We start from the raw sequence: 54,626 nt of genomic DNA on the forward strand, positions 1-54,626 counted from the left end.
TGCACACATCCGTGCCGCTCATGCCGGGCAGCATGAGGTCGAGCAGGACGATGTCCGCACCGGACCGGTCGAACTCGGCGAGCGCGGACGGCCCGTCACCGACCACGGTGACCTCGAAACCCTCCTTGCGCAGCAGGAACGCGAGCGGATCGGCCAGCGACTCCTCATCCTCGACGATCAGAACACTCGTCATCTGCGTGCCTCCACACCATTCGGTCGGCCCGGTCCGGTGGGACGCGGGCTTGTTTCTTTCATGCCCACCACGGCGCCGTCGTGGTCGTCGTCGGCGCCTGCTTCGTGGTGGGCGGGTATGCGCAAGGTGAACGTCGATCCGGTGCCCAACTTGCTCCACAGGGTGATCTCCCCGTTGTGGTTGGCGGCCACGTGTTTGACGATAGCCAGGCCGAGTCCGGTGCCGCCCGTCGAGCGCGAACGCGCCTTGTCGGACCGGAAGAATCGCTCGAACACCCGCTCCTGGTCTTCCTTGGCGATGCCGATGCCGCGGTCGGTCACCGCCATCGCCACGTGGTCGCCGCGCAGCGAGCGGCTCACCGACACGTGCGAACCGGCCGGCGAGTAGGCGATCGCGTTCTCGACCAGGTTCGACAGGGCCGTGACCAGCAGGGTTTCGTCGCCGAGCACCTCGAGCCCGCTCGGGCGGTCGGTGCTCACCGTGATCCCGGCGGCTTCGGCGGCGGTGCGGGAACGATCGACCGCCTGCATCACCACGGTGTCCACGTCCACCACCTCGAGCTCGGGCAATTTCTCCGCGCCCTGCAGACGGGAGAGCGCGATGAGCTCGGTGACCATCTTGCCCAGGCGGCGCGATTCACCGAGCACGCGCTGACCGAAGTGTCGCACGGCCTCCGGGTCGTCGGCGGATTCCAGGAGAGCTTCGGCGAGCAAACTCATTGCGCCGACCGGAGTCTTGAGCTCGTGGCTGACGTTCGCGACGAAGTCGCGGCGGGTGGCCTCCATCCGGGCCTGTTCGGAATCGTCGTCGGCGAACAGGACGGTGAAGGTGGTCTCTTCGCGCGACAGTTGCCTGGCCACGCCGCGCACCGCGATACGTCCGCGGCCGGGGACCGGATTCTTCGCGGTGAGGTCGAACTCCGACGATTCGCCGGTGGCCAGCACCTTCTCCACCGCCGCCCAGGCGCGCTCGTCGAGCAGGCGATTGCGGACCAGCCCGAGTTCCTCCGCACGCGGATTGACCAGCACTACGTCGCGGTACTCGTCCACCACCGCGATGCCGCTCTCGGAGGCGAGCACGATCAAATCGAGAACCTGGGACATGGTGAGACCGGACTCGGCCTGCCTGCGTGCGGCCTGCCTGGCATTCACATACGGGATAAGTAGCCCGCCGACTGCCAGACCGACGACAGCCGCCAAGACTGCCAGCAGCACGGCCTGGGGAACACTCACACTTGAATCGTACGGTCGCCGACCGGTGGGCCAACGCCGGGTACGCGAAGTTTCGCGCAGGTCACGGGCACTTCCGGCCTCGTTAGCCGCGAGTTTACGCACTGTTCGACATGGCGTACTCGCGGCGTATTCACCGGCCGGTCAGTCTGCTTCGTCGGCTCCGGCGAGCGCCTCGTTCACCGCGCGGCCGTGTTTGTCCACCCACTCGCCGAGGGCGTAGATCGGGAGCAAAAGGTCCGCGCCCGCGGCGGTCAGCTCGTATTCGACCCGGGGCGGAGCCTCGGCGTAGCGACGACGGCGCACCAGCGTCATCCGCTCCATCCGGCGCAGCGTCTGCGTCAGCATCTTCTGGCTGATCCCGCCGATGGCCGTACGCAGCTCGCCGGGACGCATGGGCCCCTCGCGCAGCATGTACACGATCACCGGCAACCAGGAGTTGCCGAAGATGTCCACACCCATCCGAGCGGGGCAGTCGGATTCGAAGTCGCCGTATGGCGCGTAATCCACCCGCTCGGCCGAGACCGGTTCGATCGGTGCCGTGCTCACGGTTCCAGCTTGCCAGCGCCGTTGCGCACCCGGGAGTGCCCTTCGGGATTCCTAGCGTCGTGAGCGAACACTTTTCGAGTCAGGAGTTGGAATGCGAATCGGAATCATCGGCGCGGGCACGATGGCGCGGGCACTCGGCGGCGGCTGGAGCGCGGCGGGCCACGAGGTGCTCGTCGGCGCCCGATCCGCCGACGCCGCAGGGGAACTGGCCGCCGTGATCGGCGCGCGGGCCGGAACGATCGCGGACGCGGCCGGTTTCGGCGATGTCGTGGTGCTCGCGCTGCCGGTCCCGGCGTTGTCGCAGGTGCTGCGTGCCGTCGGGAAACTGCTGGGCGGTCGCACGATCGTCGACTGCACGAACGCCTTCGCGCCGGACGCTTCGGCGCCGCAGGGAGTCACCGCGTTCGTGCTCGCGGAGGACGCTGTGGCGGAACGGATCGCGGCGCAGGCGCCCGAGGCGAACGTGGTGAAGGCGTTCAATCTGTGTGCCGCCGAGGTGTGGGAGGCGAACGGGCGGATCTTCGACGGCCGCCGCTTGGCGGTGCCGCTGTGCGGGGACGACGAAGCCGCGGTGCGGGCGGTCGCGGCGCTGGCCGAAGCCCTCGGGCTGCAACCGATCCCGGCGGGCGGGCTGCACCGGGCCCGCTACCTGGAGGCCCTGTCGGTGTTCACCGTCGGTCTCTGGTTCGCCGGACACGATGCCCGCGCGATGTTCCCGCCCCTGGAGGCCGCGTTCGCCGTCGCCGACTGACCACCAAGGCGTCAGGCCAGGTCGAGCGCGGCGAGTTTACGCTCCAGCACCTGCCGTTCGCGCTGGTTGCCGCACATGCCGATGGCGCGCTCCAGTTCGCCGCGGGCCTGCTGCGTGCGCCCGAGCCGGATCAGCAGCTCCCCTCGAACGCTCGGCAGCAGGTGCGAATTCGACAGCGCCCCGGCGGCCGCCAGCTCATCCACGATCGGCAGCGCCGCGGCCGGTCCCTGCGCCATGGAGACCGCCACCGCACGGTTGAGGTCGACCACCGGTGACGGCGCGAGCCGGCCGAGCGCCTCGTAGATCAGCACGACGCGCTCCCAGTTCGTCGCCTCGACCGACGGGGCGACGGCATGGCACTCGGCGATCGCCGCCTGCAACCCGTAGGCGCCGAGGCCCCGGCCGACCCGCTCGGCGCGGGCCAGGGCGGCTTGTCCCCGGCGGATCGCGGCGAGGTCCCAACGGCGGCGGTTCTGGTGCTCCAGGAGCACCGGCTCGCCGTCGGGCCCGGTGCGGGCGGGAAAGCGCGCCGCGGTCAATTCGAGCAGCGCCAGCAGGCCGTGTGCCTCGGGCTCGTCCGGCACGAGCCTGGTCAGCACCCGCGCCAGGCGCAGTGCACCGCTGGCGAGGTCGAGCCGGATCAGATCCGCCCCGGAGCTGGCCGACGACCCTTCGGTGAAGATCAGGTAGACCACACTGAGCACCGAACCGAGGCGCTTGGTCCGTTCCTCGGCCGGTGGCACCTCGAACGGCACCCGGGCCGCGGCGAGGGTCTTCTTCGCCCGCGTGATCCGAGCCTGCACGGTAGCGGCCGGAACGAGGAACGCCTTGGCTATCTCGTCGCTGGTGAGACCGCCGATCACCCGCAAGGTGAGCGCCACTCTCGCCTCCCGCGACAGCACGGGATGGCAGGAGATGAACATCGACGCGAGCAGATCGTCATCGATCCGGTCCGGGTCCCACAGCAGGTCCTCGGCGTCCCGGGCCGGATCGGCCGGCGCGCCTCCCGAGACGGCGCCGCCCTCGCCCAGGTCTCGGGCGAGGGCGGCGTATCTCTCGTCGAGGGCGGAGCGCCGACGGAAAGCATCGATCGCGCGACGGCGTCCGACGGTGAGCAACCACCCCGCCGGATTGCGCGGCACGCCCTCCCGCGGCCACGTCACGAGCGCCTCGGCCAGCGCCTCCTGCGCCAAGTCCTCGGCCAGCGCGAAGTCGCCGGTGTAGCGCGCGAGCGCACCGACGATCCGTGCGGACTCGATCCGCCAGACCGCGGCTACGGCTTCACGGCCGGTGTGGTCGGCCATCGCCCCTCGATCCGTTCAGAGCTGACCGGTGGCCTCGCGCCACGCCCGCTCCTTCTGGACCCACTCGTTGTCCTGCGGAAACTCATCGATCGTCGGGACCCGGCGGATCTCGGTCTTGAACCCGGGGCCGGTCACCGGCATCCGCTTGGCCCACTCGATCGCTTCTTCCTTCGACGCCACATTGAGGATGTAGAACCCGCCGAACAGCTCTTTGGTCTCGCCGTAGGGGCCGTCGGTGACGACGGGGGTCTCGGAGGAGTAATCGACCACCACGCCCTCGGCGGCGTCCTCCAATCCCTCCGCCGCGACCAGCACGCCCGCCCGGATCAGCTCGTCGTTGTACTTACCCATCGTTTCGAGCATCTGGTCGAAGTCGATGTTCGCCATTTCCGCGAAGGCCTCGTCGGTGGCGCGCATGATGAGCATGTACTTCATGGTTGTCTCCCTGGTTGTTCGGGTCCCTCTCTGGACCCTCTCACCCATAGGTCGAACGGGGAGTCACGAAGATCGACACACGCGCCGAAATTTTTTCGACGCACTTCGCAGCCGCCGATCAGAGCGTGCACCCTCGCCCATACCCCGCGGCGTCGACCATGATGCGCGACGGGTGCACGCTCGGACCGCGCCCCAGCTCTACCAGCCCGGATTCCCGCGGACCGGGATGTTGACGAAGCTCGGACGGGCGGGATCCAGCTCCAGATGCTGTGGCCGCAGACCGGTATCGATCAGCATCGGCAGGATGGGCAGGCCCTTGGGGAAGTTGCCCGCGTACACGTCGACGCGCAGGCGGTGGCCCGGCCGCAAGAGCGCCTCGGTGGCGGGCAACGCGATGTCCAGCGTGGTCACCTCGCCCGGGACCGTCGGCTGCCGCTGCTCCAGCGAGGTGAACGGTCGCGGGTCGGTGTAGTCGCCGTTGGCCGACTTGCTGCTGTTGGCCTCGTCGATCGCCCGCAGCGACGCCATGATCTGCCCCGAGGACAACACGCTCGACTGCCCGTCCGGCGCGACGTCGTTCACGGTGACCACCCAGTACCCGTCGGCGGCGTCCTGCACCGTATTGAGCCGCACCGCGATCCGCCCCGAGATCGAGGTCGGCTCGGCGACCGGGGCGCTGGTGAAGGTGAGCCCGTTCAGCTCCTGCACTCGGGAGTCCTTCGCGCAGCCGTCGATGACCGACAGCACGCCCGCGGTGCCTTGGGCGGCGTCGTTGGAGCACAGACTGGTCAAGCCGGGCGCGACAGTCAGGCGCGCGGGCTCGCCGCTACCCTGCGAGTCGAGCGAACCGTCGTAGAGGCTGCCCGCGGTGCCGCTCGGCGCGGCGGACAGGTACATCCTGCGGTGCATCGCCTGCTGCCCATCCGCCGCATCGGTCGGCGCTGCGAAGGAGTCGGTGGTGATCCAGCCGCCGCCCTGCTGACGCAAGGTGATCGGACCGTACCGGTCGATGCCGTTGTCGATGCCCTTGAGCCACTTGTCGAACCACGCGCGCTGTAGCACGTCCAGCCGCGGCGGCAGGCCCGGCTTGCTGTACTCGTTGCCCGAGTTGAGGTGATAGGTGTTGCCCATCAGCAATTGCTTCTGGCCGGGCGGCAGCGGAATCTCGTTGTAGATCTTGGATTCGGAGTAGGCGAACAGGTCGTGCCAGCCGCCGGTGACGAAGGTCGGCGTCCGGATCCCGCCCGGATCACCGAGCCAGTCCGCCCTCGGCCGGGAACCGTCGGTCAGCAGTTCCTTGGCGCGGGGATCGAGATCCTCGAGGCGCGCGGTGGTGTAGACGTTGAGCAGGACGTCCATGAAGGTCAACGGATCTCGGGCGCGGTCGGCCAGCCACTTGGTGTCCAGCTGCCCGTTGAGCACCGAGGCCAAGTCGGGAATCAGCTTGAGGCCGTTGATCGCGGTCAGCCACAGCGGGATGAAGTTGAAGCCGAAGCCGCCGCCGGGCGCCAGCACGTCGTTGACCAGGTCGCTGCCCGGCACGACTGGGAAGATCGCCTGCAAGGCGGGTGGGCGCTGCTCGGCGGCCTGCACCTGGTTGATCCCCGAATAGGAGATGCCGTTCATACCGATCCGCCCGTTGGACCACGGCTGCCGGGACGCCCAATCGATGACCTCGAGCGTGTCCTGCTGTTCCCGGCCGCGCAGCATGTCCCAGATGCCCTGGGAGAAACCGGTGCCGCGCACGTCGACGACCAGCTGCGAGTAACCGCTCTTGATCAGTTGCCGGTCGACGGTGAAGTTGCGCAGTTCGCCGCCGCCGAACGCCTTGGTCAGGTCGGTGACGCCGGACAGTGCGGTGCCGCTCATGTCGATCTGCCGGAACAGCTCGATCAGCGCGTCGGACAGGCCGGGAATCGACTGCGCGTGATCGGCCAGGTTCGACACCAGCTTGGTGTACGGCGTGAGGTTGACGATCGTCGGCGTAGGGGTGTCGATGGGCCGCCCGGAGGCGTCCGCGGGGCGGTAGACGTTCCCCTTCAGAACGGTGCCGTCACTCATCGTGATGGGGACGTCCCACTGGATGTGGATGTTCGGGAACTGCTGTGTGGCGTCCTGGATGGCCGTCCACTCCGCTCCGGCTGCCCCACCGTCGGGACCGGCCGGTAGTGGCGCGGCCGCCGCGCCACTCGTGAGAAAGGGGGCGAGCACCGCGGCGGCGACGACCGCCACTGTGACCCGCAACGCGTACTTCATCGGACGTGTTCCACCTCTCGTGCCGGTCAAGCGACCAAGTGTTACTTTCCTACCCGCGGGTAGGAACTAGGGGTAACATACACTGGGCCTCGAAACATCGGTTCACATATCCCGATCGAGCAGCAGATTTTCGCGAGACTTCGCTGGCCACACCCGTCTGGACCCGTTTACAGCATCGGAATCATGGCTCACCGGCCGGTCGCGGACCGGCGTTCCGCCGTCCGGCGTGTCGCCCCCCGCGCCTCGCGGAACACACGGCCGCTCGCCATTTGCGGCCGGACACGACGACGCGCTGCCACCCCTGAGGAGTGACAGCGCGTCAGGGTTCGCGTTCGGAGCTTACTTCCCGCCCTGGCCCGCGACAGCGGCCGCGCCCGCGGCGGCCGCCTCCGGGTCGAGGTACTCGCGCGGACGCACCGGGCGCAGGTCCTGGTCGAGGTGATAGACCAGCGGGATGCCGGTGGGGATGTTCAGGCCCGCGATGTCCTCGTCCGAGATCTGGTCGAGGTGCTTGACCAGCGCGCGCAGCGAGTTGCCGTGCGCGGCGACCAGCACGGTCTTGCCGGACAGCAGGTCCTTGGAGATGGTCGACTCCCAGTACGGGACCATCCGGTTGACCACGTCGAGCAGGCACTCGGTCTTCGGGACCTCGATGCCCGCGTAGCGCGGATCGCCCTCCTGGCTGTACTCGTTGGCCGGGTCGATCGGCGGGGGCGGGGTGTCGTAACTGCGGCGCCACAGCATGAACTGCTCGTCGCCGTACTTGTCCCGGATCTGCGCCTTGTTCTTGCCCTGCAATTCGCCGTAGTGGCGCTCGTTGAGCCGCCAGTCGCGGATCACCGGAATCCAGTGCCGGTCGGCGGCGTCCAGCGCGATGTTCGCGGTGGAGATGGCCCGGCGCAGCAGCGAGGTGTAGACGACGTCCGGCAGGATGCCGTGCTCGGCCAGCAGTTCCCCGGCACGCTTGCCCTCGGCGATGCCCTTGTCGGTCAGATGCACGTCCACCCAGCCGGTGAACAGGTTCAGGGCGTTCCATTCGCTTTCGCCGTGGCGCAGCAGCACGAGGGAGTACGTCATGCGGTCATCCTCCCATGCGCGCTCGACCGGGTCGCATCGGTTCCCGTCCCGCCGCCACGGCCGGTGCGGGGAAAGCGCGAAGTCAGACCGGTTCGCCCGCGGAGTGCTCGGCGGCGAGCACACCCGCGCCCGCCAGCGTCGCGCCGTGGGTGATCGCGGAGAGTTCCACACGCAGTCCGCGCAGGAACTTCAGCCCGGCGTGCTCGGCCACCGCGGCGCGCAGCGGATCCCACAGCGGGGCACCGGATCGCGCGAATCCGCCGCCGATCACCACCCGGTCGACGTCCAGCAGGGCGGCGGCCGAGGCGATCGCCGCGCCGAGAGCGGTACCCGCCCGGTGCAGCGCGGCGAGCGCGATCTCGTCGCCCGCGTGCGCGTCCGCGGCCAGCCGCACACCCGTGCCGCCGGACCAGCCCTGCTCTCGCGCCCAGCGCACCGACGACATGCCACTGGCAACCGCCTCGACGCAGCCGCGGCCGCCGCAGCCGCAGGGGGTGTCCCAGCCCGGCACGACGATGTGCCCGACGTGCCCGGCATTGCCGGTGCGCCCGAGCAGCACCGCGCCGCCCGCCACGATCCCGCCGCCGATCCCCGACGACACGGTCATCGCCAGCGCGTCGGGCACCCCGCGCAAAGCGCCGAGGCGGTGTTCGGCCAGTGCGAGGCAGGCGCCGTCGATGGCGAAGCGAATCGCGGCAGCCGGAAAGAGCTCGCGCACGGCGGCGACGACCGGGAATCCCGATTTCCATTCGGGAATGTTCAATGGACCGGTGACGCCGGTTCGCACGTCCACCGGCCCGGCCGCGCCGATCCCCACCGCGCTCACCGGTTCCGGCCCAGCTACCTCGAGCAGCAGTCCGCGGCAGACTTCCCACACGCTCGTGTCGGGCACGTCCACCTGGCGTACGTCGCGCACCTCGGGACCGGGGTGCACCACCCCGGCCGCGAACTTCGTCGCGCCGATGTCCAGAGCGAGAATCGCCAACGCCGTGTCTCCTTCGCCGGTCCGAGCCACCCACGATTGTCACCCGGAGCCGGCGACCGGCTAGGGCTTGTCGGCGGAATCGACCAGATGCTCGAACGCGCGCAGATTCTGCAGCGACTCGCCGCGCGAGACGCGCCACTTCCATTCCCGCCGAATGGATTCGGCGAAGCCGAGTTCCAGCAGCACGTTGAAGTCGGCGTCCACCGCTTCGAGGATCTGCCCGAACACCCGGTCCAGCTCGTCCGGGGTGACGGCGTGCGCGGACATCCGGCCGACCAGGTAGATGTCACCGACCCGGTCGAGGGTGTAGGCGACGGCGTAGAGCCTGCGATTGCGGCGCAGCAGGAACTTGTAGACGCCTTCGAAGTTCTCGTCCGGCTTACGGCAGACGAACGCTTCGACCCGAATCCCGTGGTTGCCCACCGTGAGCATCACGGTGGTCTCGAGCTTGCGTTCGCCGGGCAGGACGACGACGAAGGTCTCCTCGCCCGGCCGGGTGTACTCGATCTCCCGGTCGCGCAGCGTTTCATCGATCAGCTGCGCGGTCGCCTGCACCTCGTTCACCGGCGTACTCCCATCCGGCGCCGCCACAGCGCCCGCGATCTGGCCTGGCTGCTCTCGGCGAGCAGGGCCGCCGTCCGTTCTCCGGCCAGGCTAGTGCGGTCGGCGGCCGCCGGGTCGTAGGCGTCGTCACGCACGACGCTGTGCGCCAGGCCGCGGCCGCCGAGCGCGGAGCGCTCGTCGCGGAAACCGGCCAGGGCCGCCGCGTAGCTGGCGAGCAACCCGTCCGCCGTGTGCGCCCAGGAGAAATTGGCGGCGTGCGCGAGGGCCCGCTCGCCCATCCGCTGCAGCCGATCGGGGGCGTCCAGCAGGTGCCGCAGCGCGTTCGCCCAGTCGGAGGTGCGGTGTCCCGGGACCAGCAGGCCGGTTACGTCGTGCCGCACGGCCGTGCCGAGACCACCCACATCGGCGGCCAGCACGGGAGTGCCGCTGGCCTGCGCCTCGATCGCGACCAAGCCGAAGGACTCGTTGTAGCTGGGCACCGCCACCAGGTCGGCGGCGCGATAGACCAGCACCAGCCGCTGCGGCGGCTGCGGGGGCAGGAAGCTGACCCGCGCGGCGATGCCCAATTCGGCGGCCAGCTCGATCAGCGCGTCGGGCCGGTCCAAGCCGCTGCCGGAGGGCCCACCCACGATCAGCACGCGCAGCGGGCGCTCCGGCTCGGCGCGCAACACCTCCGCCGCGGCACGCACCAGCACATCGGGCGCCTTCAGCGGCTGGATCCGGCCGACGAACGCCACGATCTGCTCGTCGGCGGCCAGGCCGAGCGCCGCGCGGGCGGCGGCCTTGTCACCGGGGCGGTAGCGGGTCAGGTCCGCGCCGGGCGGTACGACATCGATGCGCTCCGGGTCGGCCCCGTAGAGCTCGACCAGCTGGCGGGCTTCCTCGGCGGTATTGGCGACGAGCCGATCGGATTCGGCGATCACCTGCTTCTCGCCGATCTCGCGGGTCGCCGGTTCGGGGCAGTCGCCCTCGGCCAGCGCCGCGTTCTTCACCGCGGCCAGCGTGTGCGCGGTGTGCACCAGCGGCACCCGCCACCGGTCCCTGGCCAGCCAGCCGACCTGCCCGGACAGCCAGTAGTGCGAGTGGACCAGATCGTAGTAGCCGGGCAGATGCCGAGCCTCCTGGCGCAACACCTCCGCGGTGAAGGGGCACAGCTGAGTGGGCAGATCGTGTTTGTCCAGCCCTTCGAACGGGCCTGCCACCACGTTGCGCACCAGCACGCCGGGCGCCGCCTCCTGCACGGGCGGGAGATTGGACGCGGTGGCCCGGGTGAAGATCTCCACCTCGGTGCCGCGCCGGGCCAGCTCGACGGCCGTTTGCAGGACATAGACGTTCATGCCGCCCGCGTCGCCGGTCCCCGGCTGAGCGAGTGGTGAGGTGTGCACCGATAACACGGCGATACGGTTCGGCCGTAGGTCCAGGCGCTGACTCACACTGTCCATAGTGCACGTTGCGTTCCCCGGCCCAGACGCGCTATCCGCGGCAAGTGAGAGCTATCACAGGCCGGACATGACACCGATCACAAGCTCTCGGCGAACGCGCTCACCTCGGCGACGAACCGGGAACGGTCCTCGATGAACAGGCCGTGCTGGGCGTCTTCCCAGAACGACGCACGGGCGTTCGGGACGGTGTCGGCGATGAAGCGCCCGTTCTCGATCGGCACGACCTGATCGGCGGTCCCGTGCAGGACGAGCACCGGAACGTCCAGCGCGCGCAGTGTCCCGGTGTTGTCGACGGTGCGGTAGAACAGTGCTTTGCGCACCGCGGGCGGGGTGGCGAGACTGGCCCCGAACAGGCGCTGCGCGTCCGGGCCCTTGTCCGCGCCCGGTCCGGTGTTGGCATTGCCGAACGCACCGAAAGCGCGCAAAGCCCGCCCCGCGCTCTCCTCGAAGACGCCCGGTATCGCCTCCCGCATCATGCTGCCGGTCGCCGCGCCCGGCACGCCGGGGCCGATGTTCGCCATCGAACCGGTGTAGACGACACCCGCGACGGCGTCCGTGCCGTACGCGGTCAGATAGTCCGAGAGGACGATCCCGCCGTAGGACCAGCCGAGCAGCACCACGCCGGAGTCGAGGCCCTCGGCGGCGAGCACGGCCGCCACGTCGGCCGCCCAGTTCTTCGGATCGTCGTAGCCCGTCGCGGGCGCGTCGGAGTAGCCGTGGCCGCGCAGGTCGACGGCGATCACCCGGAAACGCGCGGCGAGGTCGTCGGCGGCCGGGCCCCAGCAGCGCAGGTTCGCCGACCAACCGTGCAGCAGCACCAGCGGGCGGGCCTGCGCCGGACCGCTCACCCGGTAGACGATGGTCGTTCCGTCCGCGCTCACCACGTCCCGAATAGCCATGCCACTCAGGCTAACGGTGCTGCCGGCGCCCGCGCCGGACCCGGCAAACCTCGCGCACCTAAGATCTACCGGCATGAGCACTCGCACCGCCGTCGTCACCGGAGCCAGCTCGGGGATCGGCGAGGCCACCGCCCGCGAGCTGGCGAAGCAGGGCTTCCACGTCTATGTCGGCGCCCGCAGGCTGGATCGCCTGCGCCGCCTCGCCGACGAGATCGGCGGCACCGCACTGGAACTCGACGTCACCGCGGACGAGTCGGTGCGCACGTTCACCGAGGCGGTCGAGCGGGCCGACGTGCTGGTCAACAACGCGGGCGGCGCCAAGGGCCTGGCCCCGGTCGCCGAGGCCGACCTGGACGATTGGCGCTGGATGTGGGAGACCAACGTGCTCGGCACGCTGCGCGTCACCAAAGCCCTGCTGCCCAAGCTGATCGCCTCCGGCGACGGGTTGATCGTCACCGTCACGTCGGTGGCCGCGTTCACCGCCTACGACAACGGTTCCGGCTACACCTCGGCCAAGCACGCGCAGGCCGTGTTGCACCGCACGCTGCGCGGGGAGCTGCTCGGGCAGCCGGTGCGGTTGACCGAGATCGCCCCCGGCGCAGTGGAAACCGAGTTCTCGCTGGTTCGTTTCGGCGGCGACGCCGACCGGGCGGCGAAGGTGTACGAGGGCATCGACCCGCTGGTCGCCCAGGACATCGCGGAGGTCATCGGCTTCGTCGCGTCGCGGCCCGCGCACGTCAACCTGGACCAGATCGTCATCAAGCCGAGGGATCAGGCGGACGCGGGCCGATTCGCGCGCCGCGGCTGACCATTTCATAGCCGAATCGAATCAATCGGCTTTCACGGTCCCGCCGTGATTTGCCGCGAGCTCGCTATTCGATTCGAACCGTTAGCATCCGAGAAGCCGTACGCGGAAGACATCGGATGGGAGTGGTTCGGCTCATGTTCAAGGGCTTCAAAGAGTTCCTGATGCGCGGGAACGTCATCGATCTCGCGGTCGCCGTCGTCATGGGCACCGCGTTCACCGCCGTGGTGACCGCGGTGACGAAAGGCGTGGTGAATCCGCTGCTCGCGGTCTTCGGCAGCACCCACGAACTGGGCCTCGGCGTGCAGCTGATCTCGTCCAAACCCGCCACCTTCATCGCCGTCGGCCCGATCATCACGGCGGTCGTCGATTTCGTGATGGTCGCCGCGGTGCTGTACTTCGTGCTGATGCTGCCGATGAAGACGATCAAGAACCGCTTCGGCACCCCCAAGGCCGCCGAGCCCACCGACATCGAGCTGCTGACCGAGATCCGCGACCTGCTCGCCGAGCGGCACGAGGCGGTCCGCGCCCAACGCTCGGCCGACCGCGAGGTCGAGCAAGCCGCGAAAGAGGACGCGAAGGTCCGCTAGAACCGCTCAGCGCGCGCCCGCCGGCTGCGGAGGCAGCGGCGTGGCGGAGACCACGGCCGAGGGCGCACCCCGCAACGCCGACATGGTTTTCCAGGTGTTCCAGTCGATGGTCCAGTCGTAGAGGTCGCCGTCGGCGGCCGAGAGCGGGATCGAGGTTCCGGTCACCTCGACCGGATCGCCGTACAGGGCCGTGGGGAAGTACGCCTGGGCGTCGCCGGGAGACAGGTTGATGCACCCGTTGGTGACGTTCGCCGCGCCTTGCGCCGACAGTGATTCCGGGTTGGCGTGGATGAATTCGCCGTTGTTGGAGATGCGTACCGCCCAGCGTTCGCGGACGTTGGTGTAGTAGGGCGGATTCGACATCATGAAGTCCTCGTACTTCTCGGTGACCACGTGGAGGCCGGACCGGGTGACGTTGCGCGGCTCGTTGCCCTCGCCGTAGCTGACCGCGAAATCGAACACCGTCCGCCCGTCGCGGACCACCTGCATGCGATGGCTCGGGGCGTTCGCCTTGACGATCTGACTGCGCCCGATGCGGAAATCCGTGGTCAGATCGGAGTCGCCGTAGTTGCCGCCGCCCAGATCGAGTCCGTAGAGCCGGGCAGACACGTGCACGCTCGTGCCCGGGGTCCAGTAGTTCTTCGGGCGCCAGTGCAGCCGCGAGCCGTTGTCGTCCGGGAACCAGGCCCACGCGCCTTCGGTCGGCGGGTCGGTGGTGATGGTGAGCGCCTTCTCCACCGCCGCCTTGTTCGTGACGGCGGACTTGAACTGCAGGATGACCGGCGCCGCGATGCCGACCTCCTGGTTGTCGCCGATGTTCAGGGTCGCGGGCACGGTGCGCTTGGGCGCGAGCGTGTGGAACGAGCCGTCGATCGGTATCGGCTTGCCGTCGGTGCCGACCGCGGTGCCCGACCAGGTGTAGGTGGCGTCGTAGCCGAGCGGCTCGGTGATGGTGTAGCCGCGTTTGTCCGGCGCGAGTTCGCCACGGACCTGCTTGCCCGCGGCGTTGGTGAGTGCGACCTGATCGATCGTGCCGTCGCTGATCGTTACGGAGACCGGCGCGGTCGGGTTGACGTTCTCGGCGTCGTCGGCCGGGGTCAGCGTCACTTCGGCGATCGGACCGGCGTCGGAGCCCGACCGGTCCGCGTCGCGGTCGATCGTGCAGCCGGCCGCCAGGGCGGCGACCACCAGGAGGACAGCCGACACCACGGCAACCGATCGGTGGATCATCGGGCGGTGGTTCACTTCGTCGAATCTACGCGCGGCGCGCGTTCCGATCCGTCGCCGCGGCGTGTGGTGTCGACCTCAGCGCGTCAGAGCGTGACACCGACGGTGACCGGTTCCGGCTCCAGCGTGATCCCGAAACGCTCGGCCACGCCGTCGCGCACCGTCCTGGCCAGCGCCACCAAGTCGTCCGCGGTGGCGTGGCCGCGATTGGTCAGCGCCAGTGTGTGTTTCGTCGACAGCCGGGCGGGCGCCTCGGGGCCGGGGAATCCCTTGGCGAAACCCGCCCGCTCGATGAGCCAGCCCGCGGAGAACTTCACCCCGTCCGGCGCCGGGTAGGTCGGCACCGTGGCCTCGCCTACGTGTGCGGCGATCGCGGCGCGCACCTGCGCCACCCGCTCCGGCGCGACCACCGGGTTGGTGAAGAACGAGCCCGCGCTCCAGGTGTCGTGGTCGGTGGGATCGAGCACCATGCCCTTGCCCGCCCGCAACCGCAGCACCGCGTCCCTGACCTGCGCGGCAGGCCGGGACTCGCCGTTCGCCGCGCCCACCGCCGAGGCGAGTTCGCCGTACCGCAGCGGCACGCTGGAACCGTCGGCGCGCAGCGCGAAGTCGACCGCGAGCACGACGGCGTCGTCGCGATGCTTGAGCACGCTGGTGCGGTAACCGAATCCGAGTTCGCCGGGCTCCACCCAGCGGATCTCCCCACTGGCCCGGTCCAGCAGGCGCACCCGGCGCAGCAGGTTCGCCACCTCGGCGCCGTAGGCGCCCACGTTCTGCACCGGCGTCGCGCCCGCGGAGCCGGGAATGCCGGACAGGCACTCCAGTCCGCCGAGTCCGGCGGCGACCGTCGCACCCACCACGTCGTCCCAGTTCGCGCCCGCTTCCGCGACCACACCGCCGTCGCCGATCGCGACACCGGTGGTGGCTACCCGGACTACCACGCCATCGAAGCCGTCGTCGCCGACGAGCAGATTGGAGCCGCCCGCGAGCAGCAGCACCGGGACCCCCGCCGCGTCCAGCGCGCGCACTGTCGCGACCAGCGCTTCGGTGGTCGCGCACTCGGCGAGCAGGGCGGGGCCGCCCACCCGCAGCGTGGTCAGCTCCGCCAGCCGCACGTCGGCGCGCAGCCGCGCGCCGGTGCCGGCGAGGAGGTCCGACGGCACCACTCGTGAAGTTCGCACGCCACACGGTAGCGTGCAGTGCACTACACGAGAACGGCTGATAGCCGCTCGTGCAATTCCTGCGGCGCACGGTAGCGTGTGGAGCCATGGCTACACCGCTGGCGTACACGGCCCGCTACTCCCATCCGCCCGCCGCGGTACGCGCGGCATTCGCCGACGAGCAGTTCTGGAAGGACCGGATCGCGGAGGTCGGCGGACCGGGCGCCCGGCTCGAGTCGGTCACCGTCAGCGGCGACCAGGTGCGTGTCGAGATGGTGCAGGCCATCGCCGCCGAGAAGCTGCCGCCCGCGATCACCGCGGTGCGCCCCGGTGATCTGACCATCCCGCGCGTCGAGGACTGGACCGGGGATCACGCCACCTTCGAAGCCCGCGTCGACGGCGCGCCCGCCGAGGTGCGCGGGACCATCACGCTGAGCGCCGACGGCTCCGGCACCGTCGCCACCACCGACGGCACCATCGAGGTGAAGATCCCGCTGTTCGGCAGCAAGATCGAAAAGGCGATCGCCGAGCACCTCACCGAGTTGCTGAAGAACGAGGCGGAATTCACCGTCAACTGGCTCGCGTCGCACTGATCCGGGCCGCGCGGACCGCACTGTGCGACGTCACACCGTGCGGTCCGCGCGTTCGTGTCCCGTCCGCACTCCACCCGCCCGCCGAGGTCGGCGCCACCGCACCCAGTAACGTGTGAGCCCATGGCACGTCGATTGGACTACTCCGCCCGCTATCCGCTGCACACCACAAAAGAGCTGTACGCGGCGCTGTCGAACCGCGACTACTGGGATGCGCGGATGGAAGAGATGCGGAAGTACTCCCCCGGCAACCAGGTGGTCCGGCTGGAGGCGGGCGACGGCGGCATCGACGTCGAACTGCACCACATCCTGCCCCGCGACATGCTGCCGGAGATCGCCCAGACGGTCATGCGCAAGGACATGGTGATCACCCGCAAGGAGACTTACAGCCAGTTCGTCCCGGACGAGATCACCGGGAAGTACTCGGCGTCCATTCCCGCCGGGCCGGGCAGCCTCGGCGGCACCATCCGCCTGTTCCCCACCGAGACCGGCTGCACCATGCGCTTCTCCTCGGAGGCGAAGGTGTTCATCCCCATGGTCGGACCGCGCCTGGAACAGCTGATGCTGGTGAACCTGGTCGACCTGTTCCGCGGCGAGGCCGAGTTCACGGTCAAGTGGCTGGAAGAACAGCACCCCACTCGCTGACCAAACCGGTCGGCACCATCACCCGTGGCACCACCGCCGTCAACCGACTCCGCCGCAGCGACCGCTGGCTGATCAACGACGAATTCGTCGCCGACCGGCTGGGCGGCGCACCCGATCCGCTGGTGGTGGACCTCGGATACGGCGCGAGCCCGTGGACCACGTTCGAGCTGGCCGCGCGGCTGCGCACGGTTCGCGCGGACGTGCGGGTGGTCGGACTCGAGATCGACCCGCAGCGCGTGGTGCCCGGCCGCGACGGCGTCACCTTCGCACGCGGCGGATTCGAACTGGCCGGGCTGCGGCCGGTATTGGTGCGTGCCTTCAACGTGCTGCGGCAGTATCCCGAATCAGCGGTCCCGGAGGCGTGGTCGACCGTTCTGGCCGGACTGGCGCCGGACGGCCTGCTGGTCGACGGCACCTGTGACGAATTGGGCAGACGCTGCGCGTGGGTGCTGCTCGACCGGAACGGACCGCGCTCGCTCACGCTGGCCTGGGATCCGTTCACCGTCGAGCGCCCCTCCGATCTCGCCGAACGCTTGCCGAAGGCGCTGATCCACCGCAACGTTCCCGGTGAACCGATCCACGCACTGCTCGCCGCCGCGGATCGCGCCTGGGCCCACGCCGCGCCGATGGCGCCTTTCGGTCCGCGCGTCCGCTGGCGCGCTGCGGCACAGGCGCTGCGCGCGGAAGGTTTCCCGATCCGCCACTATCGTCGACGGCTGCGCGACAACGTGCTCTCGGTGCCGTGGCCTGCCGTCGCGCCGCTCGGTACGAGCTGAACCCGGGGACGTTTCGTCACGCTACGGCAAGCGCGCGGTACACCCGTTTCGCCGCACGCGGCGACAAGCGCGCCCCCGCGGCGGTGATCTCCGCGCCCGCACACCGGTGGATGGCGACCGCGTCGGCGACCACCTCGTTCAAAGCGGCCTGCCCGATGTCGCCCTCGGCCAGGTCGAGCACCGTACGCACCGGTGTCGTCACCAGGAAGGGGCCCGCCGACTCCACCTCGGCGCCTGCCAGCGCGCGGCGCACGATGACCAGCCGCGGCGTCACCGGTGGCCGTCCCGAACGCACCGACAGGTGCAGGAAGCGCGGGCACAGGCTACCGAGCCCGTGCAGCTCCGCCGCGCTGTGGTGGGAGACCACCGACGCGCCGTCGAACCAGGCCGCCCACATCGCGTATTCGTCGAGCGGACCTTCCGGCCACCCGGCGAACCGCAGCATGCCGACCCCGGCCCTGGTCACCGAACCGTCGCCGAGGGCAGCCCGAACTCGCGCCCCGCACCCCGTGCGCAGCACCTGCCGAGTTGTGAAGAAACCGGCGTGCCGACCGGCCCAGCGGCGCAGCACGCGCCATCCTTGTTCCGCGGATCCGATCGCGCGGCTTGCCACATCGCCAGCCATGGGCATCAGGCTACGCTCGGTTTTTGTGCCTCATGTCACATTCGAACCCCTCACCGCCTCCACAGAGACGGCTCAGAAAGGTCGGGAAGAATTTTCGCCATGAGTACGAACGCAACCTCCACCTCGACGATCAACCGGCGGCCCCTGCTGATCGCCCTGACCGTGGTAGCGATTCTGCTCGCCACGGTCCTGGTCGGCGGCGAGGCATACGCCAGGCACACGGTGTCGAGCTGCATCAGCTCGCAGTTCGAGAAAGAGATGGGGTCGAAGATCGACGTGAGCTTCGGTCCCAAGCCGATGCTGATCACCTGGATCGACGGCAAGGTGCCCTCGGTGAAGGTGAACAGCAACGACACCAAGTTCGGCCCCGCCGTCGGCATGGTGGTGCACGCCGTCTTCCATGACGTCGACGTCGCCGACTCGAACGGCACCGTGATCAACAGTTCCTCCGCCGACGTCACGTGGAGCAACGAAGGCATCAAGGAGACCCTCGGCGGGATGGTCAGCAGCGTGAGCTCCTCGGCGAGCTCGGGCATGCTCACCCTGTCGGTGCTCGGCGGCCTCGCCGAACTCCAGCTGAAGCCGCAGATCGTGAACGGGGCGGTGCAGGTGGAGACGATGTCGGCCGAGCTGCTCGGCATCGGCCTGCCCTCCGACCTGGTGCAGAGCATCGTCGACATCTTCACCGAGAGCCTGCAGAGCTACCCGCTCGGCATGACGGCGACGAAACTCGAGGTCACCGACTCCGGCGTCGCGGTGCAGCTGGCGGGTGGACGTACCCAGCTCGAGCCCGCGAGCAACAGCTCCGACGCACGCTGCTGAACGCGCACCGGCGCAACGTCTTCGAACCTCGCGCAGGCGCTCCGGGGCGAACCGGAGGCCCGTCAACGGGTTCCGGCTGCCGGTCAGGACGGGAAGCCGTCGAGCACCTCGCGGGATTTCGAAAGCCCGAGCCGGGTCGCGCCCGCGGCGATCATCTCCGCCGCTGTCTCGGCGCTCCGGATGCCACCGCTGGCCTTGACCCCGAGCCGGGTACCGACCGTCTCGGCCATCAGCCGCACCGCGTGCGCGCTCGCTCCGCCCGCGGGATGAAATCCCGTGGAGGTCTTGACGAAATCGGCTCCCGCGCGTTCGGCGACCCGGCACACCTGCACGATCGCGTCGTCCGGCAGCGCGGCGGATTCGATGATCACTTTCAGCAGCGCCCGGTCGCCGATCGCTTCGCGCACCGTGACGATGTCGGCGAGCACCGCCGTGTAATCGCCCGCGCGCGCCGCTCCGACGTCGATGACCATGTCCACCTCGGTGGCGCCCTGGTCCACCGCCAGCCGCGCCTCGGCGCCCTTCACCAGCGAATGGTGTTTCCCCGACGGGAATCCGGCGACCGTCGCGACCACGAGCCCGGGCGCGCGCACCGGCAGCATGGACGGCGACACACAGATCGCGAGCACACCCATCGCGCGCGCGTCTTCGATCAGCGTGTCGACGTCGGCGCGGGACGCCTCCGGTGCGAGCAGGGTGTGATCGATCATGGCGGCCACTTCGGCCCTGGTCAGCGACGTGGAACTTGCCATGGGGTGAGAGTCTGGCACACCGGACGCGAATTCCGTTGCGCGCCTGGCTGCACTTCCCGCACACTCGTAGCTGATGGCGCATCGGAGAACGTGACGCCACGGTCGACCGACCGACCGACGTGTGCGGATGGGCCTACTTCGTTCGGGAGGAGACGACAGTGCTGATCCGTCGCGAACGCGCCGACGACACCGCTGCGATTGCGGCGGTGCATCGCAGCGCATTCGCACCACACTATGCCCGTGCCGACCACCCCGATGGCGCCGGCGTGTCCGGTGACCGGGGCAGTGCGGATCCGCCGGAGGTGGGTCTCATCGCGCAATTGCGCAGTGACGAGGGCTGGATACCGACGCTGTCGCTGGTGGCGATCGAGCACGACAGCGTGGTCGGTCACCTGTGCCTGACCCGAGCCACGGTCGGCCCGTTCCCCGTGCTGGCGCTCGGCCCGATCGGCGTCCTCGCCGACCATCAGGGCGACGGGGTGGGCTCGGCGCTCATGCACGCGGCCCTCGGCGCCGCCGACGCGCTCGACGAACCGCTGATCGGCCTGCTCGGCAGCCTGGAGTTCTACCCGCGCTTCGGTTTCGTCCCCGCCGCCCGCCTGGGCATCACACCGGACGATCCCGCCTGGATCAGCCACTTCCAGGTCCGGTCCCTGTCGGCCTACGACTCCCAGATCACCGGCGAATTCCACTACGCGGAGCCGTTCTACCACCTCTGACCGCCGCCGCTGGGCACGGATCGTGCGCCGCACAACCCACCCCGCGCCACTGATGTCCCGCGACCTGCTGGAGTTCGATTCAGCCCTCCCACTGCGCGGGGGGTGGATCCTGAGCCCACGGGTCGATCACGCGCACTCCGGCAGCTCGGAACGGCGCGGTATCGCGAGTGGCCACGGCCATGTTCGCGGCGCCCGCGGTCGCGGCGATATAGCCGCCGGCGGTGCCGATGGCCGCCCCCGCGGCGCGGGCGCTCGCCATCAGCTCGGCGTACGCGGCCGATGCGGTCTGGTCGAAGGCGAGCACTCGCCCCGTGAACAGCGGCAATATCCGAGCTTCGAGCCTGTCGCGCAGGACGTCTCGCCGTCTGCCCCCGGGCATCGCGGCAATACCGAACCGTAGTTCGGCCACGGTGATGGCCGACAAATAGAGGCTGTGCAAGGGCTGAGCATCGATCCAGGCGACAACGCGGGGATCCGGCGCCTTGCGCAGCGGTTCGGAAAGGACGTTCGTGTCCAGAACGATCACTCGAACTCCCAGGGGACAACCGGGCGTCGGTCACGGGCGGTCAGCGCGTCGAACTCGTCGTCGGTGAGTTCGACCTCGCGACCGATCTCCGCCAGGAACGTCCCGAGCGCGACCTGCGCCGCAGGGTTGACGGCTTCGATGAGGATCGCCCGAACCTCCGCCTCGGTGCTGCGTCCGTGCTGTGCCGCACGGACACGCAGCGCCTCGCAATGGCGCCATTGCCTTCATTGCCTTCAAATAAGGACGGTAAGCCGAGTCCGGACATGCCGAGGCACCTGCCGATCGCTGAGCGAAGGTGCGGCGAACGTCGTGGGGCGCACCTGGGAGGATGAACTCATGAGTTCCGCTCCACCCGTTCAGGACGATCGCCGCTACGTGCTGACTCTCGGCTGCCCGGACCGTCCCGGCATCATCGCCGGGATCACCTCGTTCATCGCCGAGTTCGGCGGCTCGATCGTGGAGGCGGGGTATCACTCGGACCCGGATACCGGCTGGTTCTTCACTCGCCAGGCGATCAAGGCGGGCACGGTGCCGTTCGGGCTCGCGGAACTGCGCGACCGGTTCGCCGCGGTGGCGGCCGGCCTCGGTCCGGCGACCGAATGGCAGCTGCTGGACTCCGGGGCGCGCCGCCGCGCGGTCCTGCTGGTCAGCAAGGACGGTCACTGCCTGCACGACCTGCTCGGACGCGCCGCCAGCGGTGAGCTGCCCGCCACCATCGAGGCGGTGATCGGCAACCACCCGGATCTGGCGGCGATGACGGAGGCGCACGGGGTGAAGTTCCATCACGTGCCGTTCCCGAAGGACCCGGCCGAGCGCGGTCCCGCCTTCGAGGAGGTCCGCGCCCTGGTGGACGCGCACGACCCCGACGCGGTGGTGCTGGCGCGGTTCATGCAGGTGCTGCCCGCCGAACTGTGCGAGCACTGGGCGGGCAAGGCGATCAACATCCACCACAGCTTCTTGCCCTCGTTCGTCGGCGCTCGCCCGTATCACCAGGCGTTCGCCCGCGGCGTGAAACTGATCGGGGCCACCTGCCACTACGTGACCGCGGAACTGGACGCGGGCCCGATCATCGAGCAGGACGTGATCCGCATCGATCACGCCGACGAAGTACGCGACATGGTCCGCCAGGGCCGCGACATCGAGCGGGTGGTCCTGGCGCGCGGGCTGCGCTGGCACTTGGAGGGCCGCGTCCTGGTGCACGGCCGCCGGACGGTCGTCTTCTCCTGACCGACGCGCGAACGCGGAGCCGGCCGGTCAGCCTGCGAGGTCGGCGCGGGCACGCTTGCCCACCGCGGCGAGCAGGCGCCCGAGTTCCTCGTTGAACCGCTCGTATGCCTCGACATTGCCGAGATGGCCGGTCGGCAGCACCTGGTAGCGCACGAGACTGCCGGTCTGCCGGAGCAGGTCGACGATACGCTCGGAGTGGACCGGCGGCGTCATGTCGTCGAACTGTCCCGACAGCACCGTCGTGGGGACCACCAGGTTGCGCGCCGACTCCCCCACATCCATCGTGGCGAGCAGGAAACCGAACTTGGAGCGCACCCGGGCCGGACACGACCGCACGATGGCCATGCTGAATTCCAGCAGCTCGCCCTTGGCCGCGGTACTGAGGATCTGGCGCGCGAACAGCCAGCGCACCGGCGCGATGGGCGGGAATACGATCGGAGCGCCGAGCCCCAGCCTGCCGAACAGGAACGGCAGCGGCACCTTCAGCTGCAGCAACCGCCACGGCCGGTTCAGCAGCGGGACCATGGTGGTCTCCAGGATCAGCCGGTCGGCAGCGGTATTGGTGAGCAGCACCGCGAGCGCCTGCCGTGCGACCCGCTCGGGATAGCGTCCGGCCCACGCCTGCAAGGTCATGCCGCCGAGACTGTGGCCGACCAGCACGGCCCGCTGTCCGGGCGCGAGCGCGGCGTCGAGCACCGCGGCCAAGTCGTCGGCCAGCAGGTCCATGGTCAACTCGCTCGACCCGTATTCGCTCTCACCGTGGCCGCGCTGATCGTAGGCGATCACCCGGTAGTCGCCGGCGAACGCGTTGATCTGCGGATTCCAGTATTCCAAGCAGCAGGTCCAGCCGTGGACGAGCACGATGACCGGGCGATCGGACGGCCCGTAGGCGTGTACGCGCAGCAGGGCGCCGTCACCGGTCCGGACCGGAATAACCTCGCGCGGCGCGGTCGGGGGGTTGAACGCCGCGGTCCGGTAGGTACGCGAACGCAGGTCAGCGCTGTGCGCGTCGCGCAAGCTCCGGAGCAGTCCCGGGAAGCTCGTCAACGCGGTCGGCAGCAGGGCACGCATCGGACACTCCTTTGTGTTACTGCTAGATACAGTAACCCCGATTCGCGCCGCTTGCTAGTGCAAGCACCCTTACCAGACGACGAACTACGCCCTCACCAGCGCGGACCCCGCTGCACCTCGTCCACCTTCGGCCGGACGTCGGCCAGGTAGACGCCCGTCGCGATGATGGCCGCGAAGGAGAGCAGGCCCAGACCCGCGGGGAAGAGGACGAGCACGAGCACAGCCGCCCCGAGAATTCCCAGCCAGATCGGCTTGGTCAGCTTGTCCACCGCGGTGAACGCGTCCGGACGCTGACGCACGGCGTGGATCAGCGCGAAAATCGTCGCACCGAGCGCCGCCAGCCACAGCACCAGCAGGATCATCCCGGTCAATCCGTGCACCATATTCACCCACCCATCATAGAAGCAACGCCCCCGCGCACCAGGGGTGCGCGGGGGCGTTGGGCGGCGTCAGCCGCGGGCGGTTCAGGCCTTCTTGGGAGCGGCCTTCTTCGCGGGCGCCTTCTTCGCGGCGGTGGGGGCGGCCTTCTTGGCCGGAGCCTTCTTCGCGGCGCCGTTGGTGTCGGGAGCCGGGGTGGACTCGGTGGTCACCTCGACGACCTCGGCCTCGACGACCGGCGCCGGGGCGACCTGCGCCTCGGCCTCGATCTCGGCCTCGACCTTGACCGGACGGCCAAGCAGGCCGTTGACGCGCTCGAACACGTCCTCGGCGCGGCTCACCGCGTCGCCGTAGATGGTCTCGACCTTGCCGATCCGATCCTCGACGAGGTGGTTGGCGCGCAGCCGCTCGATGGCCTCCTCACCGCGTACGGCGAGGTCGGCGTAGATGTCGAGCGCTTGGCGGTAGTACTTCTCGGCCAGCGTCCGCAGCTCCTCGGCGGTGAACTTCTCGCGCAGCTCGGCGAGGTCGTCCGGAAGCTCCGACGGCAGCCCGGCCAGCCGCTCGCGCAGCGACTCGAACTGGGCCTGGACGTCGGCGGGAACGTTGGCGAAGCGCTCGCGCGCCTCCTCCACCCTGGTCTGCACCTCGGTCGCGGCGGCACGCTCGCGCACCTGCGCGACGACGTCGTTCACGGCGGCATAGAGAGCGTCACCCGCGCCGACGGTGGCGAGCAAGGGCTTGGTGACGGTGGCGTTCTTCTCGGTCATGGTGTTTCGTTCTCCTGGCGTGGCGGAGTTTCGGTTGTCGTGCGCGGAACGTCGCTGTCCCATACGTCCCCCCCTGCCTCGTTTCCTCCGTTTTCCCGGCGAAACGATTCATAGATGTCCAGCAGCACCTGCTTCTGCCGCTCACTGATCGATGTGTCGGCAAGCAGGGCGTCCCGGACCGGACTGTGCGGCCGCTGCTCGAGATAGCCAGCCCGTACGTACAAGACCTCCGAGGAGACCCGCAGCGCTTTCGCGATCTGCGTGAGCACTTCGGCGGACGGATTGCGCAGTCCGCGCTCGATCTGACTGAGGTACGGATTGCTCACCCCCGCCAGCTGGGCGAGTTGACGCAACGAGACCTGCGCGGCTTCTCGCTGCGCCCTGATGAAGCCTCCGATGTCGTGCGCCGCGCTGACGACGCGACCCCCTCGTTCGCCGACTCCGGACGAGTGCTCGTCCGGTCTGTCGGTGTACTCGGCGGAAACCTCGGGCTGGTCTGCCATCACTCACCTTCTGGCGGTTGTACGGGTTCGAGTCTAGGTCAGGGTGCTAGCTATTGCAAGCAGTCTGCTAGCAGTGTTTCGGCAAACGTTCCGCGCGCCGGGAGTCAGCCGCCGAACATGAGATGGGAAATCGTGTAGATCGCCAGTCCGGCAAGCGAACCGACGACGGTTCCGTTGATCCGGATGAATTGCAGATCGCGACCCACTTGCAATTCGATCTTCTTGCTGGCTTCCTCGGCATCCCACCGGGCAACCGTGTCGGTGACCAGGGTGCTGATCTCGCCCGCGTAGTTTTCCACCAGGTAGCGAGCGCCGCGGTCGATCCAGCCGTCGACGTTGGCGCGCATGTCCGCGTCGTCGCGCAATCGCTCGCCGAGCTGCTGGACGTTTTCGGCGACCTTGCGCCGCAGCGTGCTGTTCGGGTCGTCGGCGGATTCCAGGATCAGCCGCTTCGCCGCACGCCAGGTCGCCGAAGCCAGTCCGGTGATCTCCTCGCGACCCATGATCTGCGCTTTGATGCGCTCGGCCTTCTTGATCATGGCGTCATCGAATTGCAGGTCCGCGGCGAATTCCTCCAGGAACCGATTCGCGGCGAGGCGAACCTCGTGCTCCGGATCGGACCGGACTTTCCAGGTGAACTCGACCAGCTCCCGGTAGATGCGTTCGGAAAGCAGGATGTTGACGAATTTCGGCGCCCACTGCGGCGCGTCCCGCAGCACGATCCGATCGATGGTCTCCTGTGAGCCCAGCGCCCACTGGTGCGCGCGCTCGGCCAGCAGATCCAGCAGCGCCAGCTGCCGGTTGTCGGCGAGCAGTTCCGCCAGCACCCGCCCGATCGGCGGACCCCACAGCGGCTCGGCGATCCGCTTGACGATGGTGTTGTCGATGACCTGCTCGACGTCCTCGTCGCGCAGCACACCGACGACCGCCCGCAGGATGGTCGAGCTCTCCTGCGCCACCCGCGCGGCATGCCCGGGATCGGCCATCCACCGCCCGACCCGCCAGGAGACCTGCGCGGAGTTCACTTTGGCCGACACCACTTCCGGCGCGAGGAAGTTCGTGCCGACGAAGGTGCCGAGACTGGCGCCGAGCTGGTCTTTCTTGCGGCGGATGATCGCCGTGTGCGGAATCGGCAAGCCGAGCGGGTGACGGAACAGGGCGGTCACCGCGAACCAGTCCGCCAGCGCGCCGACCATGCCCGCCTCGGAAGCCGCGCGCAGGTAGCCGACCCAGTCGCCGCCCGCGCCGCGCGACTCGGTCCAGCGGCAGAACAGGTAGATCGCGGTGGCGAGGCCGAGCAGGCCGGTGGCGAGCGCCTTCATCCGCCAGAGGTCACGACGCTTGGCCGCCTCGTCGAGCACGGCGGACAAGCCGAAGGGCGCGGCGGCAGGCGCGGCCGGGGCGTCCAGCACCGCGGTGTTGCCGGGAGCTTTCTCCATACCTCCTATTCTGCTGTGCGCGGCGAGGTGGGCGAGCGGACGAGTGGATATGGACACACTCGACGCGCCCGGCACTGTGGTTCCTACCGCATCCGGGCTCAAACGCGCATATCACCGTTAGCGGGGACCTAAGCTGGTAGCCACCGGAGACGAAACATTCGAACGAGGGAGCCCACGCTGTCCACCGAAGACCTTGTCGATATCGACGAGCGACCGTCGGCGGTGCGCGGCGGCCGGACGGACGGCCGCAAGCGCCGGTGGCGGCAACACAAGATCGATCGGCGCGAAGAGCTCGTCGACGGCACCCTTGCCGCGGTGCGCGCCCGGGGCAGCAACGCGGGCATGGACGAGATCGCCGCGGAGATCGGCGTGTCCAAAACCGTGCTCTACCGCTACTTCTCCGACAAGAACGACCTGGTCCACGCGACGATGCAGCGGTTCATCGAGACCACGCTGATGCCCCGGGTCTACGGCGCGATCAGCCTGGACGCCGACGAGTACCAGCTGGTCCGCTCGGCGCTGGCCGAGTACGTCGGCACGGTGGACGAGGACCCGGAGGTCTACCGGTTCATCATGGGCAACGGCTCGGCGGACCAGTCCTCGCTCGCGGAGTTCGAGAAACTCTTCGCCGAGGTGGTGTGCGCGGTGATCACCGAGCGCGCCAAGGACCGGGGCGTCGAGACCGAGGGCGCGGCGCTGGCGTCGTATGTGCTGGTCGGCGGCATCCAGCTGGCGACGCACTGGTGGACCACGAACAAGTCGATGTCGCGCGAGAACGTGATCGACTACCTCACCATGCTCGCCTGGAGCGCCATCGAGGGCATGGCCCGCTCGGGCGGTTCCCCCGCGGTGTTCAACGCGCAGCCGCATGTGCTGCCGGTCCCCGAGGCGCCCGCGCAAGGCTGATCCGGGCCGCGGGCACGGGTGCTAGCTGGACTGCTTGCTGAAGTTCACGCGCGCTCTCGACTTTGCCGAAACGTTGGTTAGTCTGAACCCGAGCGGTGCGCCGAGTGCGCTGCGTCACCGCCGGCGCCGTACGCGACGGCGGTCCGCGCCAGACCTCACGGTCGGCGCCGGCCACCACCCGCGCGTCCGTCGCACCGACCGCGGCACCAACGGAGGTACCTCGATGGCGAAGCAAGTACCGACCTCTCGGCTTGCTCGTGGCACCAAGCTGGGCGCGGTAGCAGCCAGTTCGGTGCTTCGCACCCAGCGCACGCGATTGACCATGCGGGGCAGATCCGAGGCCGTCCGGGCGAAGATGGCCGAGGAATCCATGATTCGCACCACCGAACAGGTGGTCATGGTGCTTGGCACCATGAAGGGCGTCGCCATGAAGCTCGGCCAGATGATGTCGGTGCTCGACCTGGATCTGGTTCCCGAAGACCACCGGGAGCGTTTCCAGAAACGCCTGGCGGTGCTGCGCAACGCGGCGCCCACGGTCTCCTTCGCCGCCATGCGCCAGGTGATCGAGGAGGATTTCGGCAAACCGCTGGAGGTGATCTTCGCCGAATTCGACGCCGAGCCGGTCGCCGCCGCCTCGATCGGCCAGGTCTATCGGGCGCAGCTGCACGACGGCCGCCAGGTCGCGGTGAAGGTGCAGTACCCGGGCATCGACGTCGCCGTGCGCGCGGATCTGAAGAATCTCGCCATGTTCCGGCGCGTGCTGCAGTCCGCGATGCCGTGGGTGACGCCCGCGGTGCTGGACGAACTGCGGTTGAACATGGAGGCCGAACTCGACTACCGGGCCGAGGCGGCCACCCAGTTGCAGATCGCCGAGATCTACGCCGAGCACCCGTTCGTCATCGTGCCGCGCTCGCTGCCGGAGTTGTCCACCACACGGGTGCTGGTCACCGAGTACGTGGAAGGCAAGGGCTTCGAGGAGATCCGGCAGTTGCCCCGAGAGCAGCGCAACCGGATCGGCGAGATCATCTACCGGTTCTACGTGGGATCGCTGTTCACCTTCAACGAGTTCTGCGGCGACCCGCACCCCGGCAACGTGCTGCTGGCCGCGGACGGCCGGGTGGGCTTCCTGGATTTCGGGTTGTTCAACCGGATGGACCCCGAGCACGTGCAGTTCGAGCTGGTCTGCCTGCGCGCCGCCGCGGAAGAGCGGGCGGAAGATCTGCGCGAGTTGATGATCCAGCGCGGCGTGATCGATTCGCCGCAGGAGATCGGCGCCGAGGAGTGCCTGGAATACGTGCTGGCCGCCTCGGAGTGGTGTCTGGTCGACGAGGAACTGACCATCACCCCCGAACTGGCCAGCGGCGCGTTCCTGCTCGCGGTAGACCCGAGGGCCAGCGAGTTCACCGGCATGAAGCAGCAGAATCTGCCGCCCGAGCACCTCTTCTCCCGCCGCGCCGATTTCCTGACCTTCGGCATGCTCGGCCAGCTCGGGTGCACCGCGAACTGGCATCGCATCTCGCGGGAATGGCTCTACGACGAACCGCCTGTCACCGAGCTCGGCCGCGCGCATCACGCTTGGCTCGCCGACCGGCCGCGGGCCGCGCCGCTCCGGGCGCGCAAGAAGACCACGAAGTAGCCGCCGACCGGCGACACGACCGCAGAACGGAAGACCATGGCAGACACTCGGGAATTCGACCTAGTCCTCTTCGGCGCCACCGGCTTCGTCGGCAAGCTGACCGCGCAGTATCTCGCCGGAGCCGCGCCGGAATCCGCCCGGATCGCGCTGGCGGGACGGTCGCTGGACAAACTGACCGCCGTGCGTGACGGGCTCGGGCCGAAGGCGGCGAGTTGGGGCCTGGTGGTAGCCGACTCGACCGACCGGACCGCGCTGGACGAGCTGGCCGCGCGCACCAAGGTGGTCGTCACCACCGTCGGCCCGTACCTGCGCTACGGGATGCCGCTGGTGGCGGCCTGCGCCGCCAACGGAACCCACTACGCCGACCTCACCGGTGAGCCGCTGTTCATCCGGGAGGCCATCGACGCCCACCACGAACAGGCCGCCGCGACCGGCGCGAAAATCGTGAATTCCTGCGGCTACGACTCCATTCCGTCGGATCTGAGTGTTTACCAGCTCTACCGCCGCACGGTGGAGGACAACACCGGTGAACTCGTCGACACCACGCTGGTGGCTTCGCTCAAGGGCGGCGTCAGCGGCGGCACCATCGATTCCGGCCGCGCCATGATGGAGGCGATCGCCGCCGACCCGGCCAAGGGCGCGGTGCTGTCACACCCGTATTCGCTGAGCCCGGACAAGTCGATGGATCCCGACGTCGGCCGCCAGTCCGATCAGGCGCTGTCCCGGGCGAGTGCCATCGACCCGAGCCTGGACGGGTGGGTGAGCACGTTCGTCATGGCCGCGCACAACACCAAGATCGTGCGCCGCACCAACGGGCTGCTCGGCTGGGTGTACGGCAAGAACTTCCGCTACCGCGAAGTGATGAGCGCGGGAAGGTCGCGGGTGGCTCCGCTGGTGGCGGCGGGCATGGCGGGCGGCATCGTGGTGGGCCTGACGGCGGGCGCGCTGCTGTCGCGGGCGTCGGCGGGCCGCAAGCTGCTGGACCGCGTGCTGCCCAAGCCGGGCACCGGGCCCGATGAGAAGGCCCGCACCAGTGGCTGGTTCAGCATGAAGACCTTCGCCCACACCACCTCGGGCGCGAAGTACGTGGCCACCTTCGCGGGCACCGGCGACCCGGGCTACCAGGCCACCGCGGTGCTGCTCGGCGAGAGCGGCCTGTGCCTGGCATTCGACACCGACAAGCAACCCGAGCTCGCGGGCGTGCTCACACCGGCCGCGGCGATGGGCGACGCGCTCACCGACCGGCTGCGAGCGGCGGGCATGACCATCACGGTCGATCGCGCCTGAGGAACGCGATGACGGTGAACATCGCACGGAAGACGATGAACGCCCCGGCGCTCGCCGCGGTGTACGAACGAGCCTGGCGGCCGGCGCTGTTCTATCTGGCCAGCGGCCGCACCACCGCGGCGGACCGGCGCGACGCGGTCGCCACCCTGCGGCTCGGCGGCGCGCAGAAGGTGCTCGACATCGCCTGCGGGCCGGGAAATTTCACCAGGCACCTGAGCGAAGCGCTGTCCGGCGACGGTTACGCGATCGGCCTGGACTATTCCGAGCCGATGCTGGCGCGCGCCGTCGCCGACAACCCCGGACCGCGGGTCGGGTACCTGCGCGGCGACGCGCGCACCCTCCCGTTCGCGGACGGAACCTTCGACGCGGTCTGCTGTTTCGGCGCGCTCTACCTCATTCCCGACCCGCTCGTCGCCGCCCGCGAGATGATCCGCGTGCTCGCCCCCGGTGGCCGCATCGCGATCACCACCAGCCACCGGGCCGCCAACCCGTTCGGCGAGGTGAGCCGCGTGGTCGGCGGTTGGAGCGGACTGCGGGTGTTCGGCACCCGGACTTTCCCGGCCCTCTTCGCCGAGCACGGCTTGGTGGAGATCGATCAGCGGGTCCATCGCCTGCTCCAGTACGTCAGCGCGACGAAACCCGCTGCCACGGCCGGGCACTGAGCTGTCGCACGCGATCGGCTGCGCACCCGGACCGGCGGATGATCAGCCCGCGGTGACGGCCCGGATCAGGAATTCGAGCCTGTCCACGGTGTGATCGAGCGGGCGGGTGCTGCGTTCGGCGCGGCACATCGCCACCGTGCCCTCCACCGCGGCCACGATCAGGGTGGCGGTCTGCTCGGCATCGATGTCGCCGGCGCCGTGCTCGCGCAGCGACCGCGCCAGCAGCCCGGTCCAGTTCTCGAACGCGGCCGCGGCCGCCCGCTGTGGCCGGTCGTCGTCACCCGGGTCTTCGACCGCCACGGCGAGCACCGGGCAACCCGCCTGGAAATCACTGTCCAGCACGACCTTTCGCCACATGTCCGCGAACGACCGCAGCCCGGCGACCGGCCCGGCCGACAGGCCCTTGGCGAGTTTGCGGGCGGCCAGCGCGTCGGCGAACCGCACGGCTTCGGCGGCCAGCTGCGCTTTGCCGCCCGGGAAGTAGTGGTAGGTGGAGCCCAGCGGCGCCTGGGCATGTTTGGCCAGCTCCCGCACACTGGTCGCGTTCAGGCCGCGGCGGCGGATCATGTCGGCCGCGCCTGCCACCATCCGCTCGCGCGCCTGCGGCGTCTCGGCCATCGCTTCTCCTTCCCTTTCCCATGACGACTGTCATAGCGTACCGTGCAGGTGTTATAACGGTCGTTATAAACGATGGCTCCCGTTCCGAATGGAGTTCGACATGCCGATGATCCAGCTGACCCTGCCCGCCGGAGTGCTGCCCGCCGATACCCGCGCCACACTGCGGAAGACGCTCGCGGCCACCTTGCTGAGGTGGGAGGGAGCGCCCGACACGGCCTTCTTCCGCGCGCTGGCGTGGACTCGCCTCGATGAGGTCCCGGCGGACGCTTTCGGCAGCGCCGAGGACGAGTTCCCGCGATTCCGGGTCGACGTCACTGTGCCCGCGGGCGCGCTGTCCGATCGCCGCAAAGCGGGCCTGATCCAGGAGGTGACCGCGGACGTCTCGGCCGCGGCGGGACTGGGCGACACCGAAGGCTTGCGGGTGTGGGTGCTCGTCCACGAACAGCCCGAAGGCACCTGGGGCGCGGGCGGGAACGTGGTTCACTTCGCGGAGCTGGCCGCCTTGGCACAGGGGCAACGCGCGGATGCGTGAACCGTAGGTCCCTGCCTGGGCCACCGTCAGGTGGGTCGTGGAGCGCACTCCGATGAGCGCCGATGCACGTGCCCGAGGACGCGCCGCGCATCGAGCGTGAGTTCAGCAGGCTCGGGACCGAGAAGCCGAAGGTCGCCCACCGAGGCCCGTTCAGCAGCAGTCAAAGCGCAAAGAACACGAGGGCCGATAGGAGCACTACCGCACCGAAAAACCCGACGGCAATGGATGTGAAGAACTTACCGAGCTCCTCATCGCCGTAGATGTCATCTTCATTTATGAGATCTGTATCCACGATTTCCGCTTCGACGGATTTGCGAGGTGTGCCGTCGATCATGACGGTGAACGCGTATCGTTGCCCCCTCTCGAGCCGTCTCGGGCCGATATCGAGGGCAGATCCCTCCGAACGACCGTCGGCGATCTGAGCTGGATAAACGCTCAGCAAATGCAGAATCGGCATGCCGAACTCCACCCGCAAAGGCTTACCGTCATCGAAATCTGCGGCTTTGATGTCCTTGGGGCCACGGTTGACCAACGACACCTGCACAAGACAGGGACTCTCGGTCCACGGCTTGCCGGAGCGGATCTTCTCATGCCCTTCGCGATAGGTCAGGGTCGCATCTATTCGCTCCCAGGAGAACCCGTACAGCAGTATCCGTCGCCGATGGTTGACTCGATAGTAGAAATAGATGGTTGCCAAGAGGCTCAGAACACCGGTGGCGAATGCGCCGATCTTGATCCAGTCCATGGTTTTCAAGTGTGGTGCATCACGGCCCACATCGCAGCGCCGCTCGCCCGCAACATATTTCGCATCGGCACCGTATTTCCGCACGGGCACATGGCGAGACAGCGTTCGGGAACGTCAGGGGGTGGGTGGGGCGGAGCCGAGGTCGACCATGCGATGGAGGATGGCGGGGGCCAGGGCCAATTCGAATTCCGTACCGCTGCTTTCGAAGACGAAAGCGAGGTAATCGTTATGCGGTAGCGGGGCCCGGCGGACCGAGCAGTGCTCCCCCACGATCACCCAGCCCCCGATGGTCAACTGATCGGACATCGCCACTCCCCACCCCTTCGACACTTCCGACAAGTGGACTATGCCAGTCGCGGCCGAGCGGTGTCAACGGCGGAAATCGGCCGCTGAGCTGGTGGAATACTCCTGTTGGATGGTTCCGTGGCCGGGCGGGTGGACGGTCTCGCGGTACTCGAGCGCGGCGCCGCGGGCATCCAACCCGACGCGGTGCACGATCAGCACCGCCGACGGACTCGAGAGCCCGAGATGGTGGCGCTCGTCGGCGGTGGCCAGCCGAGCGCCGACGCTCGCGCGCACGACCGCGGTGGCTCGTCCGATCGCGGCTTCCACGTATCGCGAAACTCCACCGGGTACTGGCTCCGAGCGGAGCAAGGGGGCGGCGGCCTCGGCGAACGCGCCGGGGAACCAGCAGGTGATGAGCCTTGCCGCCCGAGAACCAGCCGCGCACAGCGTCTTTCGCACGATCACCGGGCTCGCCTCGGGTAGGCCGAGCGCGTCGGTCACCTCCTGCGGTCCTTCGACCACCTCCGCTCGCAGCACGGTCACCGATTCGCCTGCGGCAGCGTGCGCTCCGTATCGCGGGGCGCGCTCCCGTATCAGCGCGGAGCGTTCGGCCACATAGGTGCCCGATCCACGACGCGACCGCACGATTCCCTCCTGGCGCAACGCATTCAGCGCCTTGGCCGCGGTAGGGCGGGCCACCTTCCAGCGTGCGGCGAGTTCGCGCTCGGACGGCACCTCGGCGCCGGGAGCCAGCTCGCCGCGCTCGATCAGCTCGCGCAGATGTCCCGAGATCTGCAGGTATTTCGGCACTGCGCCACGGATTTCGGTCACCGGTCGCCCCTTCCCCTGCGGACACCGCCCCTCGGACCGCCGGTCAGTGTAACAACGGCAGGTCGGGTCACCGGGGATGCCACACAACCCGGCGCCGACGCGGTCCGCCGTCTTGTACCGAGCGGTAAAGTGCGAGTCCAGTACAGCGCGGTACGAACAGGACCGAGCGGAAGGGGGCTTCCACGTGGCGGTACCGGATACCGGACAGGGGACGGCACGAGAGCTGTACGCTGCGGCCGTCGGAGCGGGCGGGGGCGAACCGTTCGAGCTGGACACCGCGGTCGCGGAGAATCTCGCCGCCGCCTGCGACAAACTGGTCGACGATCTGCGTCGCGCGATGACCGGCGAACATCTCGTCACCGACGTGACCGGCTTTCCCGACCTACCCACCGGCCACGGGCTCACCCGCGGATTCGCCGACAAAGGGCGGCAATACCTGGACACCCTCACGGCGTTCCAGGAGACCGCGCTGCTGTTCAAGGCCGCGTATCTCGCCGCGGCCAACCGGCTGGCCGACGCCGAGGCGGCCAATCAGGCCGCGCTGCGGCTGATCACCGAGTACCTGGAGCCCCGGTGAGCACATGCCGGCGCGCCGGGACCGACTGAGGGGGCGAGGATGGCAGACTCCGCGGCACGCGCAGCCGCCGATGGCATCCGGCAGGAGCTGGCCGGTTTCACCGACGGGGCGACCGATCCCGCTTACGCACCCGACCGGGAGCTGTTCGGGGCCTATACCCATCAGCAGATCTGGGACCTGGTGCACGAGACCCTCGATCCGGCGGCACTCGGCCGGATCGCCGAGGCATGGCAGGCCAACGCCACCGCGGTGGCCGAAGCGTTCCAAGCCTTCTCCGATGCCACCAACCGGGAATTCGCCCGCTGGTCCGGCCGGGCAGCCGACGCCGCCGTGGGCGCGACCAGGCAGTTCGTCCGCGCGGGCGGGGACGCGCAGGACGTGTGCCGGGCGGTGGCGCGGCTGATGGAGTTGAATAGCGATGCCGCGCAAACGGTCCGGGGCGCCATCGCGCCGCCGCAGCGGTATCGGCCGCTCGCTGACCCGGCCGCCGAAGCGGTTTACGGTGGAAAACGTAGGATGGAACACGACAGTGCGGCGGCAGACATCGAGGCGGATGTCCGGGACACGATGACCTACGTCTATACCCCGACGATGCCCGCCACCGGCGACCACGTTCCCCAGTTCCCTCGGCCGCACGAAGGTTCGGCGGCCGACCATGCCACACCGGCCGACCCGGATGCCGTCCGCGGAGGCGGCGCGCGGTGAAATGGGTGCTCAGCCCGGACGAGTTCACGCATGTCTGGACGAACGAAACGAGCCTGGACCGCAGGCCCTACCCGGTCAATATGGTTCCCTCGGCCACGGTGCGCACCGAATCGGAGTACCACGCCCTCGGTTTGCCGCAGCGCTTCGCCCGGCAGGCCGATCCGGACCTGGCGGCCGCGCTGATGCTGTGCGCGCGCAACGACGCCACCACCATCACCGTCTCCGGCGAACGCACCGCGCTCGGGCGCAACGGCAGCGACGCGGAAACCGAACGGATTCTCGCCTTCGCCGCGGTGGTGCACAATCACGCGGGCATCCTGGTAGCCACCCCCGACCGGGTGACCGTGCAGATGTGCCACGCCCGTGCGGTGGGCGAACGCTTGGTGCACATCATCGGGTCCGCGCGGCCGGGCAAGCTCGCCCCGATGCGCGAGCCGCAGGATGCCGTGCTGAGTCCGGACCGCACCGAGCCGTTCGTCACCAATGGTCACCGCGGCGCCGCGAAATTCCGCCAAACCCTGCGCAAGCCGGTGGACGGACGCGGCTTCATCACCGTCACGGTGGAGCCGGAGAATCCCATGTCCCCGCCCACCCGCCACCGCACCTGGCTGGACTTCACCGGCGACGGGCGCTACCTGCTCACCACCGCGCACGATCTCACCCTCGCCCCCGTGTCGGACGAGGAGTTCGCCGCCCACCTACTACGCCTCGCGCAAGTCTGACCACCGGGAAGTCTCGCGTGGTTAGGTTTACGGCATGCCGAAGCACTGGACGGTCCCGCCTACCGAGGCACTGAGAGCCGACGGCCTGCGGGTCGCCGAGCTGGACACCTCCGCGATGCCGGGATTCACCGGTGCCAAGCAGGCCGGGGCCGCACTGCTCGCCGAACGCAGCCTGGTGCTGTCCGATCTCCAGGAGAAGCTGTACGCCAACGGCCGCTCCGGCGGAGATCGGCGCAGCGTGCTGCTGGTGTTGCAGGGCATGGACACGGCGGGCAAGGGCGGCATCGTCCGGCACGTCATCGGCTCGGTCGACCCGCAGGGGGTCGACCATGCCGCGTTCGGCGTGCCGACGCCGGAGGAACGACGCCATCACTTCCTGTGGCGCATCCGCAAGGCACTGCCGCGCGCGGGTCAGCTCGGTGTCTTCGATCGCTCGCACTACGAGGACGTCCTGGTGGTGCGGGTGCACAACCTCGTGGCGCCGACGGTGTGGGAGCCGCGCTACGACGAGATCAACGCGTTCGAGCGCGAATTGGTGGACGAGGGCACCACGCTGGTGAAGGTGGCCATGTTCGTCTCGCTCGACGAACAGAAGAGGCGCCTTGCCGAGCGACTGGAACGGCCGGACAAATTCTGGAAGTTCAACCCGTCCGATATCGACGAGCGCGCGTTCTGGCCCGCCTACCAGGAGGCGTACCAGGCGATGCTGGACCGCACGTCCACCGAGTACGCGCCCTGGCACGTCGTGCCCGCCGACCGCAAGTGGTTCGCCCGCCTCGCGGTCACCGAATTGCTGATCGCGGCGCTGGAGCGGCTCGAACTCGACTGGCCCCCGCCGCGGTTCGACGTCGAGCAGCAGAAGCGGCGGTTGGCACGAGCCTAGGTCGTCGCCGGTCGGCGCGTTTCCGGCGACAGGGCCGCCGAGCGCCGCGCCGGTACCGAACCGCGGCGTACCGGAACGGGTGAATCCGGCGCGGTGGCAGCGGCCGAGCGTCGCAGGCTCACGGGATCAAAGGCCGGACCTGCTCCGCGACGAACCGGAGATAGGCGGCGGGATCCGGATCGTCGGCGGTGGTCTGCAAGACGACGGTGTCGGCGCCCGCTTCGGCCAGCATGGTGACGGCCGCCGCGATCGCGTGCGCGTCACCCGCCACGCCCGCTCCCGGCGCATGCACGGGGGTGCGTTCGGCGGCCAGGCGGGCTTCGGCATCCGGGCCGGTGACCGCGAGCAGGTTCGCCACCACGTGGTGGCGGTCGGTGCGCCCGGCCGCGGCGCGCCCCTCGTCGATCAGCGTGCGTGCGGCCCGGACGCCGTCGGCATCGGTGATCGAATCGAGCAGCGTGCCGTCGGCGTACTCACCGGACAGCCGGATCGAGCGCGGACCGCGCGCGCCCGCGACCTTCGGCGGAGTCGCGGGCGGCCAGTCCAGCGCGACGGCGTCCAGATGCACGTAGCGGCCCGCCACGGTGACCTGCTCACCGGCCAGCAGAGCACGCAACGCGGCAAGGTGCTCGCTCAGCAAGGTCACCGGCGACTCGACCCGTGCGCCGACCTGTGCCATCCAGCTCTGCACGCCGTGCCCGACGCCGAGCATCAACCGGTCGGGAAACAGACGATGCAGCGTCGCCGCCTCCATGGCGGTGAGCGCGACATTGCGCAGCGGCACGGGCAGCAGTCCGATACCGACGCGCACCCGGTCGGTCCAGGCGAGCGCGGCCGCGGCGCAGGCGATCCCGCTCTCCAGGAAGCAGTCCTCCCACAGCCACAGCTCCTCCAGTCCCGTCGCTTCGGCCACGTCGGCCGCCGCGCGCAGCAGTTCGGGCGGATTCTGCGGACGGAACACGGCACCGAGAACAGTCATCCCACTTTCCTACCCGCTGCGCTCGGCGGATGCGGATCTATCGTGCGAGACGTCCGGCGCCACCCCGGAAGTCGGCCGGTTCCGCACAGCTCGCCCGCCTCCTCCGAGACGGCCCGCGCCGACGAGCCGGACCGGCGGACCCGTGAGCGCGCTCAGGGCAACTGCCGGACGGAACGCGAACCCGGTCGGTGCGGCGTCCAACCGGTGTCGGCGATCCGTCCGGTGTGCACGAATTCGCCCCAGTAGCCGCGGGTTCGGTGGCCGAGCGCGTCGATTTCCGCCACCGTGAGGGGCGCGAGCATCGGGGCGGTGTGCCAAGTGCCGCCGTCGGCGAACAGCAGCGGCAGATCGATGCAGTGGCAGGCGCCATACGGATTCGCCGGGTGGAGCTGCCCCATCCGGTAGCAGTACACGCGCGCTCCGGCCTCGACCAGTTCGTCGGCGAAGCGGAACAGGCCGTGCTCGAACGCCTTTCGCCCGATCAGGCGCTGCACCGCCGCGTCGAGCCGGGCGCCGATCACCGGCAGCCGCCGTACCCTGCCGAAGACCGGATGCGGGCCGCCGTAGAACGCCCGCGCCTCCTCGGCCGTGCACCCGAGCAGCACCGGCAGATCGGTGGCCGCGTCCCGCACCGCTGACCGCCACGTGTGCTCGTCGGGCAGCGGTCCGGCGTCGGCCACGGGCAAGAAGGGTGGCGCCGGGTTCACCGTGCCGGGTCCGGCGCACCGCCGCACCGTGCGGCCCTGCGCCGCGAGCAGTTCCGGTACCGGCGCGGTGCACGGATCGGCGCCGAGTTCGGCGAGGAACATCGCGCCCACCCGCTCGGCCTGCCGGTGACTGTGGAATCCGACGCCGAACGGCGCGCTCTGCACGATCGCCCCGGCGAACAGCGGCCGAACCGCCGCGATCCCCAGCAGCGCGACGACCGACTGCGCGCCCGCCGACTGCCCCGCCACGGTGACGCGCTCGGGATCGCCGCCGAACTCGGCGATGTGCTCGCGCACCCAGCGCAGCGCCGCGATCTGGTCGCGCAGGCCGAGATTGCCCGCCGAGACGCCCGGCGCGCGCAGGTATCCGAGCACGCCCAGCCGATAGCTCACCGAAACCACGACGACGCCGGTCTCGCCGGCGAGCCGGTCCGCGTCGTACAGATTCCATTGCCCGCTGCCCGCCAGATAGGCGCCGCCGTGCAACCACACCAGCACCGGGTGAGTGCCCGGCTGCGCGCCCACGGGGGTGGTGACGGTGAGCGCGAGGCAGTCCTCCGACTGCTCCAGCGGCTCCGCCCGCCCCATCACGCTCTCCAGCCGCCCCGGCAACTGCGGCGCCATCGCGTACCGGCGCGTCGCCTCGTACACCCCCTCGGGCGCGGCGACGGGCTCCGGCGCGGCGAATCGCTCCGCCCGCGCGTAAGGAATCCCGCGAAATACCGCGACCTCGCCACGTGCTTCACCCCGCCAGCGCCCGGTGACCACGTACTCCATGCCACTCCCCTCTCCTATCGCAAGTCGACTTGCGATAGCGCCACGCTAGAGGCCGCGCCACCACAACGCAAGAGGAGTTGCGACAATCCCCCGATGGGTGACTCCCCCGCACAGATCCGCGGCGCACGTCTGCGCAGAGCCGTACTCGACGCGACCCTGGCCCGCATCGAGTCGGCGGGCATCGCCACCGTGCGGGTCGCCGATGTCGCCGCGGACGCCGGCGTGCACGAGACCTCGATCTATCGGCGGTGGAAGACACTGCCGCGGTTGCTGCTGGACGCACTGCTGTCCCGGGTGGCCGAGGAGATCCCGCTACCGGACACCGGGACGTTGCGCGGCGATCTGGAGCGGTTCGTGACCGATCTCATCCGTTTCGCCGGAACGCCGTCCGGCCGGGCCCTGATCCGCGGCACCGTGATCGCCGAGTCCGACCCCGAGGTCGAGGCGATCCGGCGCGAATTCTGGGTGCGGCGGCTGTCGTCGTCCGAAGAGATCGTCCGGCGCGCCATCGCCCGCGGCGACGTGGCGGCGACGGTGGATCCCCGGCTGACCATGCTGACGCTGGGCGGCCTGGTCCACCTGCACGTCACGCAGTTGGGCGCGGAGCTGCCGCCCGGCCTGGCCCGCGACGCCGTCGATCTGGTCCTCACCGGCATCACACCGCGCTGAACGTGCCGCCGCCTGCGATCCGGCCGAAATCAGCGGCGGCGGGCCGGATGTTTCGGAATCTCTCAGGTAGGCCGACCATGATGACCGGTGTGGCCCGATCACGCGGGGACGTGGCCGGCGGATCTACGATCGTGGCGGCAGGGAATGTCCGGCGAGCGAAAGGCGTGGTGAACGCACGGTGAGCAAAAACCAGGGTGGGAAGTCGAACCCGCTGCTGGCGGCGGAACGCGCCGACCGCAACCGCAAGATCTTGATCCAGGTGGCCGTCGCCGCCGTGCTCGTCGCGTTGATCGCGGCCATCGGCATCGGCATCGCGGTGAAGAAGGCCCGCAAGGACGATCCCGGCGCCGCTCCGTCCATCCCCGCGACCACGAACGCGGGCGCCGTGCCCGCCTCGATCACCGATAGCGGCGCCGTGCGGATCGGCAAGCCGGACGCGAAGGTCAGTGTGCGCGTGGTCGCCGACCTCCAGTGCCCCGCCTGCAAGGCCTTCGAGGCCGCCAACGGCCAGGTGCTCGAAGACGCGGTGAACAACGGCACCGCGGTGGTCGAGTACAACGTGATCGCGTTCCTGGACAAGGCGTCCACCACGCGGTACTCCTCGCGCGCGGGCAGCGCCTCCTACTGCGTCGCCGAGGCCGACCCGTCGAAGTACCAGAACTGGCTGAATACGATGTTCGCGCAGCAGCCGCCGGAGGGCGGCGCGGGTCTGTCCGACGACCAGCTGATCCAGATCGCCAAGAGCGCCGGTTACACCGACGACGCGGTCGCCCAGTGCATCACCGACCACAAGTACGACAAGTACATCCAGGCCCGCACCAAGGAAGTGCTGGACAGCGGCATCCAGTCGACCCCCTCGGTGTTCGTCGACGGCAAGAAGGTCGAGTCCAGCCAGGAGATCTTCGGCCCCGGCGGCCTCGCGCCCGTGATCAGCGCCGCCGCGGGCCAGTGATCACCGCGGGGCCCCGGGCCGCCTGGGTCCTGTTGATCGGCGGGCTGGCCGGCTGGCTGGCCGCGGTGGCACTGACCGTGGAACGGTTCAAGCTGTTCACCGATCCGGGCTACACCCCGTCGTGCAGCATCAACCCGATCCTGTCCTGCGGGTCGGTGATGGTGACCGACCAGGCCTCGGTCTTCGGGTTCCCGAACCCGCTGATGGGCGTCGTCGGGTTCTCCGTCGTCGTCACGCTCGGGGTGCTCTCGGTGGCCGGGGTCGGCTTCCCGCGCTGGGTCTGGGGCGGAGTGTGGCTGGGCACCCTGCTCGGCGTCGGCTTCGTCTGCTGGCTGATCTTCGAAAGCCTGTACCGGATCAACGCGCTGTGCCCGTACTGCATGGTGGTCTGGGCGATCATCACGCCGCTGCTCGCGGTGAGCACCGACCAGCTGTGGGGGCGCTCCCGCGGCCCGCTCGGTGTGCTCGCCGAGTGGCGCTGGACGATCGTCGCGCTGTTCTTCGCGGTGGTGCTGCTGCTGGTGTTCCTGCGCTTCCAGGACTACTGGCTGTCGCTGGTGTGATCCCCGCTCCGATCAGTTCGGCGGACCTGCGACCAGCACCACCCGCACCGTTCGCTCGCCGGACGCGCCGGTGATGCCCAATCGGACGGTGTCGTTCGGCTTGCGCGTGTTCAACGCCGCCCGCAGCGACTGCGCGCTGGTGACGACGTGGTCGTCGAGCGAGGTGATCACGTCGCCCGCGGCCAGCCCGGCGGCATAGGCGGGCATGCCGGAGATCGCCACGTCCACGCGGGCGCCCGTGCCGACGGGCAGGGCGTTGGAGATGAGCACACCCAATGTGGCCGTCGGGCCGACGTGCACCGTGTCGGTCGGCGTGCCGGAGCGTATCTGCTGGACCACTCGCATCGCCGCGTCGATCGGCACCGCGTAGCCGTTCGCGGGCTGGTCGGCCGTCCGTGCCCCGTCGCCGGATGCCGCGGCGATGACACCGACCACGGACGCGTTCCGGTCCACCAGCGCCCCGCCGGACTGTCCCGGCGTGACCGCCGCCTCGACCTCCAGCATGCCGCTGAGCGCCTTGCGGGACAGATCGGCGGCGTTGACCGCCACGATCGCGCTGTCCAGGTCGGTGAGGGGACCGTGCACGGCGGTCGGCGTGCCGCCGGTCCCGCCCGCGTTGCCGATCGCCAGGACCTCCTCTCGCAGGCGCAATCCGGCCGATGTGCCGATGGTCGCGATCGGCAACTCGGCGGCCGCGGGCAGGTCCAGCAGCGCGATGTCGGCCTCTGCGTCGTAGCCGAGCACCACCGCGTTGTAGACCTTGCCGTTGCCGACGTCGGTGACGGTCACGGTGTCCGCGCCCTTGACCACGTGATGGCTGGTGAGCACCTCGCCGTCCGCGGTCAGGACGATGCCGGACCCGGCCGCGCCGGGCCCGGACCGCTCGGCCGAGGCGTTGATGTTGACCAGTGCGGGGCGCACCGCCGCGGTGACCAGGCCGGGATCGAGCGGCGCGGGTGGAGCGAATCCGACCGAGGCCACGCGCTCGGCGGGAGCGGGCCGGTTCGGGGCCGGTAGCTCGCCGCGGTACCCGAGGAAGGCGGCCATCGCGAGCACGAGGGTGACGACCAGGATGTACGCCCGGCCGCGACCCCGCCTGCGCCGCACCCCGGTCCACTGCTGCCGTTCTTCGTCCATGGCTCTCCCGCCTCGGCCGAACCGCTCACCGACTCCATTGTCGCCAAGAACGCCGCCGACGATCATCGAACCGGCGACCGCGCCGGAAAAATGGCCTGTGAGCATGTCTTTTTCGTGTCGCAGTTGGCAACGGCATCCATGCGACGGTAGGCATGTCCTCATGAGCACCGCCGCCGCCTACGCCCTGTCCGCCTCCGATGGCTCGTTCGAGAAGGTCACGATCCAGCGCAGGGAGCTGGGCCCGCACGACGTGCTGATCGACATCAAGTTCGCGGGTATCTGCCACTCCGACATCCACACCGCGCGCAACGAGTGGGGCAGGACCAGCTACCCCTGCGTGCCGGGGCACGAGATCGCGGGCGTGGTCGCCGCGGTCGGGTCCGCCGTGAGCAGGTATCGGGTCGGCGACCAGGTCGGCGTCGGCTGCATGGTCGGTTCCTGCGGAGTGTGCGCGCCGTGCCTGGCCGACGAGGAGCAGTACTGCGCCGCGGGCGCGACCATGACCTACAACACCGTGGTCGACCCGGCCGTGCAGCCCGGCGGCCACACCCTCGGCGGTTACTCCACGCAAATAGTGGTGACCGAGAACTTCGTGGTCGCCATTCCCGAGGGGATCGGCCTGGACGTGGCCGCGCCGCTGCTGTGCGCGGGCATCACGCTGTACTCGCCGCTGCGGCACTGGGGCGCCGGACCGGGCAAGAAGGTCGCGATCGTCGGCATGGGCGGGCTCGGCCACGTGGGGGTGAAGCTCGCGGCCGCCATGGGCGCCGAGGTCACCGTGCTGAGCCACTCGCTGAGCAAGCAGGAGGACGGCAGGCTCTTCGGCGCAGGCGGCTACTACGCGACCAGTGACAAGCAGACTTTCCGCGAGCTGCGCGGCCGATTCGATCTGATCCTCAACACGGTGTCGGCGAACCTGCCGGTGGACGACTATCTGCGCCTGCTGAATCTGGACGGCACTTTGGTGATCCTCGGTCTTCCCGAGAAACCGTTGAGCGTCAGGTCGTTCCACCTGGCCGGGTACCGCCGCTCGCTGGCGGGTTCGATGATCGGCGGTATCGCGCAGACCCAGGAGATGCTGAACTTCTGCGCCGAGCACGGCATCGGCGCCGAGATCGAGTTGATCGCCGCCGACGAGATCGACGGCGCCTACGACCGGGTCGTGGCCAGCGACGTGCGCTACCGGTTCGTCATCGACGTCTCGACCATGTGAGCCTGCTCGCCGCACCGGCGCGGTCGCGCGGTGTCCGTCCGCTAACCGGTCGTGGCGTGGGTACCTTGGCCTTGTGTCTGCGGAGGACGAAGACGAGACGGCGGGCCCGGCCGGCGCCGCGCGTGGCATGCCGCCGTGGCTGCCGCGCGCGTTCCTGCTCGCCGCGGCGACGATCACCGGGTTGCTGGCGGCCTTCTGGGTGCTCGAGCGCCTGCAGGGCCTGCTGACGGTTCTGCTGGTCTCCCTGTTCCTCGCCTTCGCGATCGAGCCCGCGGTGAACTGGCTGGCGCGGCGCGGTATGCGGCGCGGTCCCGCGACCGGATTGGTTTTCCTGATCCTGACCGCTCTGGTCGTCGCCTTCCTCTGGACGCTCGGCGCGCTGCTGGTCGAGCAGGTCACCACGTTGGTCAAGAACGCTCCCGAATACGCCGACCGAGGCGTGGAGTGGATCAACAGCACCTTTCATCAGGACGTGTCCAGTACCGACATCCAGAAGTACGCCACCGACTGGAGTTCGACCCTGGAGGGCTACCTCACCGGATTGGCGGGCAACGTCTGGGGCATCGGCACGGCCGCGCTCGGCGCGCTCTTCCAAGGTCTCGGCATCCTGCTGTTCACCTACTACTTCGCCGCCGACGGCCCCCGGATCCGCACCGCCGTCTGCTCGCTGCTGCCGCCGCGCCGACAGCGACATATATTGCGCGCCTGGGACATCGCGGTGGAGAAGACCGGCGGCTACATCTACTCGCGCGGACTGCTCGCGCTCGCCTCGACGCTGGCCCACTACGTGGTCCTGCGGATTCTGGACGTGCCGTCGGCGTTCGCCCTCGCGCTGTGGGTCGGCGTGGTCTCCCAGTTCATCCCCACGGTCGGCACCTATCTCGCCGGTGCGCTCCCGGTGATCGTCGGGTTGGTGCACGGCCCGAGCACGGCGCTGTGGATTCTCGGCTTCATTCTGCTCTACCAGCAGTTCGAGAACTATGTGCTGCAACCGCGGATCACCGCGACCACCCTGGACATGCATCCGGCCGTCGCCTTCGGCGCTGTTCTGGCGGGCGCCGCGATGGTCGGCCCGACCGGCGCACTGCTCGCCATTCCGGTGACCGCGACCGTGCAGGCGTTCTCGGGCGCTTACATCCGTCGCTACGACGTCCAGGCCGACGTGGAGGCGGGCCTCGACCGCACCGGCCCGCCCAAGCGCCGCCGGAACTTCGCCAGGCAGTTGACTCTTCGGCTGGCAGGCCGCCGCAACCCGCCACCGGAGTGAACCCGCGGCCGGATCCGTGCGAGGTCAGGCGGCGGGCACGGAGGTCAGTGCCCGGGTGAGCGCCTGTCGTACCGCACCCAACTGGTCCCTGCTGTGCAGCGCGGTGTCGTACTCCACCTGGATGGTCATCCTGCCGCCGACGGTGAACACGGTCAGCTTGGGCGGCATGCCCGCCGCCATGGCGAAGACGTCGTCCCGGACGATCCGCACACCCGGCGGAGTCGAATGCGCCGGCAACCGACCGATATTGGAGATGGTGAAGGTGTTCGGCGCCGACAACAGCGCGATCGTGGCCGGGTCGGTGGCGCGCTGGGCGACGAGCATCATCCCCAGCGCTTCCCTGCGGTCGGCCGAGGCCCGCATCCCCGTCGCTACCGTCTGCGCCAGCGCGATCGGGTCGGCTCCCGAGACGCAGTTGAGCACGGTGCTCGCGGTCAGTGGCGGCACCAGATCCGCGCGGACGTCCACCGCGTGGCCGCACACCATGGACAGCGCGCCCGCCGTCGGTTCCCACTGCGTACGGAACGCGACGAAGGCCGCTCCGCCGATCAGGCTGTTCACCGTGAGGCCGTGGGCGCGGGCGGCCGCGACCACCGCGGCGGTCTCCTCGTGGTCCAGTTCGATTCGGTCCAGGGTCAACCGTCCCGGCGGGTACGTACCGACGCCGTCGCCGAGCTCGGGCAGGTGTCGTGGCGCGAGGTCCGGGCTCATCATCGCGGCGGCCGCGCGGATCAGGTCGAGCAGCGCCGCGACCTCAGCGTCGGAGACGATCCGCGCCAGCCGGGTGTCCATCGCTTCGGGCAGGTCTTGATCCGGATCCGCTTGCGGTGCGGGCGAACCCGTCACCTGCGCGGTGTAGCGTTCCCACAGCTCGGCCAGCAGCGCGAAAGCGGATCTGCCGTCGGCGATGCCGTGGTGGACGATCAGCACGACGCGATCGCGGTCGCCTTCGCGCAGCAGACGGGCGTGGAACAGCCCGTCGTTCCAGTCTTGCGGAGAATTCACCAATTCCAGGTACTCGGCCTCACCACCCTCGGTGATCGCCAGGCGCGGCAGGTAGGAGTCGTCGCGCCGGAACCACCGCACCCCCTCGGCGTCCACCGACTGCCTGCTGCGCAGCAGCGGGTGCGCGGCGGCGAGTTCCGCGAGCACCCGGCGCAGAGCGGTGACATCGAGGGCACCCTCGACGGTCGAACCGATGAACAGCGGCATGCCGCCGACCGGGACGCTGCCGATTCTGGTCTCGGAGCCGAAGTAGCTGGTTTCGAAGGGGGACAGGGCGCGCAGCGCGGTCATCATCTCGTTCTTTCCTCGTGCGGACGATGCCCCGAACATACGCGCGTTTCAAACAATTGTCACATACGTTTGTTTGAAACATCTGTAATAAACGTGCGTATGGCGCGCTGCTAGGGTGCAGGAGTGGGAACCCGGGAAGACCTCCTCGCCGCGGCCAAGCAGTGCCTTGCCGAGCGCGGTTACGCACGAACCACCGTGCGCGAGATCGTCGCCGCCTCCGGCAGCAATCTGGCGGCGATCAACTACCACTTCGGCACCCGCGACAAGTTGCTCAACCAGGCGATGATCGAGTCGAGTTCGGAAGCGGTGCAGCGGATCGCCGCGGCGCTGCCGGTCGACGGCTCCGCCGCTGCCCCGGCGGCACGCCTGGAAGCCTTCTGGCGCGAACTGATCGCGTCGTTCACCGCGGATCGGCCGCTGTGGTCGGCGAACGTGGAAGGCATGGCGCAGGCGCTGCACTCCCCCGAGGTGCGCGCGGAGTTGGCCGTCGCCCAGCGACGCGCACGCGAAGAGATCTGGCAGCTGTTCGGCCCCAGCCGCGGCGCCGAAGCCGACCGCGCGATCGGCGCGGTGTTGCACGCGCTGATCGGTGGCCTCATGGCCCAGTGGCTGATCGATCCCGAGCACGCCCCCTCGTCCGACGATCTGATCGCCGGGCTGCGAGCACTCGCCGCCGAGAGCGGCACCGACTGAACCCCCGCATCCGAGTCCGGGTTTTCGCCTTCCGCAAGCCGCCCGCGAAGTGGCCTATCCCACGGCATGGGTAGCCATGGGTCGCCCGCCGATGTAGAACTCTCGGAAAACGATTCGCACCACTCGGTGCCGAGGCTGGATGGGAACAATGCTGAAGCGGCCGCCGGACCTGGCCTTCGACCTCGGCAAGATGCACCGCAGGCGAAACGATGTGGTGGCCGCGCGCGAGGCGTTCCAGATCGCCATCGCCTCCGGTCATCCGAACTGGGCGCCCCTGGCCGCCGCGGAGCTGGGCGGACTGCTCAGCGCGGCGGGTGACAAGCCGGCCGCGGAAGGCGCCTATCACGTGGCGGTCGATTCCGGCCACGAGGACGCCGCACCGCGCGCCGCCTACAATCTCGGCCTGCTGCTGGCCGAGCGCGGCGACACCGCGGCGGCCGAGGCGATGTACGAGCGCGCCGCCGAGTCCGGGCATCCCGATGCCGCGCCAAGGGCCTGGATCAATCTCGGCTACTCACGAGCCAAGCGCGGCGACTCGGACGCGGCGCGCACGGCCTACGAGCATGCGATCGGCTCCGGTCCCGGCGACATCGCCCGGCTCGCCCTGTCCAACCTGGCCTACCTCTTGCGCACCGAGGGCGACCTGGACGGCGTGAAAGCCGCCTACCGCGCTGTCATCGACGGCTGGCCCGGGGATCAGTCCCTGGTCGCCGCGGGCGATCTGGTCCAGCATCTCAGCGAGGCGGGCGATCTGGTGGGGGCCAGGGAGGTCAGCCGGTCCATGGCCGAATCGGACGATCCCGCGGTCGCCGCTCGAGCCAGTGTCGACGTCGGGGTGTTCAGCGACCGGCTAGGCGAGCCGGAGGTGGCGCTGGCAGCCTTCCAGCGTGCGCTCGATTCGATTGATGCCGAAGCCCGCACGCGGGCGGCGGCCGCTCTCGCCCCGATCTACCACGAGCGCGCCGCGACCGTGCTGCGCGAGACGGACTGGGCTGGGCTGGCGCACGCCCACGGGTCCGCGGGCGACGCTCCCGCCATGCTCGCCGACCTGATCAGCGCGACTGTCGAGGATCAGGCGCGCGGCACGGTCTTCCTGTTCTCCTCGGTGCTGCACCAGGGGTCCATCTACTCCGTCACCGCGCCCGCCGCCGAGGTCGTGCTCGGCGCCCTGCTGCACGAGCGCACCGACGTGACCTACACCCGCGCCTGGCTGCGTGAGCCGCAACCGCTGCGCTTGGAACTGCTGAACTGGCTGCACGAGGTGATCGCCACCGCCGCATGGCAATCCGCCGCGCAGGACGACGCGGAGTTCATCCCGGCCGATCGTGCCGCCACGGCGGCCTGCTTGGCGCTGGTGCCCCATGTGCGCGCCGCCACGTCCGCCGCGCTGGCGATGGCCGAGGTCGACTCGGTCGCCGACGCCGCCACCGAGGTGCTCGCGACGCTCAGCACGTTGGCCGCCGTCACCGAGTGATCGCGCGCAGCACCGCCGCGACCGACTGCTCGGCGAGTTCCTCCGACAGCGGCAGGTGCCCGAACAGGGCCCGGTAGTAGATCGGCGCGGCGATCGAGTCCAGGACGAAATCGAGATCGATGCCGGGATCTACTTCACCGCGCGCGATGGCCGATCGCAGCGCCGCGGCCGTGGTCCGCCTTCGCGGTTCGAACACGGTGGCCAGGAAGTGGGCGCGCAACTGCTCGTCGCCGGCCAGGTCCGCGACCAGCGCGGGCAGTACCCGGTGCAGCGAGGTATCGCGCAGTGCGGCGACGAGTTCGCGCATCGCGTGCATCAGGTCGGCGCGCAGGTCACCGGTGTCCGGGGTCGGTCGCAGGCCGAGCAGGTCGGCGACGACGTCGACCACCAAGTGCCGCTTGGACGGCCATCGGCGGTAGATGGCGGGACGATGCAGGCCCGCCCTGGTGGCGACCCGGCCGATGGACAGGTCGGCGTATCCGACCTCGTCGAGCAGTTCGCGTGCGGCGCCCAGCACCGCGGCGTCGATGCGGTCGTCGCGGGTTCGTCCCGCCATCAGAAGACCGGCCGCGGCATCAGGACGACCCGCCAGCCGTCCGGGTCGGGAAAGGTCAAGCCGCCGTTGGCCGCCCAGAACGGATTCTCGGCGGCCACCGGTTCGACGCCGAACTCATCGAGCCGCTGCGCCACGTCGTACATGTGCGACTCGCCCTCGAAGTAGAGCACCAACAGGTTCTCCGCGCTCGGCGCATCGCCGGGGCTGCCGTCCACGTGCGTGGTGAACTCCAAATGGTATCCGGCGCCGGGCAATCCGAGCATCACCCCGTCGTACCCCGCATGGTCGTGGAATCGGTAGAGCTCGCGCAGGCCCAGCCCTTCGACATAGAACCGCACCACCTCGTCGAGCCGGTCGGTCGGGCGAGCGATCCGGACCTGCGCGACGCGCAACGAGTCCGGCCAGCCGTTATCGGTATTCATAACACAACAATACAGTACGTACTGTATCGAAATTGGCCGTAGACAGCCCGAGGGCCGCCCCCGTCCGATCGAACGAAGGCGGCCCTCGGTGCGCTGATCCGCCCTACCTCACTCGGCGGACTCCACCCGCCTGCGGATGCGGCGAGCCGCGGCGACCAAGTTGCGCAGCGACGGCTCGAGCTGCCAATAGTGGCGAGTCTTCAGGCCGCCGTCCGGATTGGCCCACAACCGCTGCGGCGTCACCGCTTCCGCGGCCGCGGTGAGCAATTCGTCCAGCTCGTCGATGTCGGGAATGCGCGCGGACCGGCTCTCGTACACACCGGGGCCGACGCCGTGGCTCAGGCCGTGCCCGGAGGCGCAGTCCTCCTTCAGCGCACGCAGCACCCACTCGATGGAGCGGGTCGCCACGATGGCGGTGACGTCGGCGTCGAGTTGCTCGATCGCCTCGACCACTTCGGCGCGGCCGGAATAACCGATGTGCGTGTGGATCTGCGTCTCGGCCTGCACCCCCGAGGTGGCCAGCCGGAACGCGCCGATCGCCCAGCGCAGGTACTCCGCGCGGCCCTCCGGGCGCAGCGGCAGCATTTCCCGGATCGCGGGCTCATCGACCTGGATGATCGAGATGCCCGCCTTCTCCAGGTCCACCACCTCGTCACGGATCGCCAGCGCCACCTGGTCGGCGGTCTCGTGCAGCGGCTGGTCCTGCCGGACGAAGGACCGGGCGATCATGGTGACCGGCCCGGTGACCATGCCCTTGACCGGCTTGTCGGTGAGCGACTGCGCGTAGCTGATCCACTCCACCGACATCGGCGCGGGGCGCGACACGTCGCCGTAGATGATCGGCGGTCGCACACAGCGGGAGCCGTACACCTGCACCCAGCCGAAGTGGGTGGTCGCGAAGCCGTCGAGCAGCTCGGCGAAGTACTGGATCATGTCGTTGCGCTCGTGCTCGCCGTGCACCAGCACGTCCAGGCCGATGTCCTCCTGCAGCCGGATCGTCGCCTCGATCTCGGCCTCGATCCGCTTGCGGTAGTCCTCGTAGGACAACCTGCCCTCGCCGAGTTCGTAGCGCGCCTGGCGGATCCCGGCGGTCTGCGGGAAGGACCCGAGCGTGGTCGCGGGCACCGGCGGCAGGTTCAGCTTGCGCTGCTGAGCTTCCCGGCGCACCTCGTAGGGCTCCCGCGAGCGCATGTCCGGGGTGATCGCGTAGACCCGCTGCCGCACCGCGTGCTTCTGCTTGAAGTGCACCTCGGTCGGCCGCTTGCGCCACTTGTCCGACGGGCCCTCGGTGAGCGCCTTGGCGAGCGAGACCACCTCGCCCACCTTCTGCTTCGCGAAGGCGAGCCGATCGGCGACGTGCCCCTCGATGTCGTATTCGATCAGCAGGTCGTAGGGCACGTGCAGCAGCGTGGTCCCGGTCGAGACGACCAGATCCGGGCACACCTCGGCCAGTTCGTTGAGGTATTCCAGCGTGACGTAGCGGTCCGCGCGCCACACGTTGCGGCCGCTGATCACGCCCGCGTACAGACGCTTGCGACGGATGCCGGGAATCTTCGCCAGATCCTCCGGCTGGATCCGATGGCTCGCGAGGTCCAAGCCGATCGCCTCGACGTTGGTGCCCGCCAGGATGGTCAGCGCCTCCCCGAAATCACCGTACTGGCCGGTGACCAGGATGCGCGGGCGCAGCGGGGCCTTGGCCAGGCGCTGATAGGCGGCCTCGAACGCGGCCAGCTCGGCGGGCGTGCGCTCGCTGGTGAAGGCGGGCTCGTCCAGCTGCACGCAGGTCGCGCCGCGCTTGGCGAGGATCTCGAACAGTTCCTCGTAGACCGGTAGCAGCTTGTCCAGCAGGCTCAGCGTGTCGAATCCGCCCGACTCACCGGGGATGTGCCCGGCCTTGGACAGCAGCAGCAGCGACACCGGGCCGAGGACGACCGGACGCAGTTCGATGTCGGCCGCCTTCGCGCGATCGAACTCGTCGAGCAGGGCCTCGGGATGCAGCGAGAACTCGGTGCCTGCGTCCACTTCCGGCTGCCGGTAGTGGTAGTTCGTGCCGAAGAACCGGACCAGTTCGAGCGGCGGCAGGTCGGGGCGGCCGCGCGCCATCAGGAAATAGAAGTCCAGCGGATGCAGGTCGTCGCGGTAGGGCTCGAACCGCCGGGGCACCGCGCCGAACAGCAGCGCGTTGTCCAGGACGTGGTCGTAGAACGAGAAGGTGTTGCCGGGCACCTGGGTCAGGCCGGTGGCGGCCAGCTCGTTGAACTGGGTCTCCTGGATCTCGCGACCGACCGCAAGCAGCTCCTCGCGGTCGAGCGAACCGTGCCAGTAGGCCTCCAACGCCCGCTTGAGCTCGCGGTGCGGTCCGATTCTGGGATACCCGAGAATGCTCGACCCGTAGCCGTCGGTCACGTTCACCATGAGCGGATTACCTTCTTTCGATCACCTGCGCGGCCCGCCGAGATCGACGGGTCGATCCGGCTGCGCTCTGGATACCCAGCCGCGCCGTCGACATGGCCCGGCTGTTGTGCAGCTTATGCCGACTGCCGTCACCGGCTCGGCAACACCAACTTCTGGTCGATTCTCCGCATCGAGGTCGGGCAGCGCCGCTGTCTACCGCGAGAGCGCGTCAGGTGCTCGTCTCTCCCTGCCCCGTCGAGTGCGAGTCTTACGAGCACCGTTCGCGGCCCGTCTCGCGTCCGAGTGTCCGTTGCGCATGCGCCGCAGGCGCGAGCAGCGGACGCTCGGACGCGAGACTCCCAGGGGCCGCGAACACGCAGCGCCGCAGGCGCTGCAAATCAGACACGGTACTGGTAGAAGCCCGCTCCGGTCTTCTTGCCGAGCAGGCCCGCCTCGACCATGCGCATGAGCAGCGGCGGCGCCGAGTACAGCGGCTCCTTGAACTCGCCGTACATCGAGTCGGCGATGGACTTCACGGTGTCCAGGCCGACCAGGTCGGTGAGCGCCAGCGGGCCCATCGGGTGGGCGCAGCCGAGCACCATCGCCTTGTCCACGTCCTCCTTGGTCGCGAAGCCGGACTCGACCATGCGGATCGCCGACAGCAGATACGGCACCAGCAGCGCGTTGACCACGAAGCCGGAACGGTCCGCCGACCGCACGACCTGCTTGCCCAGCACGTCGCCCGCGAAGGCCTCGGCCCGTACGGACACCGACTCGCTGGTCTTGAGCGTGGTGACCAGCTCGACCAGCGGCAGCACCGGGACGGGGTTGAAGAAGTGCATGCCGACCACGCGCTCGGGGTTCGCCGTGGCGACCGCGATCTTCATGATCGGGATGGACGAGGTGTTGGAGGCCAGCACGGCCGAGGGGTCGGTGACGACCTTGTCGAGCTCGGCGAAAATGCTCGTCTTCACCTTCTCGTCCTCGAGCACCGCCTCGACCACCAGCTGGCGGTCGGCGAAGTCGCCGAGATCGGAGGTGAATCGCAGCCGCCACGCGGCCTGTTCGCGTTCGCGCTCGGTGATCTTCCCGCTGCTCACGCCGCGATCGAGGGACCGGAGGATGCGGGCGCGGCCCGCAGCGGCCAGTTCCCGGGTCTGCTCGAACACCAGCACGTCGATGTGCGCCCTGGCACACACCTCCGCGATTCCGGCGCCCATCTGGCCGGCGCCGATAACACCGACGCGTTGGATCTTTTCGCTGCTCACGTCCCGCTCCTGCTGGGTTGTCTGGCTCTGGGGTGGCTGGTCTGCAAAGGTGTCGCTCCGGTGTGAGCGTGCCCTTCGATGGTCCAAGGTATAGGGATGCCCTCCCCGCCGGGGCTGTTCAGCGGGGAGGGCAGTACACCCCTACCGGAGTAGAGGAATGTCGGTTTTCACGTCGGGAACCTCACTTCCCTCGGCAAGCACCTGATCTGGATTTCGAATGCCCCGCGCATCGCGGCCCGCGACGCGCGGGGCATTCGACCAGCCGCGACCGAGGCGCGGCCTTTCAACTCAGTGGAACTGACCTTCTTCGGTCGAGCCCTTCAGCGCGGCCGTCGAGGTGTTCGGGTCCACGGTGGTGGCGATGGTGTCGAAGTAGCCGGCGCCGACCTCACGCTGGTGCTTGATGGCGGTGAAGCCACGCTCGGCGGCGGCCTTGAACTCGCGCTCCTGCAGGTCGACGAAGGCGGTCATGCCCTCGCGGGCGTAGCCGTAGGCCAGGTCGAACATGCCGTAGTTGAGCGAGTGGAAGCCGGCCAGGGTGATGAACTGGAACTTGAAGCCCATCGCGCCGAGCTCACGCTGGAACTTCGCGATGGTCGCGTCGTCCAGGTGGGCCTTCCAGTTGAAGGACGGCGAGCAGTTGTAGGCCAGCAGCTGGTCCGGGAACTCGCCACGGACGGCCTCGGCGAACTTGCGCGCGACCTCGAGGTCCGGCACGCCGGTCTCCATCCAGATGAGGTCGGCGTAGGGGGCGTAGGCCTTGGCACGCGCGATGCAGGGCTCGATGCCGTTCTTCACACCGAAGAAGCCCTCGGGGGTGCGGGTGCCGTCCAGGAACTCACGGTCGCGCTCGTCCACGTCCGAGGTGATCAGGGTGGCGGCCTCGGCGTCGGTGCGGGCGATGATCACCGACGGCACGTCGGCGACGTCGGACGCGAGACGCGCGGAGGTCAGGGTGCGGATGTGCTGCTGGGTGGGGATCAGCACCTTGCCGCCCAGGTGGCCGCACTTCTTCTCGGAGGCGAGCTGGTCCTCCCAGTGCACACCGGCGGCGCCGGCGGCGATCATGGCCTTCTGCAGCTCGTAGGCGTTCAGCGCGCCACCGAAGCCGGCTTCGGCGTCGGCGACGATCGGGGCCAGCCAGTTGGAGACGGCGGTGTCGCCCTCGACCTTGGCGATCTCGTCGGCGCGCAGCAGCGCGTTGTTGATGCGGCGGACCACGGCCGGAACCGAGTTGGCCGGGTACAGCGACTGGTCGGGGTAGGTGTGGCCGGACAGGTTCGCGTCACCGGCGACCTGCCAACCCGACAGGTAGATGGCCTTCAGGCCGGCACGGACCTGCTGGACCGCCTGGTTGCCGGTGAGGGCGCCGAGGGAGTTGATGTAGTCCTCGTTGTTGACGAGATCCCACAGGATCTCCGAGCCGCGGCGAGCGAGGGTGGCCTCTTCGACGACGGTGCCTTGGAGCTTCGACACCTGCTCCGCGGTGTAGTTACGGGTGACGCCCTTCCAGCGGGGGTTGGTGTCCCAATCCTGCTGGATTTCCGCGGCGGTCCTCGGG

The 54,626-nt window shown here is 69.3% G+C and carries 60 protein-coding genes (2 of these 60 cut by a window edge); 25 read left to right on the plus strand and 35 right to left on the minus strand.

Going from position 1 to position 54,626, the window contains the following annotated elements:
* From LTT66_RS08865 to LTT66_RS08875, 3 genes are all read right to left on the minus strand, one after another.
* Window positions 1-193, minus strand: partial view of a response regulator transcription factor gene (locus LTT66_RS08865; protein ID WP_174183472.1) — the 5' portion only. The gene continues 497 nt to the left of window position 1, outside the view; 193 of the gene's 690 nt are visible here — the first part of the coding sequence; its start codon is at window positions 191-193; its stop codon lies off the left edge, out of view.
* Window positions 190-1,425: a sensor histidine kinase gene (locus LTT66_RS08870; protein ID WP_181721514.1), complete on the minus strand. Its 1,236-nt coding sequence runs from the start codon at window positions 1,423-1,425 to the stop codon at window positions 190-192. Before LTT66_RS08870 ends, LTT66_RS08865 begins: the two co-directional genes overlap by 4 nt.
* A gap of 141 nt (window positions 1,426-1,566) precedes the next feature.
* Window positions 1,567-1,971, minus strand: coding sequence for a winged helix-turn-helix transcriptional regulator (locus LTT66_RS08875; protein WP_227954488.1), 405 nt, complete (start codon window positions 1,969-1,971; stop codon window positions 1,567-1,569).
* Between the two features lie 91 nt (window positions 1,972-2,062).
* Between LTT66_RS08875 and LTT66_RS08880 the strand changes: the two genes are divergently transcribed.
* Window positions 2,063-2,722 (plus strand): NADPH-dependent F420 reductase, encoded by a 660-nt coding sequence (locus LTT66_RS08880; RefSeq protein WP_233065794.1) that lies wholly within the window; start codon window positions 2,063-2,065, stop codon window positions 2,720-2,722.
* An 11-nt stretch (window positions 2,723-2,733) separates the two neighbouring features.
* Here the strand turns inward: LTT66_RS08880 and LTT66_RS08885 are convergent, their stop codons facing one another.
* The 8 genes from LTT66_RS08885 to LTT66_RS08920 form a co-directional block, all read right to left on the minus strand.
* Entirely contained in the window at window positions 2,734-4,026 is a 1,293-nt protein-coding gene (locus tag LTT66_RS08885; protein WP_233065796.1) for an RNA polymerase sigma factor, read from the minus strand.
* Between the two features lie 15 nt (window positions 4,027-4,041).
* Window positions 4,042-4,461 (minus strand): YciI family protein, encoded by a 420-nt coding sequence (locus LTT66_RS08890; protein WP_233065798.1) that lies wholly within the window; start codon window positions 4,459-4,461, stop codon window positions 4,042-4,044.
* A gap of 198 nt (window positions 4,462-4,659) precedes the next feature.
* Complete coding sequence (locus tag LTT66_RS08895; RefSeq protein ID WP_233065800.1) at window positions 4,660-6,717, minus strand: CocE/NonD family hydrolase; 2,058 nt, start codon at window positions 6,715-6,717, stop codon at window positions 4,660-4,662.
* 339 nt (window positions 6,718-7,056) lie between these two features.
* Window positions 7,057-7,794: a phosphoglyceromutase gene (locus LTT66_RS08900; protein ID WP_181721518.1), complete on the minus strand. Its 738-nt coding sequence runs from the start codon at window positions 7,792-7,794 to the stop codon at window positions 7,057-7,059.
* A gap of 82 nt (window positions 7,795-7,876) precedes the next feature.
* Window positions 7,877-8,779, minus strand: a complete 903-nt coding sequence (locus LTT66_RS08905; protein WP_233065803.1) for an ROK family protein — start codon at window positions 8,777-8,779, stop codon at window positions 7,877-7,879.
* Between the two features lie 60 nt (window positions 8,780-8,839).
* On the minus strand, window positions 8,840-9,334 hold the full coding sequence (locus LTT66_RS08910; RefSeq protein ID WP_233069079.1) for a type III secretion system chaperone family protein: 495 nt from the start codon (window positions 9,332-9,334) through the stop codon (window positions 8,840-8,842).
* A 5-nt stretch (window positions 9,335-9,339) separates the two neighbouring features.
* On the minus strand, window positions 9,340-10,785 hold the full coding sequence (gene mshA / locus LTT66_RS08915) for a D-inositol-3-phosphate glycosyltransferase (RefSeq protein ID WP_233065806.1): 1,446 nt from the start codon (window positions 10,783-10,785) through the stop codon (window positions 9,340-9,342).
* A gap of 77 nt (window positions 10,786-10,862) precedes the next feature.
* Window positions 10,863-11,684, minus strand: coding sequence for an alpha/beta fold hydrolase (locus LTT66_RS08920; RefSeq protein WP_233065807.1), 822 nt, complete (start codon window positions 11,682-11,684; stop codon window positions 10,863-10,865).
* Window positions 11,685-11,757: 73 nt separating this feature from the next.
* Between LTT66_RS08920 and LTT66_RS08925 the strand changes: the two genes are divergently transcribed.
* Window positions 11,758-12,492, plus strand: coding sequence for an SDR family NAD(P)-dependent oxidoreductase (locus tag LTT66_RS08925; protein WP_233065809.1), 735 nt, complete (start codon window positions 11,758-11,760; stop codon window positions 12,490-12,492).
* A gap of 134 nt (window positions 12,493-12,626) precedes the next feature.
* Window positions 12,627-13,079: a large conductance mechanosensitive channel protein MscL gene (gene mscL, locus LTT66_RS08930; protein WP_233069080.1), complete on the plus strand. Its 453-nt coding sequence runs from the start codon at window positions 12,627-12,629 to the stop codon at window positions 13,077-13,079.
* Between the two features lie 6 nt (window positions 13,080-13,085).
* Here mscL and LTT66_RS08935 read toward each other — a convergent pair whose 3' ends face one another.
* Together LTT66_RS08935 and LTT66_RS08940 are read right to left on the minus strand one after the other, a co-directional pair.
* Window positions 13,086-14,309 (minus strand): L,D-transpeptidase, encoded by a 1,224-nt coding sequence (locus tag LTT66_RS08935; protein ID WP_233069081.1) that lies wholly within the window; start codon window positions 14,307-14,309, stop codon window positions 13,086-13,088.
* Window positions 14,310-14,392: 83 nt separating this feature from the next.
* A complete protein-coding gene (locus LTT66_RS08940) occupies window positions 14,393-15,472 on the minus strand; it encodes a UDP-N-acetylmuramate dehydrogenase (RefSeq protein WP_408638830.1) in 1,080 nt (359 codons plus the stop codon).
* A gap of 101 nt (window positions 15,473-15,573) precedes the next feature.
* Here LTT66_RS08940 and LTT66_RS08945 point away from each other — a divergent pair, with 101 nt between their 5' ends.
* The 3 genes from LTT66_RS08945 to LTT66_RS08955 all read left to right on the plus strand — a co-directional run bounded on the left by LTT66_RS08945 (window position 15,574) and on the right by LTT66_RS08955 (window position 17,477).
* Window positions 15,574-16,059, plus strand: coding sequence for a DUF2505 domain-containing protein (locus LTT66_RS08945; RefSeq protein WP_233065811.1), 486 nt, complete (start codon window positions 15,574-15,576; stop codon window positions 16,057-16,059).
* Window positions 16,060-16,179: 120 nt separating this feature from the next.
* Window positions 16,180-16,701 (plus strand): DUF2505 domain-containing protein, encoded by a 522-nt coding sequence (locus tag LTT66_RS08950; protein WP_233065813.1) that lies wholly within the window; start codon window positions 16,180-16,182, stop codon window positions 16,699-16,701.
* Window positions 16,671-17,477 (plus strand): class I SAM-dependent methyltransferase, encoded by an 807-nt coding sequence (locus tag LTT66_RS08955; protein WP_233065815.1) that lies wholly within the window; start codon window positions 16,671-16,673, stop codon window positions 17,475-17,477. Before LTT66_RS08950 ends, LTT66_RS08955 begins: the two co-directional genes overlap by 31 nt.
* 16 nt (window positions 17,478-17,493) lie before the next feature.
* Here LTT66_RS08955 and LTT66_RS08960 read toward each other — a convergent pair whose 3' ends face one another.
* Window positions 17,494-18,102 (minus strand): hypothetical protein, encoded by a 609-nt coding sequence (locus tag LTT66_RS08960; RefSeq protein ID WP_233065817.1) that lies wholly within the window; start codon window positions 18,100-18,102, stop codon window positions 17,494-17,496.
* 99 nt (window positions 18,103-18,201) lie between these two features.
* Between LTT66_RS08960 and LTT66_RS08965 the strand changes: the two genes are divergently transcribed.
* Window positions 18,202-18,924 carry an LmeA family phospholipid-binding protein gene (locus tag LTT66_RS08965; RefSeq protein WP_233065820.1) on the plus strand — a complete coding sequence of 241 codons (723 nt, stop codon included), beginning with the start codon at window positions 18,202-18,204 and terminating at the stop codon, window positions 18,922-18,924.
* A gap of 83 nt (window positions 18,925-19,007) precedes the next feature.
* Here the strand turns inward: LTT66_RS08965 and deoC are convergent, their stop codons facing one another.
* Window positions 19,008-19,676, minus strand: a complete 669-nt coding sequence (gene deoC, locus LTT66_RS08970) for a deoxyribose-phosphate aldolase (protein ID WP_233065822.1) — start codon at window positions 19,674-19,676, stop codon at window positions 19,008-19,010.
* 158 nt (window positions 19,677-19,834) lie between these two features.
* Between deoC and LTT66_RS08975 the strand changes: the two genes are divergently transcribed.
* Window positions 19,835-20,395, plus strand: coding sequence for a GNAT family N-acetyltransferase (locus tag LTT66_RS08975; RefSeq protein WP_233065825.1), 561 nt, complete (start codon window positions 19,835-19,837; stop codon window positions 20,393-20,395).
* A 79-nt stretch (window positions 20,396-20,474) separates the two neighbouring features.
* Here the strand turns inward: LTT66_RS08975 and LTT66_RS08980 are convergent, their stop codons facing one another.
* Both LTT66_RS08980 and LTT66_RS37365 read right to left on the minus strand, forming a co-directional pair.
* Window positions 20,475-20,921 carry a PIN domain-containing protein gene (locus LTT66_RS08980; protein ID WP_233065828.1) on the minus strand — a complete coding sequence of 149 codons (447 nt, stop codon included), beginning with the start codon at window positions 20,919-20,921 and terminating at the stop codon, window positions 20,475-20,477.
* Window positions 20,918-21,121: a FitA-like ribbon-helix-helix domain-containing protein gene (locus LTT66_RS37365; protein WP_408638831.1), complete on the minus strand. Its 204-nt coding sequence runs from the start codon at window positions 21,119-21,121 to the stop codon at window positions 20,918-20,920. Before LTT66_RS37365 ends, LTT66_RS08980 begins: the two co-directional genes overlap by 4 nt.
* 136 nt (window positions 21,122-21,257) lie before the next feature.
* Here LTT66_RS37365 and purU point away from each other — a divergent pair, with 136 nt between their 5' ends.
* Window positions 21,258-22,148 (plus strand): formyltetrahydrofolate deformylase, encoded by an 891-nt coding sequence (gene purU, locus LTT66_RS08985; protein WP_043699089.1) that lies wholly within the window; start codon window positions 21,258-21,260, stop codon window positions 22,146-22,148.
* 27 nt (window positions 22,149-22,175) lie between these two features.
* On the opposite strand, the gene LTT66_RS08990 is transcribed toward purU, so the two are convergent.
* From LTT66_RS08990 to LTT66_RS09010, 5 genes are all read right to left on the minus strand, one after another.
* A complete protein-coding gene (locus tag LTT66_RS08990) occupies window positions 22,176-23,219 on the minus strand; it encodes an alpha/beta fold hydrolase (protein WP_233065830.1) in 1,044 nt (347 codons plus the stop codon).
* 92 nt (window positions 23,220-23,311) lie between these two features.
* Window positions 23,312-23,602 carry a DUF2516 family protein gene (locus tag LTT66_RS08995; RefSeq protein ID WP_181721572.1) on the minus strand — a complete coding sequence of 97 codons (291 nt, stop codon included), beginning with the start codon at window positions 23,600-23,602 and terminating at the stop codon, window positions 23,312-23,314.
* 81 nt (window positions 23,603-23,683) lie between these two features.
* A complete protein-coding gene (locus tag LTT66_RS09000) occupies window positions 23,684-24,367 on the minus strand; it encodes a heparin-binding hemagglutinin (RefSeq protein ID WP_233065832.1) in 684 nt (227 codons plus the stop codon).
* Window positions 24,364-24,870 carry a helix-turn-helix domain-containing protein gene (locus LTT66_RS09005; protein ID WP_220135407.1) on the minus strand — a complete coding sequence of 169 codons (507 nt, stop codon included), beginning with the start codon at window positions 24,868-24,870 and terminating at the stop codon, window positions 24,364-24,366. Before LTT66_RS09005 ends, LTT66_RS09000 begins: the two co-directional genes overlap by 4 nt.
* Window positions 24,871-24,974: 104 nt before the next feature.
* Entirely contained in the window at window positions 24,975-26,309 is a 1,335-nt protein-coding gene (locus LTT66_RS09010) for a DUF445 domain-containing protein (protein WP_195097117.1), read from the minus strand.
* 222 nt (window positions 26,310-26,531) lie between these two features.
* On the opposite strand from LTT66_RS09010, the gene LTT66_RS09015 reads away from it, so the two are divergent.
* The 4 genes from LTT66_RS09015 (at window position 26,532) to LTT66_RS09030 (ending at window position 30,800) form a co-directional block, all read left to right on the plus strand.
* Window positions 26,532-27,215 (plus strand): TetR/AcrR family transcriptional regulator, encoded by a 684-nt coding sequence (locus LTT66_RS09015; RefSeq protein ID WP_233065834.1) that lies wholly within the window; start codon window positions 26,532-26,534, stop codon window positions 27,213-27,215.
* Between the two features lie 223 nt (window positions 27,216-27,438).
* Window positions 27,439-28,851 (plus strand): ABC1 kinase family protein, encoded by a 1,413-nt coding sequence (locus LTT66_RS09020; protein WP_233065836.1) that lies wholly within the window; start codon window positions 27,439-27,441, stop codon window positions 28,849-28,851.
* Window positions 28,852-28,887: 36 nt separating this feature from the next.
* Window positions 28,888-30,138, plus strand: a complete 1,251-nt coding sequence (locus tag LTT66_RS09025; protein WP_181721536.1) for a saccharopine dehydrogenase family protein — start codon at window positions 28,888-28,890, stop codon at window positions 30,136-30,138.
* A gap of 8 nt (window positions 30,139-30,146) precedes the next feature.
* On the plus strand, window positions 30,147-30,800 hold the full coding sequence (locus LTT66_RS09030; RefSeq protein ID WP_233065838.1) for a class I SAM-dependent methyltransferase: 654 nt from the start codon (window positions 30,147-30,149) through the stop codon (window positions 30,798-30,800).
* A gap of 42 nt (window positions 30,801-30,842) precedes the next feature.
* Here the strand turns inward: LTT66_RS09030 and LTT66_RS09035 are convergent, their stop codons facing one another.
* The gene (locus LTT66_RS09035) at window positions 30,843-31,418 is read right to left on the minus strand and encodes a TetR/AcrR family transcriptional regulator (RefSeq protein ID WP_233065840.1); all 576 of its coding nucleotides are present in this window, start codon (window positions 31,416-31,418) and stop codon (window positions 30,843-30,845) included.
* Between the two features lie 100 nt (window positions 31,419-31,518).
* Here LTT66_RS09035 and LTT66_RS09040 point away from each other — a divergent pair, with 100 nt between their 5' ends.
* Window positions 31,519-31,950, plus strand: a complete 432-nt coding sequence (locus tag LTT66_RS09040; RefSeq protein ID WP_233065843.1) for a tautomerase family protein — start codon at window positions 31,519-31,521, stop codon at window positions 31,948-31,950.
* A gap of 160 nt (window positions 31,951-32,110) precedes the next feature.
* Here the strand turns inward: LTT66_RS09040 and LTT66_RS09045 are convergent, their stop codons facing one another.
* From LTT66_RS09045 to LTT66_RS09055, 3 genes are all read right to left on the minus strand, one after another.
* The gene (locus LTT66_RS09045; protein WP_233065846.1) at window positions 32,111-32,785 is read right to left on the minus strand and encodes a hypothetical protein; all 675 of its coding nucleotides are present in this window, start codon (window positions 32,783-32,785) and stop codon (window positions 32,111-32,113) included.
* Between the two features lie 24 nt (window positions 32,786-32,809).
* Window positions 32,810-33,001 (minus strand): hypothetical protein, encoded by a 192-nt coding sequence (locus tag LTT66_RS09050; protein WP_181721537.1) that lies wholly within the window; start codon window positions 32,999-33,001, stop codon window positions 32,810-32,812.
* A gap of 63 nt (window positions 33,002-33,064) precedes the next feature.
* Window positions 33,065-33,811, minus strand: a complete 747-nt coding sequence (locus LTT66_RS09055) for a GntR family transcriptional regulator (RefSeq protein ID WP_233065847.1) — start codon at window positions 33,809-33,811, stop codon at window positions 33,065-33,067.
* 184 nt (window positions 33,812-33,995) lie between these two features.
* On the opposite strand from LTT66_RS09055, the gene LTT66_RS09060 reads away from it, so the two are divergent.
* The 4 genes from LTT66_RS09060 to LTT66_RS09075 are packed head-to-tail and all read left to right on the plus strand — an operon-like array spanning window position 33,996 to window position 36,698.
* Window positions 33,996-34,388, plus strand: coding sequence for a hypothetical protein (locus LTT66_RS09060; protein WP_043699109.1), 393 nt, complete (start codon window positions 33,996-33,998; stop codon window positions 34,386-34,388).
* Between the two features lie 39 nt (window positions 34,389-34,427).
* The gene (locus LTT66_RS09065; RefSeq protein ID WP_233065850.1) at window positions 34,428-35,093 is read left to right on the plus strand and encodes a hypothetical protein; all 666 of its coding nucleotides are present in this window, start codon (window positions 34,428-34,430) and stop codon (window positions 35,091-35,093) included.
* A complete protein-coding gene (locus LTT66_RS09070; RefSeq protein ID WP_181721539.1) occupies window positions 35,090-35,815 on the plus strand; it encodes an ESX secretion-associated protein EspG in 726 nt (241 codons plus the stop codon). Before LTT66_RS09065 ends, LTT66_RS09070 begins: the two co-directional genes overlap by 4 nt.
* A 34-nt stretch (window positions 35,816-35,849) precedes the next feature.
* Window positions 35,850-36,698, plus strand: a complete 849-nt coding sequence (locus LTT66_RS09075; RefSeq protein ID WP_233065852.1) for a polyphosphate kinase 2 family protein — start codon at window positions 35,850-35,852, stop codon at window positions 36,696-36,698.
* A gap of 118 nt (window positions 36,699-36,816) precedes the next feature.
* Here LTT66_RS09075 and LTT66_RS09080 read toward each other — a convergent pair whose 3' ends face one another.
* Entirely contained in the window at window positions 36,817-37,677 is an 861-nt protein-coding gene (locus LTT66_RS09080; protein ID WP_233065855.1) for an LLM class flavin-dependent oxidoreductase, read from the minus strand.
* A 152-nt stretch (window positions 37,678-37,829) separates the two neighbouring features.
* Entirely contained in the window at window positions 37,830-39,161 is a 1,332-nt protein-coding gene (locus tag LTT66_RS09085) for a carboxylesterase family protein (protein WP_233065857.1), read from the minus strand.
* A 93-nt stretch (window positions 39,162-39,254) separates the two neighbouring features.
* On the opposite strand from LTT66_RS09085, the gene LTT66_RS09090 reads away from it, so the two are divergent.
* From LTT66_RS09090 to LTT66_RS09100, 3 genes are all read left to right on the plus strand, one after another.
* The gene (locus tag LTT66_RS09090; protein WP_233065860.1) at window positions 39,255-39,830 is read left to right on the plus strand and encodes a TetR-like C-terminal domain-containing protein; all 576 of its coding nucleotides are present in this window, start codon (window positions 39,255-39,257) and stop codon (window positions 39,828-39,830) included.
* A gap of 178 nt (window positions 39,831-40,008) precedes the next feature.
* Window positions 40,009-40,782, plus strand: a complete 774-nt coding sequence (locus LTT66_RS09095) for a DsbA family protein (protein ID WP_181721544.1) — start codon at window positions 40,009-40,011, stop codon at window positions 40,780-40,782.
* The gene (locus tag LTT66_RS09100; RefSeq protein WP_408638832.1) at window positions 40,782-41,345 is read left to right on the plus strand and encodes a vitamin K epoxide reductase family protein; all 564 of its coding nucleotides are present in this window, start codon (window positions 40,782-40,784) and stop codon (window positions 41,343-41,345) included. The genes LTT66_RS09095 and LTT66_RS09100 overlap by 1 nt, the downstream gene beginning before the upstream one ends.
* Before the next feature lie 12 nt (window positions 41,346-41,357).
* On the opposite strand, the gene LTT66_RS09105 is transcribed toward LTT66_RS09100, so the two are convergent.
* Complete coding sequence (locus LTT66_RS09105) at window positions 41,358-42,482, minus strand: S1C family serine protease (protein WP_233065862.1); 1,125 nt, start codon at window positions 42,480-42,482, stop codon at window positions 41,358-41,360.
* A 160-nt stretch (window positions 42,483-42,642) separates the two neighbouring features.
* Here LTT66_RS09105 and LTT66_RS09110 point away from each other — a divergent pair, with 160 nt between their 5' ends.
* Both LTT66_RS09110 and LTT66_RS09115 read left to right on the plus strand, forming a co-directional pair.
* Window positions 42,643-43,695 (plus strand): NAD(P)-dependent alcohol dehydrogenase, encoded by a 1,053-nt coding sequence (locus tag LTT66_RS09110; protein ID WP_233065864.1) that lies wholly within the window; start codon window positions 42,643-42,645, stop codon window positions 43,693-43,695.
* Window positions 43,696-43,768: 73 nt separating this feature from the next.
* Window positions 43,769-44,962: an AI-2E family transporter gene (locus LTT66_RS09115; RefSeq protein ID WP_233065866.1), complete on the plus strand. Its 1,194-nt coding sequence runs from the start codon at window positions 43,769-43,771 to the stop codon at window positions 44,960-44,962.
* A 24-nt stretch (window positions 44,963-44,986) separates the two neighbouring features.
* On the opposite strand, the gene LTT66_RS09120 is transcribed toward LTT66_RS09115, so the two are convergent.
* On the minus strand, window positions 44,987-46,261 hold the full coding sequence (locus tag LTT66_RS09120; protein ID WP_233065868.1) for a phthiocerol/phthiodiolone dimycocerosyl transferase family protein: 1,275 nt from the start codon (window positions 46,259-46,261) through the stop codon (window positions 44,987-44,989).
* Window positions 46,262-46,381: 120 nt separating this feature from the next.
* Between LTT66_RS09120 and LTT66_RS09125 the strand changes: the two genes are divergently transcribed.
* Both LTT66_RS09125 and LTT66_RS09130 read left to right on the plus strand, forming a co-directional pair.
* Complete coding sequence (locus LTT66_RS09125) at window positions 46,382-46,951, plus strand: TetR/AcrR family transcriptional regulator (RefSeq protein ID WP_233065870.1); 570 nt, start codon at window positions 46,382-46,384, stop codon at window positions 46,949-46,951.
* 139 nt (window positions 46,952-47,090) lie between these two features.
* Window positions 47,091-48,425 carry a tetratricopeptide repeat protein gene (locus LTT66_RS09130; protein WP_233065872.1) on the plus strand — a complete coding sequence of 445 codons (1,335 nt, stop codon included), beginning with the start codon at window positions 47,091-47,093 and terminating at the stop codon, window positions 48,423-48,425.
* On the opposite strand, the gene LTT66_RS09135 is transcribed toward LTT66_RS09130, so the two are convergent.
* From LTT66_RS09135 to aceA, 5 genes are all read right to left on the minus strand, one after another.
* Entirely contained in the window at window positions 48,415-48,981 is a 567-nt protein-coding gene (locus tag LTT66_RS09135; RefSeq protein WP_233065874.1) for a TetR/AcrR family transcriptional regulator, read from the minus strand. The genes LTT66_RS09130 and LTT66_RS09135 overlap by 11 nt on opposite strands.
* Entirely contained in the window at window positions 48,981-49,403 is a 423-nt protein-coding gene (locus LTT66_RS09140; RefSeq protein WP_233065876.1) for a VOC family protein, read from the minus strand. Before LTT66_RS09140 ends, LTT66_RS09135 begins: the two co-directional genes overlap by 1 nt.
* A 108-nt stretch (window positions 49,404-49,511) precedes the next feature.
* Entirely contained in the window at window positions 49,512-51,818 is a 2,307-nt protein-coding gene (gene metE / locus LTT66_RS09145) for a 5-methyltetrahydropteroyltriglutamate--homocysteine S-methyltransferase (protein ID WP_233065878.1), read from the minus strand.
* A gap of 377 nt (window positions 51,819-52,195) precedes the next feature.
* Window positions 52,196-53,065 (minus strand): 3-hydroxybutyryl-CoA dehydrogenase, encoded by an 870-nt coding sequence (locus LTT66_RS09150; protein ID WP_269822000.1) that lies wholly within the window; start codon window positions 53,063-53,065, stop codon window positions 52,196-52,198.
* 288 nt (window positions 53,066-53,353) lie between these two features.
* A protein-coding gene (aceA, locus tag LTT66_RS09155) for an isocitrate lyase (protein WP_195066410.1) crosses the window boundary here: on the minus strand, window positions 53,354-54,626 show its 3' portion. The gene runs 17 nt beyond the window's last position; 1,273 of the gene's 1,290 nt are visible here — the last part of the coding sequence; its start codon lies off the right edge, out of view — the gene reads right to left on this strand; its stop codon occupies window positions 53,354-53,356.

This window comes from Nocardia gipuzkoensis (assembly GCF_021183645.1).
Lineage (GTDB): Bacteria > Actinomycetota > Actinomycetes > Mycobacteriales > Mycobacteriaceae > Nocardia > Nocardia abscessus.

What these genes read in the sequence shown, in the direction of transcription:
- LTT66_RS08960 (WP_233065817.1), bottom strand. Translation starts at nt 18,102, where the DNA reads ATGGCTGGCGATGTGGCAAGCCGCGCGATCGGATCCGCGGAACAAGGA.
- LTT66_RS09140 (WP_233065876.1), bottom strand. Translation starts at nt 49,403, where the DNA reads ATGAATACCGATAACGGCTGGCCGGACTCGTTGCGCGTCGCGCAGGTC.
- LTT66_RS08885 (WP_233065796.1), bottom strand. Translation starts at nt 4,026, where the DNA reads ATGGCCGACCACACCGGCCGTGAAGCCGTAGCCGCGGTCTGGCGGATC.
- LTT66_RS09120 (WP_233065868.1), bottom strand. Translation starts at nt 46,261, where the DNA reads ATGATGACCGCGCTGCGCGCCCTGTCCCCCTTCGAAACCAGCTACTTC.
- LTT66_RS08900 (WP_181721518.1), bottom strand. Translation starts at nt 7,794, where the DNA reads ATGACGTACTCCCTCGTGCTGCTGCGCCACGGCGAAAGCGAATGGAAC.
- LTT66_RS09135 (WP_233065874.1), bottom strand. Translation starts at nt 48,981, where the DNA reads ATGGCGGGACGAACCCGCGACGACCGCATCGACGCCGCGGTGCTGGGC.
- LTT66_RS09010 (WP_195097117.1), bottom strand. Translation starts at nt 26,309, where the DNA reads ATGGAGAAAGCTCCCGGCAACACCGCGGTGCTGGACGCCCCGGCCGCG.
- LTT66_RS09105 (WP_233065862.1), bottom strand. Translation starts at nt 42,482, where the DNA reads ATGGACGAAGAACGGCAGCAGTGGACCGGGGTGCGGCGCAGGCGGGGT.
- LTT66_RS08990 (WP_233065830.1), bottom strand. Translation starts at nt 23,219, where the DNA reads ATGCGTGCCCTGCTGCCGACCGCGTTGACGAGCTTCCCGGGACTGCTC.
- LTT66_RS08995 (WP_181721572.1), bottom strand. Translation starts at nt 23,602, where the DNA reads ATGGTGCACGGATTGACCGGGATGATCCTGCTGGTGCTGTGGCTGGCG.
- LTT66_RS09050 (WP_181721537.1), bottom strand. Translation starts at nt 33,001, where the DNA reads ATGTCCGATCAGTTGACCATCGGGGGCTGGGTGATCGTGGGGGAGCAC.
- metE (WP_233065878.1), bottom strand. Translation starts at nt 51,818, where the DNA reads ATGGTGAACGTGACCGACGGCTACGGGTCGAGCATTCTCGGGTATCCC.
- LTT66_RS09065 (WP_233065850.1), top strand. Translation starts at nt 34,428, where the DNA reads ATGGCAGACTCCGCGGCACGCGCAGCCGCCGATGGCATCCGGCAGGAG.
- LTT66_RS08925 (WP_233065809.1), top strand. Translation starts at nt 11,758, where the DNA reads ATGAGCACTCGCACCGCCGTCGTCACCGGAGCCAGCTCGGGGATCGGC.
- purU (WP_043699089.1), top strand. Translation starts at nt 21,258, where the DNA reads ATGAGTTCCGCTCCACCCGTTCAGGACGATCGCCGCTACGTGCTGACT.
- LTT66_RS09085 (WP_233065857.1), bottom strand. Translation starts at nt 39,161, where the DNA reads ATGGAGTACGTGGTCACCGGGCGCTGGCGGGGTGAAGCACGTGGCGAG.
- LTT66_RS08880 (WP_233065794.1), top strand. Translation starts at nt 2,063, where the DNA reads ATGCGAATCGGAATCATCGGCGCGGGCACGATGGCGCGGGCACTCGGC.
- LTT66_RS09075 (WP_233065852.1), top strand. Translation starts at nt 35,850, where the DNA reads ATGCCGAAGCACTGGACGGTCCCGCCTACCGAGGCACTGAGAGCCGAC.
- LTT66_RS09005 (WP_220135407.1), bottom strand. Translation starts at nt 24,870, where the DNA reads ATGGCAGACCAGCCCGAGGTTTCCGCCGAGTACACCGACAGACCGGAC.
- LTT66_RS09110 (WP_233065864.1), top strand. Translation starts at nt 42,643, where the DNA reads ATGAGCACCGCCGCCGCCTACGCCCTGTCCGCCTCCGATGGCTCGTTC.
- LTT66_RS09020 (WP_233065836.1), top strand. Translation starts at nt 27,439, where the DNA reads ATGGCGAAGCAAGTACCGACCTCTCGGCTTGCTCGTGGCACCAAGCTG.
- LTT66_RS09035 (WP_233065840.1), bottom strand. Translation starts at nt 31,418, where the DNA reads ATGGCCGAGACGCCGCAGGCGCGCGAGCGGATGGTGGCAGGCGCGGCC.
- LTT66_RS09000 (WP_233065832.1), bottom strand. Translation starts at nt 24,367, where the DNA reads ATGACCGAGAAGAACGCCACCGTCACCAAGCCCTTGCTCGCCACCGTC.
- mshA (WP_233065806.1), bottom strand. Translation starts at nt 10,785, where the DNA reads ATGGACAGTGTGAGTCAGCGCCTGGACCTACGGCCGAACCGTATCGCC.
- LTT66_RS08950 (WP_233065813.1), top strand. Translation starts at nt 16,180, where the DNA reads ATGGCACGTCGATTGGACTACTCCGCCCGCTATCCGCTGCACACCACA.
- mscL (WP_233069080.1), top strand. Translation starts at nt 12,627, where the DNA reads ATGTTCAAGGGCTTCAAAGAGTTCCTGATGCGCGGGAACGTCATCGAT.
- LTT66_RS09025 (WP_181721536.1), top strand. Translation starts at nt 28,888, where the DNA reads ATGGCAGACACTCGGGAATTCGACCTAGTCCTCTTCGGCGCCACCGGC.
- LTT66_RS08890 (WP_233065798.1), bottom strand. Translation starts at nt 4,461, where the DNA reads ATGAAGTACATGCTCATCATGCGCGCCACCGACGAGGCCTTCGCGGAA.
- LTT66_RS08895 (WP_233065800.1), bottom strand. Translation starts at nt 6,717, where the DNA reads ATGAAGTACGCGTTGCGGGTCACAGTGGCGGTCGTCGCCGCCGCGGTG.
- LTT66_RS09130 (WP_233065872.1), top strand. Translation starts at nt 47,091, where the DNA reads ATGGGAACAATGCTGAAGCGGCCGCCGGACCTGGCCTTCGACCTCGGC.
- LTT66_RS08920 (WP_233065807.1), bottom strand. Translation starts at nt 11,684, where the DNA reads ATGGCTATTCGGGACGTGGTGAGCGCGGACGGAACGACCATCGTCTAC.
- LTT66_RS09080 (WP_233065855.1), bottom strand. Translation starts at nt 37,677, where the DNA reads ATGACTGTTCTCGGTGCCGTGTTCCGTCCGCAGAATCCGCCCGAACTG.
- LTT66_RS08935 (WP_233069081.1), bottom strand. Translation starts at nt 14,309, where the DNA reads ATGATCCACCGATCGGTTGCCGTGGTGTCGGCTGTCCTCCTGGTGGTC.
- LTT66_RS09090 (WP_233065860.1), top strand. Translation starts at nt 39,255, where the DNA reads ATGGGTGACTCCCCCGCACAGATCCGCGGCGCACGTCTGCGCAGAGCC.
- deoC (WP_233065822.1), bottom strand. Translation starts at nt 19,676, where the DNA reads ATGGCAAGTTCCACGTCGCTGACCAGGGCCGAAGTGGCCGCCATGATC.
- LTT66_RS09040 (WP_233065843.1), top strand. Translation starts at nt 31,519, where the DNA reads ATGCCGATGATCCAGCTGACCCTGCCCGCCGGAGTGCTGCCCGCCGAT.
- LTT66_RS09030 (WP_233065838.1), top strand. Translation starts at nt 30,147, where the DNA reads ATGACGGTGAACATCGCACGGAAGACGATGAACGCCCCGGCGCTCGCC.
- LTT66_RS08945 (WP_233065811.1), top strand. Translation starts at nt 15,574, where the DNA reads ATGGCTACACCGCTGGCGTACACGGCCCGCTACTCCCATCCGCCCGCC.
- LTT66_RS08965 (WP_233065820.1), top strand. Translation starts at nt 18,202, where the DNA reads ATGAGTACGAACGCAACCTCCACCTCGACGATCAACCGGCGGCCCCTG.